The following is a 57,671-nucleotide window of genomic DNA, read 5'->3' as shown; positions in this document are numbered from 1 at the left end:
TGCAATGAAGGCAAATCAAAATTGGTGGCCGTTAGTTTTTGTGAGTTAGGACTTGGCAGACTCATGTTTTTTTATCCAAAATGATTTTAAGGTGATAAAGGTAAAATGACAGCTACGCTTATTGCTGATTATTGTAAGACGTGCCTATGCCAGTGTCTATGTCAAAGTGTTAATACCAGCACAATAATCACACTTTATCATGAAATTTTGCCCATCAAAGAAATGCTTTTACAAAATTTAATGAGGCATTGTTTATTGTTAAACACTCGCCCAGTTTTCAGCCAGCTGCGGGTTGTTATCTTTTAAGGCGTTAAGCCATTCAAGATGCGCCTGCTCAGCATCACTACTTGCCAAAAAGCGCTTGATAGTCGTGCTAAAACGCTGATGTTCAGTCGCACCGCCTACACCGCCGCCGACATCATCATCGATGGCTAACGCAACCTGTCCACCTGTCATCGCCAAATACACTTCCGCTAAAATCTCGGCATCGAGTAACGCGCCGTGGAAGGTACGGTCTTGTTTACCGACATTGAGACGTTTAACTAGCGCATCCAAGGTATTGCGCTGCCCTGCGAACATGCGTTTGGCGATGGCAAGGCTGTCTGTCACAGTGACGGTTTGGTGGATATCAGGCAAACCAAGTCGCGCAAACTCAGCTTGCAAAAAGCTCATGTCAAACCCTGCATTATGCGCGATGAGTTCTGCGCCTTGCAAAAAGTCATAAATCGCTTCACCAACTTGCTCAAACACGGGCATATCATTTAAAAACACATTGTGAATGCCATGAACGCGAATGACTTCCTCACCCATCTCAATTTTTGGGTTGATATAGACATGCAGTTTTTCACCGGTAAAACGTCGATTAATCATCTCAACGATACCGACCTCAATGATACGGTCACCATTTTGCGCTTCAAACCCTGTGGTCTCAGTATCGAGAATCAGCTGGCGATTGGCAGTCCCTTTGTGTTTGGCGATGGGCAATAAAGGTATAAAATTCGGGTTGGGCTGACTAGTAATACCGTTAAACACGGGACGCTGAGCAATCAAGCTGTCATCTTGCGCGACAAATTGCCCTTGTGGGTTGGTGAACACCGCAAAATGTGGGTTAGCACTTGTTGGCGAGTGGGTCAGCTCTCCCCCTAACGATGACTGAGTTGATACATCGATGCTAGTTTGAGTATGGATAGCTTGAGCATGGCTGGTTTGGGTAGTGCTTGTTTGAATAGTGCTTGCGGCGGGTTCACCGTCAAGTGCCTGCAAAAAGATATCACCCATCATCTCATTGTCGGCAAACGCCATGTCTTGCGCGTCATCAAAAGACGTATCGCTAAAATCGCGGGTTAACGCTGAGTGAGTGAGGACTGGGTTGTTATCGGTTGACATTGGGTTCATGGGCGGGTCTTTTTTTTTACTATCAAAATCAGGGTTTTTATCACTAAAATCCGATTTAACATCTAAATCAGTGGTAGGATTGGGTGGATTTTTAATCACTTTGTTAAAGCTTTTGGGCAGTTGGTCAATGCCTTGGTTTGCAAGCTTATCGGCATATTCATTGCCATCATGACCGGCATGTCCTTTGACCCATTGCCAGTCAATTTGTCGCTGCTGGCACAGCCCATCAAGTCGCTGCCATAATTCCACATTTTTGACATTTTTCCAATGTTTCTTTTTCCACCCTGCCAGCCATTCGCTGATGCCTTTGATGACATAGCTAGAGTCTGACCAGATTTGAATCGGTAACGCTTTTGGGCTGTTTTCCAGTGCCGCAATCGCACCCATCAGCTCCATGCGGTTGTTGGTGGTATGCGCCTCACCCCCGCAAATATCAATTTGCTCACCCGTAGGTAAAATCACCACAGCACCAAAGCCCCCTTTACCAGGATTGCCACGGCAGGCGCCATCAGTGTAAGCAAGGGTTCGACCCACAAGGGGCGTTAAGGCATGATTTGACATAGATAACAACCCATATGAAACAGCAAAACAATCAAAAAAAATAGCCCTCAGTATAAGAAAAAAAAGCATAAAAAGCCATGCCAAAACGTCTATAATAACCGCTTATAGTTGCTATCTGCTGGTTGTAAAGGACGTCTATGCAAAAAAAATCTCGTGCGCTCGTGTCAGCTGTGTTGACCAAGGTGGGTATGGCTATGGTCTGTGCGCTAAGCCTAAATTTGGCAGCTTGTAACAAGCCCCAATCCCCTGCAACCACTAGCAGCGATGGCGCAAAACAGTCGCCAGCGTTATCACAACCTGCCGCTAGCGATGATGTGTTTGTGGGCTGTTACACAGTCAGCCATACAGAACCTGCGCAAATCAAAATCATCAAAAATGGTGATAGTAAAAATGGTGAAAGTTACGCCATGCAAATGCGCGAGTTTAACGACCCTAGCAAAAACTGGGACAAGCCTGAAGCCATGCAAGTCATCGCCACTGACAGCCCTGATATACAAAAATACTTTGACATCAAAGCCGATGAACATCAATACTTAGAAAAAGTCATTGCCCGTCCCGACCGCGTGTTCGTGCTCGCCAAAATCACCGATAGTTTTGCAAGCCTAAACCCGCAATTTGACAGCCCCTATCTGGGTTATGTCTACAAAGGCAGTAATACTGTCTATAAAGTAGCATGCGAGCAAACTAGCAAACTTTAATCACCTGAGTTGCTGCTTGACTTGATGAGCTTGATTTGATGAGCTGGGTCTGCTGCTTGATTTGATGCTTGAGTTAATATATCTCATGCAAATTTTAACCCCAAACGATTGATAGAGAATAAGCGATGAATTTTTTTGCATGGTTAGTGCTGGGCTTGGTGGCATACACTAGTGGCTTTAGTATCCGTCATTTTCGATACAAAGGCTCCTCCATCCCAAATGATAAAAAATGGCAATACGCGGCGATTTTTTTTGTGCTCGCGGTCGTGGTCTTTGCGCTATTGAATTTATATGTTATGCACAAAGCTGCGCTTGATATGATGTTTGTGTTGGTATCGAGTTTGGTGGCGACAGGGGTTTTTTACTATGGTATCTCGGCAGATACCAACAACAAGATGAATATACCTGATTAAACATACCGGATTAGTTGAACCATGATTCTTGTAAGTCGATGAATTTGTTTGGATAATAAAATGTCTCAAAAAATGGCGAATACTCACGCCCCCATGACTACCACCCACTTGGCTGGCTTAACGCGGCGCCGACTGCTAAAGACAGGGATAGCGCTATCGGCAGCGACGGTAACGGGTGCAAAAGCGGATTTGACCATAGGCGGGCAAGTGATTAGCCAACCTTCACAGCGCTATGTGTCAAACAATGATGCTGATAACATGGCTTTTGGCGAGCCCAGCGCTATGCCCAATGTCAATACGCCCATGGAAACAGTGCCCATCAATCCCCAATGGCCCCAATGGGACTTTGCGACCATCAAAGCCAATTGTGAAGCCCTCAAAGGTCGCGGTGTCCACCTCCATCTGGTAGCGCCATCGGGATTTGGCAGTGATGAACAGCGTAACTTACTGGCGATTCACCGACTCACACAAGCGGGATTTTATATCGACAATCCAGAAGTGATTAGCCGACGTTATTTGCGCTTTGCAGGTTCAGACAGTGAGCGCTTGGGCGATATTACCGCATTACTTAATCGACCTGTACATGAGCTGCCTAAGATATTACTCGGCGTGCGCGGCGGCTATGGCGCGATGCGTTTGCTCAACAAACTAAGTGATCAGCAGTGGCGAACGCTGACGCAAAAACTCAAAGATCGCGGCACACTGCTGATAGGATTTAGTGATTTTACTTCGTTGCAACTTGCCATGTACGCCAAGGGTCATCTGCCTTATGTGGCAGGGGCAATGCTCAGTAGTGACTTTGGCAAAACAGAGGTGAATACCGATACCATCCAAAGTTTTATCAACCTTTGTACCCAAAACCAGCTACGTATCCAAGTGCCAGAAGCTCAGCTTTATCGTGACACTGCGCGTCCTTTGGCTAAGCCGATAAAAGGCATCTTATGGGGCGGTAATCTTAGCGTGTTATCTGCAATGGTGGGCACGCCGTATATGCCAACTATCGACAACGGGATTTTATTTTTGGAAGATACCGGTGAGCAGCCCTACCGTATCGAGCGTATGCTACAAACCTTGGTATTATCAGGTATTTTGGCAAAACAGCAAGCGATTGTGCTGGGCAAATTTAATTTTAGCGGCATCAGTGATGCTTACAATGGTGATTACACCTTTGATACCGTCATCCGTACTATCCAACAAGCGACAGAGCGACCCATCTACACCGATTTTCCCTTTGGGCATGTGGCAAGACGCATTAATTTTCCGCTCGGTGTGCCTGTCACACTTGACAATGTGGGTAGTGGCTATCAAGCGACATTCAACCAGTTTTATCATCTTAAAACCGATGCAAACTTTGGCAATTTGGACTTAACTAAATTATTCGTCTAACGTATTATTGATCTAAAGTATCATTGGTCTAGCGGAGTCTTATGTATGTTAGTTAAAACCTGTTTGTATGCTGCCCAAACAGGTTTATTTAACACATATTCTTTGACTGTCAAATCGCGCTAAAAAATCCGATTGTTATCATGCGTTTTGGCAAATTTAGTGATATTGGCTTCGATATTTTTAGCGATATTGAGATAATAGTCGGCAAATTCATCGCCTGCGCCTTGATTGGCAATGACGGACGGCTCGCCCTTATCGGCTTGTTCGCGGATGCCTTTTGCCAGTGGTAATTGCCCGAGTAGTGGCACTTGATACTGCGCTGCCATTTTATCCCCGCCGCCTTCGCCAAAAATCGCTTCGGTATGCCCACAGCTGCTACAAGTATGCAGCGCCATATTTTCTACCACGCCGAGCACAGGGATATGGGTTTTGCGGAACATCTCAATGCCTTTTTGCGCATCTAGTAAAGCAATATGTTGGGGGGTGGTCACAATCACCGCACCGGTCACAGGAATACGTTGGGCAAGCGTCAACTGGATATCCCCCGTCCCAGGTGGCATATCAATCACCAAATAATCAAGATTTGGCCAGTTGGTTTGGTTGTAAAGTTGCATCAGTGCGCCTGTGGCTTTGGCACCGCGCCAAGCAATCGGGGTGGTGTCATCACTCAACAAGCTACCGATAGATAGCATCGGTATGCCTTGCGCGGCAATCGGTACGAATTGCTCATGCTCGAGCTGCGGCTGCTGACCTGCCACGCCAAGCATACTTGGAATACTGGGGCCGTAGATATCTGCATCCAGCACGCCCACGCGTTTGCCCAGTTTTTGCAGCGCCAAGGCGATATTCACTGTCGTCGTCGATTTACCAACACCGCCTTTACCCGAAGCCACCACAATAATATGCTCGATACGTGGATGCGGTTTTAATTCTGCTTGGGTGGTGGCTTTTTTGGCAATCGCAGGTTCAGGGGTTTCTGTGACTAATTTGTCACTTTGTGGCGCGACCTGAGTGACAGGTGGCATGGCATTGGTGGTTTTTGGTAGGGTTGAGCCACTGCCTTTGGTCGTAGGTTTTGGCGCAGTAGTGCTGTCAAACAAGGTAATATTCATATTCACTTCACTGACCCCATGGATATGCAGCTTTTGGCTCAAATCATGATGGATTTGTTCAGGATTGCAGTCATCGGGCAAGCGCAAATCCAATGTCAGACTATTACCTTGCTGTTTAACCCCTTTGACATACTGGCGAATTGGCTGGTTATTGACGCGATAGTCATCAAATAACTGATTAAGCGTGGATTCATCCACTGTCGCCACGGTTTTTGGTTTGATAAAGTTAAACATGATAGTTGCTTACCCCAATGTTGTAATTTTAACGATTTTAACCCCTGTTAAGTGGGGTTTATTGCCAATTTTCACAGAGACAGATTGAACATATCTGTGTGAAAAGTAATTTTTCTTGTTTGATTGATGCCCATTGGTTGGGAAATGATGCGATTTAAGCTATCATACAGCAATAATGACATTTTTTTAAACAAATCAATAACAGGTGTATTGTGAGAAAAATTTTAGTTACTAGCGCCCTACCCTATGCCAATGGTCCGATTCATTTGGGGCATTTGGTTGAGTACATCCAGACCGATATTTGGGTACGCGCCATGAAATCACTGGGTCATCAAGCGACCTATGTGTGTGCCGATGATGCCCATGGCACAGCGATTATGCTCAAAGCAGAAGCCAACGGTGTCACCCCTGAAGAGCAAATTGCCGATGTCAAAGCCTCCCATGAAAAAGATTTTGCGGGATTTTTGGTTGATTTTGACAACTACTACTCAACCCATAGCCCAGAAAATGAGCATTACTCTCAGCTGATTTATAATCGCTTGTATGAAAACGGTCATATCTCGCACAAAGCAGTTGAACAGCTGTATGACCCAGAAAAAGGCTTGTTTTTGGCAGACCGTTTTGTCAAAGGCGAATGCCCAAAATGCGGCGCAAAAGACCAATACGGCGATAACTGCGAAGTCTGCGGCACCACCTACAATGCCACCGAACTCAAAAATCCATACTCAACGCTTTCAGGTGCAACGCCTGTTTTGAAATCATCCATCCATTATTTCTTTAACCTGCCAAACTTTAGCGAATTTTTGCAAAATTGGACGCGTAAAGAAGGTCGCCTGCAGACCTCTATCGCCAACAAATTACAAGAGTGGTTTGATGCAGGGCTTGCCAACTGGGATATCAGCCGCGATGCGCCGTATTTTGGCTTTAAAATCCCAAACACCCCAGCCAGTGAACCAGACAAGTATTTTTATGTGTGGCTCGATGCGCCCGTCGGTTATATGGCAAGTTTCAAAAACTTGTGTGACCAACAAGGTGCGCAGTTAGGCTTAAATTTTGATGAGTATTGGTCAAAAGAAAATCATAACAACACCGAAGTTTATCACTTTATCGGTAAAGATATTGTGTATTTCCACGCCCTGTTTTGGCCAGCCATGCTTGAAGGCGCAGGATTTAGAACCCCCACTGCCATCAACGCGCATGGCTTCTTGACCGTCAATGGCGAGAAAATGAGTAAATCTCGCGGCACCTTTATCAAAGCCGATACCTACTTACAAAACCTTGATCCTGAATACTTGCGTTATTACTTTGCTAGTAAATTATCAGCCAGTGTCGAAGATATCAATCTTGACCTCGAAGACTTCATGCAAAAAGTCAATTCAGACTTGGTGGGTAAAGTCGTCAATATCGCCAGCCGCTGTGCAGGATTTATCCATAAAAATCATGGTAGTAAACTGGCACTGACAATCAGCGAGCCTGCTTTGGTGCAACAAATCATTGATGCGGGCGAAGACATCGCTGCCGCTTATGAATCGCGGGAATTTAGCAAAGCCATGCGTCTGATTATGGCGTGCGCAGACAAAGCCAATGAGTACATTGATGACAAAAAACCGTGGGCACTCAACAAAGTTGAAGGTCAACAAGCCGAAGTACAAGCGGTGTGTACCGTCGCGCTTAATATCTTCCGTCAATTGGTGGTTTATCTTGCCCCGGTATTGCCTTTGATGTGTGAAAAAGCACGAATTTTTCTCAATGTTGACAGCTTAGACTTTGATAGCCGTCATGCGTTATTGGTCGGGCATACCATCAACGCCTTTACCCCATTGATGCAGCGTGTTGACAAAGATAAAGTGGCTGCGATGGTGGACGCCTCAAAAGAAGATTTAAACAAACAGCCTGCTATCGCCAATCAACCAGCAAATGGGCAAGCGGGCACGAGCAAAGCCAAAGCCGCCGCTAGCGAACAACCCACTGGCGATACAGCATTGATTGGTATCGATGACTTCGCCAAAGTCACCATGACCGTAGCAAAAGTACTAGCTTGCAACAACGTGGAAGGTGCAGATAAATTGCTGCAATTTACCCTAGATGTGGGTGAGACAGATGCGCAGGGCAATGTGAAAACGCGCAATGTGTTTAGCGGTATCGCCAAATTTTATAATCCTGAACAATTGGTGGGCAAAACTGTGGTCTGCATCACTAACCTTGCGCCACGAAAAATGAAGTTTGGTATTTCTGAAGGTATGATTTTATCGGCTGAAAAAGCCGGTCAATTGACAGTGGTTACTTTAGATGACCATATCCCTGCGGGTGCGACCCTTGCTTAATGCGCTTAACTGGGATTGATTGCGATGAGCTGAAACATTTTGACACATTCTTAATCATTTTTTTGATCACAACAAAAAACCGCTGATAATTACCAGCGGTTTTTTTATTAAGCTATCCTAAATATCAAAAAATCGATAATGTAGCCCGATTAACGGTCGCTTTTGCTAACGCTAATGCGAACAGGTATAGATTTTCGATTGGCTCTAACCGGATTAGCTGACTTATTGTATTGGCAATAATGGGGTGCTTCAGCCGAAGGTAGAATAGCACCAACTACTAATACGCCTGCCATCAAGTTTGATGAGTTCATATAGCCTCCTTGTTGAGTTAGTGTACGATGATTCCATCTGTGAATCATTTACCTTTACTAAGCACAGACATGTTTAACTTAATCAACGCTGCAACGAATCGTTTAAAAAAGATAAATAATGCTGCGAGTAGAAGTTGTATTCTAAAAGATATCGAAAGATTTTCATACCATTTTATTATGACAATTTCATGAAATATCCAATTATTTTGATTCTTTATGTTTCAATTAAGGTATTTTTGTTTCCATTAAGCGCTTTATGTAATTAAACCTACTCAGACAGCAATATTTACAACATTTTTTAAAAGACTAATGTTCATAAAAACCGCTAAGCAATAAAAAAACTTATGTATGATATGTATAGAAGATAGCAAACTTTCATTTATGTTATAGCAAACTAGTACGTTGAAATGATATACTCTGCTCACAAAACAATTTTGATGATTGGGGAATACTATGTTGTCATTCAAACGCGGTCAATTATCCGCTATCTGCGCCCTTCTTGGTTTATCTTTAGCCGCCTGCTCACCTCAGAAACCATCCGCGCAAGCTGCAGACACGGCTAGCAAACCCTCAGCCACTGCCAACCAAAAACCCAATAAAACTATCGCCATTTCTGCGATTGTGGCGCACCCATCGCTCGACGCCATTCGCCAAGGTATCCTTGATGAATTGGCTGCTGAAGGGTATATCAAAGGGCAAAATCTAACCGTAAATTTTCAATCTGCACAAGGCAATACAGCAACGGCAGGACAAATATCCAAGCAATTTGTCGCTGATAAACCTGATGCCATTGTGGCAATCTCCACCCCTACCGCTCAGTCGTTGGCTGCCGCTAGCAAAGAGATACCGATTGTTTATACGGCAGTGTCAGATCCTGTTGCCGCCAAACTCATTACTCAACAAAACACCCCGACTCAGCCCAACATCACAGGTTTATCCAGCCAATTACCGCTAGCACCGCAGCTTGACTTTATACAAAAAATCATGCCGTCAGCCAAATCCATTGGCTATGTGTTTAGTGCAGGTGAGATGAATTCGGTAGCGCTGCGAGATAAACTCAACATTGCGCTACCAAAGCGTGGCATGAACTTAGTGGATATCCCAGCCAACCGTCCGACTGACATTGCCATGGCAACTAATAGCCTTGGCGGCAAAGCCCAGTTGATTTATACCTCAATGGACAATAATGTGGCGTCGGCATTTGAATCGATGGTGCAATCAGCCAATGCGTTAAAACTTCCCATCATCGCCTCCGATGAGTTTAGCGTCCGCCGCGGTGCTACGGCAGCACTCGGTGTCAATGATTATGACTTTGGACGTACCACAGGCAAAATGGTAGGCAAAATTTTGGATGGTACACCTGTCACTCAAGTTAAACCCGAAGTGATGAACCAATTAACTTTATACGTGAGCCCAAAACACGCCCAAGCACAAGGCGTAACACTAAATCCTGAACTATTAAAAGGTGCGATTAACGTTGATACCACACCCGAGCAAAAAATTGACAAATAATTGCTATGGGTAAATAAGAAAAAACCCGCCTAACTAAATAGACGGGTTCTTCAAACTGGGCAGTGAAATGATGCGTTATTTAAAGCACATTTAAAATAACACGTGTCGCTTCAATGACATCAAGTACGCGGTTGTCAACACGTAGGCGAACTTCACCTGGGCGCGGGCGACTGATAATCTTTGCCTGGCGATAAGCATTGTTATTTAACACATAGACATTACGGTCATTATATCGCTTGACGCTGTAATAACGACTGTCTAGTTTTTTTGCCCAGCCTGGTGGTACCGCTTTACCATGTGCAACATTTTTTTGCAGACCTGGGGGCAATTGGCGATACTGCTCGTGGGTTAGGTAGCGACCCGTACGACTATCGTAGTATCGATTGTCGCTTCTGTCGCGGTCTCTATCATGGTTCGTGTTGTAGCGTTGGTTTTCTTTGCGGTCATCTTTATAGTGTTTTTGTTGCTGTTTCCAGTTTTTTTCTTGTTTATATTGAGCTTTACCATGACCGGGGTCTGCCAAAACAACGGGTGAAGCCACGAACGAGCCCGCTAAAAGTAAGCTAGTTAATAATGTCGATTTTTTCATTGTCATACACCTTTATCTGTACCTTGTATAAGTAATTTTGTATGAAGCTATATTATTATGAAATTAAAATGTAACTTAATATGACAATGCTGTGGTAATTTTCTTTCTACTTAAAAACAATGCGCTATGACTTATTAGTTAGCTGATGACTTAGCGAATTATTATTGAAAAATGATACATTAGCGAAATGAGGCAGATTGTTATGTTATAGGAATTTATCAGATAATGCCTTTTTAATCAGTTACCCAAAGCTTTAATCATGGTTGGCAAACTTGCCTGCTGCATATAACGCTATGCGACTGCAAGATTAGCTGATAAAATGTAAATAATGTTTAACAATGCTGTATGATATTGTTATTGAAGTGTAAGATTTACCTTTTTAATTGTTACCCTATGGATGGATTTTTGGAGTGATATATGTTGAACGCTACATTTGGTGTTTCTCGTTTGACCAAAGCAATGATGCTAGGTGGAATTTGTATGGCAAGCCTGATGGGTTGCAGCCAATCTAACAATAAAACAGCTGATGCCAATACTGCAAGCACAGCAAGCGCAACGACAGCTGCGTCAGGCGATACCAAGTCTGTCGCTATCACGGCAATCGTTGAGCACCCAGCATTAGATGCCGTTCGTCAAGGTGTGATTGAAGAGCTGGGCAACGAAGGCTTTAAAGAAGGTCAAAACCTAAAAGTAAATTTCCAATCAGCCCAAGGCAATACGGCGACTGCCGGTCAAATTGCCAAACAATTTGCTGCGGATAAACCCGATGCCATCGTTGCTATTGCTACCCCATCGGCGCAATCCGTCATTGCAGCGACCAACTCAATTCCTGTTATTTTCTCTGCGGTTACCGACCCTGTCGAAGCGAAACTGATAAAATCTTGGGAAGCATCTGGCACCAACGTGACAGGCGCATCAGACATGTTGCCACTTGAGCCACAGATTGAGCTGATGAAAAAAGTCGTACCAAATCTCAAATCAGTCGGCTATGTATACAGCCCAGGGGAAGTCAACTCAACGGTAGTACTCAAAGAGCTTGAAACAAAATTTAAACCGATGGGTATCAACATCGTTGCGGCACCTGCACAGCGCACTACCGATATTCCCCAAGCCACTCGCGGTCTACAAGGTAAAGTTCAGCTCATCTATACCTCACTTGACAACAACGTGGTATCCGCTTATGAGTCGCTTTACCAAGCGGCTAAAGAAATCAAAGTACCCCTAGTGGCGTCCGATACTGACTCCGTTGCACGTGGTGCAGTCGCAGCAATGGGTATAAACTACAAAGACTTAGGCATCGAAACAGGTAAAATCGTTGGACGCGTCCTAAAAGGCGAGAAACCAGGTACCATCAAGCCTATCACTATGAATAAGCTTGACTTATACCTTAGTCCAAAACACGCGCAAGAAGTCGGTATTACGCTGCCACAAGAGTTAATTAGTCAGGCAGCCCAAGTAGAACCTGCGCCAAAAGCTAAACAATAAATCATTCGTTAGTTTTAGCTGTTTTAATGTGATTGCAAATTTGATTTCCCAGTGGCAACTAAAGTTTCAAAGCGCGTATTTTTACTTTAGTCGCATTACGCTTAACGCCACTTGGTTTACCTTAACACCTGACTGCTTGTTGAATTAACAAGCGGTCTTTACTTTTTTGTGTGAACAGTTATGTCGTTACTTGCTTTATTTGGTGCCCTAGAAAGTGGTCTAATCTATGCGTTAGTGGCTTTGGGCGTATACATTTCATTTCGGGTGTTAGATTTTCCAGATTTGACCGCGGATGGTAGTTTTCCCTTAGGCGGTGCTGTCGCAGGCGTGGCAATCATCGCGGATGTCAACCCTTGGCTGGCTTGTATCTTTGGTATGCTTGCTGGGGGTGTTGCAGGTTTAGTAACGGCTTGGCTACATGTCAAACTTGGTATTTTACAGCTGCTCTCCAGTATTTTAGTGATGGTCGCGCTGTATGCCGTCAATTTACGTATTATGCAAGCGCCAAACTTGGCGTTGCTCGGTGAGCCAACGATATTTGGCGAACTGGTGACTGATAGTAACGGCTATTGGATGCGCTGTGTGGTGATTGGTGGTGTGGTGATTGCTGCCAAGTTTTTCTTGGATTGGTTCTTTAGCACTGAGATGGGCTTGGCGATGCGGGCAACTGGCTCTAACCTTAGAATGTCACAAGCTCAAGGGATTGCTACCTCTCGTAGCATTTTGTTAGGTATGGCGATTTCTAACGGGCTGATTGCGCTTGCTGGTGCGATTTTTGTGCAAACCCAAGGCGGTGCCGATATTTCTATTGGTGTTGGTACCATTGTGATTGGTCTTGCTGCCGTTATCATTGGTGAGACCATCATCCCTGCCAAAAAAATGCTGTGGATTACCCTATCTGCTATTGTCGGGGCGATTCTTTATAAATTCTTTATCCAAATTGCGTTGTCAAATGATACTTTACGTGCGATTGGTTTTGGTCCTCAAGATGTTAACTTAGTCACCGCACTGCTGGTGGTGATTGCTTTAATCCTACCAAAAATCAAATCAAAAATTTTAAGCAATCGCCATAAGCATGCCGCTTAACTTGGTATCAAAGAGTTGATTTTAACTTTGGCACTTAACAACTTATAAAGTAAAAGTAAAGTAAAAGGACAATGCCTTATGATGAACGCAGACAATCTACGATTGACCTTCAATCCTGGTACGCCCATTGAAAACCCTGCCTTACGTGGTATCAGCCTGCGTATTGAAGCAGGTGAATTTGTCACGGTCATTGGTACCAACGGCGCAGGTAAGTCGACGTTTTTAAATGCCGTCGCTGGCACGATTCGGGTCGATAGCGGCAAAATTACCTTAAACAATATTGACGTCACCAAAAAATCTGCCCACCAGAGGGCACACTGGGTAGCGCGCGTTTTCCAAGACCCAATGGCAGGTACTTGTGAAGCCTTAACCATTGAAGAAAACATGGCACTTGCTTACAAGCGTGGCGAATCGCGTTTTTTAAAAGGCGCATTAAATCACAAAAACCGTGAAATTTTCCGTGAAAAACTGGCGATTTTAAAATTAGGGTTAGAGAATCGACTCACTGACCGTATGGGTTTATTATCAGGCGGGCAACGCCAAGCGGTTAGCCTATTAATGGCATCCCTGCAGCCGTCAAAAATTTTACTACTTGATGAACACACGGCTGCCCTTGACCCAAAAACCGCCGCTTTCGTCTTGGAACTAACCGATAAAATCGTGCAAGAAAACAATCTCACTACCATGATGGTCACTCACTCCATGCAGCAAGCGCTCAATCATGGCACGCGCACCGTCATGCTACACCAAGGGCAAGTGGTACTAGACGTATCAGGCGATGAACGCAAAGGCATGACTGTCCATGATTTACTCAATATGTTTGAACGCACCCGCGGCGAAGTGGTAGAAGATGACAGCTTAATTTTGAGCTAACTTAACTGGGCCCAATCAAATAAGATGGGTTAAATAAGATGGGTTAAATAGAATAAGTTAAATAAACCCTAGCACTTAACATGATGAAGATGGATAACATAAGTTATCCATTTTTTTACACACAGTGATAAATTAATTCTTCATAATAACACTGGATAAGCAAGCAGTGCCAATACTGCTATTTTTCTCAATTTTAATTATAAAAAACAATATCCTTTGAGGTCACTATGTTTGATTTAAAATCACTTGTTACGAAAGCTGTCGAAGACAAAACGTTAAATGTCAATGAATACATCTTTATGCCAGAGCGCGTCGATATGATGGTAAAAGATGGACGGTTAAGCTGTGTACTAAACACCAATGGTAAAGTTGATTTTATTTACCATAAAAGTGGTATTACCGAAGTGCGTTCAGGTCTACGTAAAAGTCCGTTTACCTCATTTCGCAATGAACTTCACTATGGGGTATATGATGATGTGGTGGATGAAGTGATTGAAGCGGTTGAAAAAATCATTGGCAGTCAATCCAAATACTTTAATTTTGCGGCTGATGCAGAATAAAAAAGTCAATTATAAAAAAGCTGAAACATTACTTTTCAGCTTTTTTTATGTCTTTTATTTATAGATGATTCCTTTATTTATAGAGAATTAAAGGCGCTATCAATCGCATCATCTAATCGCTCAACCGCGATGATTTTGAGACCTTGATATTGCTCTAATTGCGTTTTGGGGGCATTGGCTTTGGGTACAATCGCATGGGTAAAGCCATGTTTTACCGCTTCTTTTAGACGCTCTTGACCATTGGGCACAGGTCTGATTTCACCCGATAGGCCTACCTCACCAAATACCGCTAGGGTATAAGGTAAAGGCTTTTCCTTGATGCTAGACGCACAGGCCAATAAAACCGCCAAATCTGAACCTGTTTCAAGCACCTTAACCCCGCCTACCACATTGACATACACATCTTGCCCATTGGTTTGGATACCGCCATGACGGTGCATGACTGCCAGCAACATAGCTAAGCGCTGATAATCTAAACCTAGTGCCATGCGCCTAGGTTGTCCTTGCGATTCATCCACTAGCGCTTGTACTTCAACCAGTAGCGGTCTGGTACCTTCACGGCTAACCATGACCACTGAGCCTGCAATCGGTTTATCATAACGACTTAAAAATATCGCCGATGGATTTGCCACTTCTTTGAGTCCTGCGTCCGTCATGGCAAAAATGCCCAACTCGTTGACGGCACCAAAACGATTTTTTACCGCACGAATCATTCGAAAACGGCTGTCCGATTGCCCTTCAAAATACAGTACCGCATCCACCATATGTTCTAGCACGCGAGGGCCTGCCAGCGCCCCTTCTTTGGTCACATGCCCGACCAAAAATAACGCTGTACCCGTTTGCTTGGCATAGCGCGTCAGAATCGCCGCTGATTCACGAATTTGACTGACCCCGCCTGGTGCGGATTGGATAGCTTCGGTAAACAAAGTCTGAATTGAGTCAATGATGGCGACGGCTGGTTGCTCTTGGGTCAAGGCCTGGCAAATCATTTCAACATTGGTTTCTGCCAATACTTTTAAGTTGTTATTGGGTAGCCCCAAACGACTAGCCCGCATCGCCACCTGTGACAACGATTCTTCACCGGTAATGTACAGCGCACTTCCGGCGAGACTTTGATTTTCTGCCATGTGAATCGCCGTCTGTAGCAAGATAGTTGATTTGCCAATACCCGGATCACCCCCAATCAGCACCACAGAACCTGCCACCAAGCCACCGCCTAACACCCGATCAAACTCACCAACACCCGTTGGTAGCCTAGTATCGAGCGACATAGGCACGGCATTAAGTGGCATGACGCTCGATTGTTCGCCCGCGTAGTTGCTGGCTTTTTTGGTGACAGGTTTATGATGTGGCATGCTGACCGTCGGCGCTTCGACAAGGCTATTCCATGCGCCACATTCGGCACACTGTCCCGACCATTTGCCGAAATTTGCGCCACACTGTTGGCATACGTAGGATGATTTTGATTTTGCCATAGATTCCAATTTGCAAAGAAAAATTAAAGAATAAAGAAACTTAAAGCGTATTAGTGGTGGTGAGAGGGATAAACTATGCTATGCAATGAAATTAGGTATAGCGAGCTATGTTTGACACACAAGTTTTGACACGCAGGATTGCTGTTATTTGTGACTATATTTATGGGCGACTAGGTCATAAATCCAGTAAAAAATAAACCCATACACCAAAATAAGTAGGGTCAACGAAATATCGAGCAAAAACGCTTGCCACAGACCAATATTCATCACCCACATGACCAGTGGTAAGGTAAAGCCCAACAAGCCACCTTCAAAACCCAGTATATGCAGTACCCGTAGCCATAGCGGTCGAGCCAGTTTTTCACCGGTAAAAAATTTATCAAACAATAAGTTATAAATAAATGTCCAAATCATGGCGATGAGCGAAATGCCAATCAGCAACGCCAATATACTTGCGTTATGCTGAGACTCACTACCCGTAAAGCCAAAAAAGCTGAGTAATTTTACCCAGCCTAATGATAGCAGTATGGCGATTGTCTCAAATAAAATCGCTTGCCAGATGCGTGCTTTGGTTGTCATCACGTTTTGCCTTGAACAATCTTACTAAACTCTGCTTGCTAGACCATGAAGTTTTCACCCAAGTACACTTTACGTACCAACTCATTGTCTAAGATATGCTCTGGTGTACCTGCCGCAATAATTTGTCCTTCACTGACAATATAGGCATGTTCACAGATAGCCAAAGTCTCACGTACATTATGATCGGTGATGAGTACGCCGATACCGCGCTGTTTAAGCTTAATGATTACCTCTTTGATATCGCCTACCGAAATCGGGTCGACTCCCGCAAAAGGCTCGTCAAGCAAAATAAACTTGGGGTTTGAGGCAAGGCTGCGGGCAATTTCACAGCGTCTGCGCTCACCGCCTGACACGCTCATCCCTAATGAGTGGCGCACATGACCCAAATTAAATTCCCCAATCAGCTGCTCAAGTTGCTGCTGCTGCCCCGCTTTATCTAAATCTGTGCGAGTCTGCAAAATCGATAAAATATTTTCTTCAACAGTTAATTTGCGAAAAATTGATGCTTCTTGCGGTAAGTAGCCAATGCCTGATGCGGCGCGCTCGTGCATGGACAATGCCGACAAATCCCGATTACCGAGCTGTATTTGCCCTTTATCCATATTGACCAGACCGACGACCATATAAAAGCTGGTAGTTTTGCCCGCCCCATTTGGACCGAGTAACCCAACCACTTGCCCTTGTTCTACGGAAAAAGACACGTCTTTAACCACCCAACGCTTGCCATAGCGTTTGGCAAGGTGCTGCATGATCAGAGACTGGTTGGATTGCGGTTGCGACATAATAAATCCTAGAACTAAACAATGGCAATGAACAAAGCGAAAGCAAGTTAAACAATACTAGCGATTGCGAACGCCAACACGGTTGCTCGCTTGTGGCGGAAATACCAGCTCAACACGTTGGTTATTCCCTGCTTTTGCCTCAATATCACCCACTTTTAGACTGTAATGGATAACATTGCCAGAAAAACTACCGCCATTTTGGGTCAAGCGCGCATTACCCGTGAGGGTGACGAGCCCTGTTTTGACGTTGTAATCAATTCGATTTGCCTGACCTTTCGCCAAACCCTTCTCTTGTGTCACAATTTGTTGGATAGTGGCAGGACGCCCGGTTGCGACTGCACTTTCAATAGCACGGGTTGGCGTCAAATTGACGGTTAAATTATCCGCAGCCATTTTGAGCGTGCCTTGGGTAATGGTAACGTTGCCTGTATAGCTTGTCACCCCAGAGCGCTCACTGTACGTCGCTTTATCTGCCAACAACCGAATCGGCTCATTGGCGTCTGATGGCAGGGCGTTTGCCACGTTCGATGCCGCAAGCATGCCAGCAACTAACACACCGCCAGCCATTATTAATTGTCGAGTCTTCACCACAATCATGTTAAACCTTTTATATAAAAATTTTAAAATCAACAATATAGATTAAATTAGCACCGAAGTTAAAGATTTTTGATACTCACTTAAATCCCGTCAACATCATACTGTCTTAACAGTAGCCACTCTACTCCATAGAGATAGGGTTAGCTACTGTGCAGGTTGAATCATCACACTCACTTGTCCAAAACCGTAATCACCCGTTGCCAAGTCACCACTAAATTGTTTGGCATCAAACCGATTATTCCCATGGATAAAGGTCAGCGGTTCATTAGTCATCACTGTATTATTGACCAAATCACCGACAAAGTTTTTACCTATCATTTTAACAGGCAAATTCAACATACTGGTATTTTGGGTGAGCAACGGAACGCTAGTTAAGGTCACGTTACCTATCAGTTTGGCAATCTGCTTATTTTCATCTAATTGTGCTTGGTCAGCCACCAAAGTTACTTCACGCTCATTTTTTGGACGGATAACAATCTGCGGCTTGGACATCACGGCAGTATTAGCATTTTGGTAATGGGTCACCTGCGCCGCTGTTAACTGATAGCCAACACTACCTGTTTCGGTCGTTTGTAGTGCTTTGATTTGCTCTGCTTGGTAATCAATATCGGTCGGTTTGAGTGACACTTGGGTCAAGCGAGCATCGTTTTGCGCATAAAAATAGGCCGATACGATAATAAATAGTAAGCCTAAAATAAATAGCGTTTTTGTTGACACGATTGCCACCTAACATTGCCAAAAAATTTGATAAAAACGGACGTTACCACACTAAACCGCATACGCAAATCACTTAAAACAAATTGCTTAAACTAAATCACTTAAAATAAATCACTTTCAAAAAAATCACTTAGAACAAATCCCTTAGCATAAGTCCCTTAAACCAAGTTATATAACCTAAATCACATAACTGGCCAAAATATCATCGTAATGACCCGTTGCTTTTAATATCAAATCACATAACTCACGAACTGCCCCTTGTCCGCCTGAGCGTGTGGTAACCATATCGACCCGTTTGATGACTTCGCCATTGGCATTTGCCACGGCTACAGCAAACCCGACGGATTGTAAGGCTTTGATATCTGGCCAATCATCACCGATATAAGCACATTCTACTAGCGAGATACCAATATTAGCTAACAATTCATTGAGCGCCGTCAATTTGTCTTCCCGCCCTTGCACGAGATGGGTGATTTTTAATTCTTTGGCACGATGAGTGACAATGTCGCTAGTACGACCGGTTATAATGGCAGTTTGAATCCCTGCTTGGTGAATACGCTGAATACCAAAGCCATCTTGAACATTAAAGCTTTTGGTTTCAACCGTGTTGGCATCATAGATAATTTTTCCATCGGACAATACACCATCCACATCCATAACCAATAGTTTAACGTTTTTTGCTTTAGTGAGCAGACTTTGCATGACTTTATCCTTATTATTGTAAGCCTAGTTACTTTAAAAGTAGTTATTTTAAGCCTATTAATTCACACCCGCATGCAGTAACTCGTGCAAGGTCAAAATACCCGCCAAAGTCTTATCATCATTAATGATTAATAGCTGATTTATCTTTTGTTCATTCATTAATGTGAGCGCATCAGACGCACGAACATCAGGATTGACGGACTTTGGATTGGTTGACATCACCTCACTAATCTGCGTATCAAGCCCCAATTGGCGCGCTAAGCTACGGCGCAAGTCACCATCGGTAAATACGCCCACGACTTGATTGTTCGCATTGGTAATCACCGTCATCCCCAGTCTACCACCCGTCATGCTAAACAAAGCTTCATTAAGCGTCGAATGCTCATCAATGGTTGGCAGGTTATTTACATGCATTAAGTCTTTTACTTGAGTTAATAATTTGCGACCCAATGCCCCTGCAGGGTGCGATAAAGCAAAATCTTCTGAGGTAAAATGCTTACTATGCACCAGCGCCACCGCTAACGCATCTCCTAGCGCCAAAGTAGCTGTGGTACTTGATGTCGGTGCCAAACCAAGGGGACAAGCTTCTTCAGACGCCCCTAAAGTCAAAGCCACATCGGCAGATCTTGGCAAAATACCGCGTTTGTCACGGCTGATACTAATGAGCGGAATGCCCAGTTTTTTTACCACAGGCAGTAACGTGCGGATTTCATCTGACTCACCTGAGTTTGAGATGCCAATTAACACATCACCTTTGACCAACATGCCTAGGTCGCCATGACCCGCTTCACCAGGGTGCATAAAAAAAGACGGCGTTCCCGTTGAGGCAAAAGTCGCTGCAATTTTGCGACCAATAAGCCCTGACTTACCCATGCCTGTCACCACCACACGCCCCTGACAGTTTTCAATCAAATGGCAAGCAGTCACAAATCGTTCATCTAGTTGTTCAATCAGCAAATCTAAAGCATGTTGTTCTGTTTTGATAGCGTCTTTGGCATGCTTTAAATAATCAACCGATGCATCCAAGATAATTCCTCACTAATTTTTCAAGATGGCTGTTGGTGCGCTTTTTTCGGGCACTTATCTTTACGCGGTTATCGCTATCCGCTTATTCGGGCGTTTAATAGTTAGCATAAACAATCTTTAAAGCTAAAAATTTAAAATTTTTTAAAGTCTGATTATCATAGCGTAATTTCAGCCAATATTCACGGGATAAGTCCGAAAATACATATTTTGACAACATTTCATCGAATTTATATTAACAATCTACGCATTGCTAAATCAGTTCCAAATACACTATAAATGATAAGCTATAAAAGCTATAAAAAATGGCGAACACTGATAGGGTTCGCCACGTAATATCATGTTTGGAATTTAAAAATTAATACTTGTCTTCACCATTGCCGTTTGCATCATCGTCAAAATTGGCATCGTCTTTGGTAGGCTCAAAATTCATATTGTCGTAGCCGCTATCAAAACCACGATCAGCAAAACCACTGCGATCATACGGTGCTTGCGCAAATCCTGTACGCTCCTGCGGGTAGCCACGTTGGTCATTGTCATAACCGCCCCCATCAAAACCGCGATCGCCAAAGCCACCACGATTAGCAAACCCTGTGCGATTTGCGCCGTAGCCTGATTGTTCAAAACCGCCTGCTTGACCAAAGCCCATTTGGCTAGATTGACCGTAGCCACTTGCCCCTGGCATTGGCGTAGCTGAACGTGGATTACGGGCTGGTACTACCGTTGAAATGGCGTGTTTATACACCATTTGGCTAACGGTGTTTTTAAGTAAAACAACGTATTGATCAAAAGATTCGATTTGACCTTGAAGCTTGATACCATTGACTAAAAAAATAGACACTGGAATACGGTCTTTTCGCAAAGAATTTAAGAAAGGGTCTTGTAGCGTTTGACCTTTTGACATAGGTTTCTCCCAGAAATAAACAGAAAGTTAGTTAAATTATTATATTTTTAGACGACTTTTTAATTATACCTTAAAATGACAGCTTACTAGCTTAACACGGATTGTCAGAGCTATACTAAACAAGTACTCAAATAGTATCAGCCAAGCGTAGCACTGCTTTTAACTTGTTTTTATTAGCAGCGTTCTTGCCTGATCAATAGTTGTCAAGGGTGTTATATCAAACCGCTCAACCAATTGTTGTGTACTTACTAGCTTACGCATCCATGTATATTGGCGTTTTGCTAGCTGCCTTGTAGCATATAATGCCTCATTTTGCATAGTTTGTCTATAATCTTCAATTGGGGAGCTGTGCGTGTTTAGTAAAAAATGCGCCACATTATCATGAAAATTTTCTTCATTATTATCATGTGTAAACACTGTTGTATTTTGTATTTTTTCTAAAAAATCCCAAGCTTGCCGATAGCCAACGCAGCGCATAGATGGCAGATCAGCCGTAAGGTGATACTGTTGTCGCAGCGCAATCACTTCCTGCAAAAAGCCTTGTTGCCACATGATATCTAACCGAAGTGCGATACGCTTGTGTAACCAATCACGATCTGGCATCACGGCTAAAATTTGCCAACGCTGATGTGGATTGTCGGCTAACGCCCTAGCGGGCTGATTCTGCCAAGCGCTTAATGGCTTACCTGTTTGCAGATAAATTTCCACCGCTCTGCCAATTCTTTGGGTGTCTGTGGTTTTGAGTTGCTTAGCAAGGATGGGATCTACTTGGGTCAAATAAGCATGTAGCTGTTCAATCCCCTGCTCAGCGATCAGTTGGGTGACTTGTTGGCGAATCTCTGGCAAGGTTGCTGGGATATCATTGATACCTTGAATCAGTGCCATATAGTACATCATCGTTCCACCCACTAGCACAGGTGTTTTATTTTGCTGATGAGCAAGATTGATATGATAGTCCACATCGCTGACAAACTGGGCAACGCTGTAACTTTGCTCAGGACTAATGATGTCAACGAGCGCATGTGGATACTTTGCCAATTCTTCACGTGTCGGTTTGGCAGTCCCGATATTCATATCCCGATAAATCAAGGCAGAATCTACCGAAATAAGACGATATTTGCCTGTTTCGTAGAGTTCGTATGCCAACGCTGTTTTACCGCTGGCAGTAGGTGCTATAAGGCAAATCACGTCTTGTTTATCGGCTGTTATCATAGCTTATTCTGGAGATGACTGGGGATTAGGTAAATGCGACAGCAGCCATTGTAGCATGTCAGTTTCACTGACTCGAATGGCATTATCGGCAATGTGGGTAAAATCAGCTTGATTCAAATAAGATTGAACATAGGCTTTATCATCACTGTCTATATGATGATATTGTAAATCAATCAGATAGAAATATCCTTGCCAAAAAATTAAAGCAAAAGTTTGATGCTGGTTTTCACATTGATGCTGTCTTTCAAATTCATGCTTGTTTTCAAATAAGGTTACTAGCTGTATCGAGTCGCTATCCGTTACCCTATCGACAGCACCCTTTATTGCTAGCTGATTTCCCATCTGGATTCCCAGCTGATAAAGCGACTGATTTTCGGCAACATGGGTTAGCTCATGGGTGGCGTTGGGTTTCTCACCCGTCTTTATCTCACCGGTCTTTATATACTGAATGGACGTAGCTTTACCCGCAGGCAAGTTTTGAAATTTATCGACGTTACTGTCATCAGTTTTTGTCACGCAAGCTTGCCGTTGCAGGGTATTTAACTCAGTCATTTTAGGCTGCAATTGCTCTAGCATATGCTGAGACAACCAAGCTAATATATTGGTCAATGGCTGGATTTTGACTTGTTGTTTACTTGGGTGAATATTGACATTTATCCACTCGGCAGGCAGCTCAAAAGACAACGCATAGCCCATTTGTAGCGAATTGTCGATGCCAATCCCTAGATTGCGACCCACTTTTTGTATGGCTTGGCTAATCGCCAAATCGCTGACCAAACGATGATTGATATAAATCAGTTTTGGCAGATTATTTTTATGCGCGATAAAAAACCAGCCGGTGACTTGGGCACTTAAATCCTCTGTCTGTGCTTGTAAACCTTGCAGCGATACATAAAATGGCTGTGCAATGTCAGCCAATGGCAAATTTAACGCTTGTTCAAGCCGCGCCAAACTAAACGCGGGCAAAAAAGGCAATGCAGCACCCTCTAAATTTTGGTGAGAGGCTTGGGCTGACTGCGTTAAGCTAAAACGCAGCTTGTCTTGATGATATAATTCAATCTGCACATCAGCAAAACTAATCGCTAATCGTTGTACGACTTGTTCAATATGGGCAAATTCTGTGGCGATACTTTTTAGGTGCGAGCGTCTGCCTGGCACATTGAAATACAAATCGCGAACGCTGACACACGTGCCGCGATGTTTTACGATAGGACGAATAGTAGCTTGGCTTACCTCACTACCGCTCACGCTCAGCTGCTGCCCTATACCGCTGTCGTTGTGACTACTGGTTAATGTCAGATGCGATATCGCTGCAATGCTCGCTAGTGCCTCGCCGCGAAAGCCTAAACTATGAATACCAACCAACTCGCTGACATTAGCAAGTTTACTGGTGGCATGGCGAGTGACTGCAAGCGTCATGTCATCAGGATGAATCCCCATGCCGTTGTCACTAATTTGAATCAACCCAAGCCCGCCTTGTTCAATATCGATTCGAATATGCGTAGCGTTGGCATCGATAGCATTTTCAATCAGTTCTTTGACCACAGAAGCAGGGCGCGTCACTACCTCGCCAGCGGCGATTTGGTTGATAAGCAGTGGGGATAATTTATGAATACGGTTGTCAGGCAAAACTAATCGTCACTTCTCGTTGTTGGTCATCCAGGCGTTTGATATCAAGGGTGGCATTGGGCGGTGTCAGATAGCCTGCTGCACGACTCGCCCACTCAATAATCACCAAACTATTTTGCTCATCTTGATATTCATAAAAACCGATAAATTCCAATTCTTCAGGATCATTGAGACGGTATAAATCAGCATGGTAAACCGGCTTAATTGTACCATCGTCCTGCGTAATACGATAAGGTTCAACCAGGGTAAAAGTCGGGCTTTTTACCGCGCCTGTATGCCCCATTGCCTGTAGCCAATAGCGGGTTAATGTTGTTTTGCCCGCACCCAAATCACCCGACAGCCAAACGCTACCGGTTAAATTCATTTCGGCAAGCTCTTTAGCTAAGGCTTGGGTGTCGGTTTCGGATTTTAAGAGGATAGTTTTATTCATGTCGATTTTCCCAGCTTGCCCATGTTTGTCCTGAATCAAAAATCGTTACAACAACCCCATCAGATACCAACAGCTTAGTCAACTTGTAAAACCACTGTCGGATTGACAAATTTTTCGCCTTTCTTTAATTTGTCATACATCAAGGGGTCATGCCATTCGGCTTTTACTTGCTCGCTAAATTCAAAATCACCCAGCGTCAGCGCGCCCATTTGGGCATTATCGACATCGTCTTCAAAGCACTGTGCATAGCCTGTCGCTGTTTCGTGGGCGATGACGGAATACACTTTGACATCGGTTTCGCCATTTTGCATTTGGGTTTGTTTTAAGATTTCTCTTGCCCAAAAAAATACCACGCGGCTAAACTGCTCTGCTGAGGGCGAAACAGGCAAACTAATCCAGCGCGCGCTAAATTTTTTACAGGCGTCAATATAGTCGGGGTCATCTTTATCCCAAAAACAAATAGCATGATCAAAACTATCAATGATGTCTTTAATCGATGATTTTAACAGCCCAAAATCATACACCATTTGCCCGTGATCGAGGCGGTGCGCTTCTAAAATCAGCTCGATTTGGTAACTATGCCCATGAATCGAGTACTTGCAGCGATCGGAGCTACAATTGCGCACGATATGGGCATTTTCAAATTTAAACAGCTTTCTAATTCTCATAATAGGATTCGCATTTTTTTAGCAGTAATAAAGGTTTCAATGCTGACTATTATAAAGCTATTGGCCAAGTTAAGCGAATTTTAGTCATGTGCGAAAATTTGCCTACCTAAATTTACCCATAACATAAATAAAAAATCTCGTCACATTTAAGACAGTAACTCACGTCTTAAATCGCTAACTGTGCTAATATAAAAACTTGGGGATAGACAGTTATTGTTAAAAAATGAGTTTTTTTAGCTGGCTCTTTTTTATATAAAGTTTTGTTGATATAAAGTCTTGTTGATATAAAGTGTTATTGATACAAAATTTTGTTGGCATAAAGATAAGCGCGGTGGAGATAAAAAATGATGATTAGAGTATTGGTCGTTGACGATCATGATTTAGTCCGCATGGGTATCGTACGGATGTTGTCAGATAGCCCTGATATTGATGTGATTGGTGAGGCTGCCGATGGTGAAACCGCGATTATCAAAACCAAACAATTAAAGCCCGATGTGGTGTTACTTGATGTCAATATGCCTACCATTGGCGGCTTAGAAGTCACTAAGCGCCTGCTGCAAACCGATAAAAACACCAAGATTTTGGCGGTCAGCTCTCTAGTTCAGCAGCCCTACCCATCCATGCTCATCAAAGCGGGGGTGAGTGGCTATATCACCAAAGGGACACCGCTTGATGAGATGATTAAAGGCATCAAAAAAGTCCACCAAGGCGGGCGTTATTTTAGTGCCGATGTTGCCGAGCAGCTTGCTGATATTTTATTCACTGACAATTCAGAGTCGCCATTTGATGCGCTAAGTGAGCGAGAAATGCAGGTGGCGATGATGGTGGTCAATTGCAAAAGTCCACAGCAAATCGCCGATCAATTGTTTGTAAGTGTCAAAACAGTCAATACCTACCGCTATCGTATTTTTGAAAAGCTTAATATCGACAGTGATGTCAAACTTACCCATTTGGCTATGCGTCACGGTTTGATTCAACCGTAAATCATGATTACCAATCCTGCGTTTTCATCGCTATTTGATAAGCCAAGCACCCACGATAAAACCAAAAAAATCGGTAACGTCTACAATGGTTACCGCATTATTATTGCTATCTTTTTTTCCTTTAGTTTTATGTTGGCACTAAAAAATGCCCAGCATGACTATTGGGTATTGATTAATCTTTTTCCCACTTTTTTCTATTTTTTGTTTAGTATTGCTTTATTTATTTTGTATTATTTTTATCCCAAAAATCCGCTGTTGATGGTCGGGCTAACTGTCGATGCGCTGGTACTCACTACCATGTTGTATTTTAGCGGTGGTAATGATTTACAAGTGATTTTGCTGTTTTTGGTGCAAGTTGCGGCGGCCTTTATGTTGGTGCGCTCCAACCAAGCTATTTTGCTTACTATTTTTGCCATCACGCTGGTTATTTATCAGCAGTTTTATCAAACCTTAAAAAGCGATGTTAACTACGCGCTGGTTAATAACGTGGCTTCGATGGCGATTAGCTTTATCGGGGTGGCTTATTTAAGTTATACGTTATCCAAACGGCTTAAACAAATTGAGCTGCTCTCTGAGCGCCAAGTCAATGAAGTCAATGCGCTAAATGCCATCAACAATAAAATCGTGCAAATCATTGACCAAGGCGTGGTAGTACTATCCCACGATTTAGAAATTTTTATCGCCAATGATACCGCACTCGAACAACTACATCTGCCCAAGGCCCTTGATAATTTTAATTTACTAGACATTTCCCCCTTATTAGCCGCAAGACTTGCACCCATCATCCAAGAGCCTGAAGCAACTTTAATAGTGCGGCTCGGCGCAGCGACTGCTAGCACACCTTTGGCCGTTGGCATTGAGCCTAATAACCAAAGTTTTAATGACCTACGGCTTCGTATCGCCCAATTAAGACAGCAATATGCCATTATTTTTATTGAAGATTTACGCCATGAGTTTAGCCGTGCGCAGCAGTTAAAACTTGCGTCACTAGGGCAATTATCCGCCAGTATTGCCCATGAGATTCGTAACCCACTGGCAACCATTAGCCAAGCCAGCCAATTATTAATGGAGGAAATTAATGAGGCTGACAGCGCCTTATCCGACGATAATATCTTGTTATATGAGATGATTTACCACCAAACGATTCGGGTCAATAAAATCATCGAAGATGTGCTTAAATTATCTCGTCAGCAGCGCCCTAATTTTGTTTATATTGAACCCAAAACTTGGCTAAACGATTTTATACAAGAAAACTTCAGCGGCCATGATATTTTTCTGCACTGCCATACTGACAAAGGCTTTATGTTTGATAACCATCAGCTAGCACAGATTTTGGTCAACCTCATCAATAACGGGCTGCGTTTTAGTAGCAAAACCCAGCCCCATGCTTTTGTCACCCTTCAAGTGTATGAATCTGGCAAATCTATTCATATTGATGTGATAGATACGGGTCATGGCGTTGCCAAAGAAAATATTCAGTATTTATTTAATCCGTTTTTTACCACAGATAATCAGGGCACGGGTCTGGGGCTTTATTTGTCGCAGGCCTTTTGTCAGGCAAACTATGCCAATCTAGAATATGCGCCAAGTGAGGGGCAAACTTGCTTTCGGATGATTTGTCAAACCAAAACTTTACCGTCTGTCTAAAATATCTTTGTAGCTAAAATTTTTAATTGAATTTTTTGGCTAAAGCATTCATATTACAGTAAGTTTATCGATATCAATTTAGCAAAATTGTCGGGAATTTGAGTGTATATGTGTTCACTTTTTTCCATTTTTTCAGTACAATGTAGCGTAAATGATTAAAAAAATACATGTCGTATTTTGATCATCCTCAGGACATTTATCTCTATGGCACAACCTCAATCTTTTGAAAACGCGCCCATTAATTGGATCCCTGCGTTTGTCTTAATTAGCACGCCTTTGGCGGCTTTATTGATTGTACCTTATTACTTGTGGACACATAGCGTCAGTTGGCAAGTTTGGGCAATTTTCGCATTCTTTATGGCTTGGAATGGGTTAAGTATTACCGTCGGTTATCACCGTTTATGGTCACATCGTACTTACCAAGCGCATCCGATTGTCAAATGGTTCTTTCTGATTGGCGGCACCTTAGCTGTTCAGGGCTCAGTATTTGACTGGTGTGCAGGACACCGTTTGCACCACCGCCACGTCGATGATATCTATCAAGACCCCTACTCTGCCAAGCGTGGCTTTTGGTTTTCACATATCGGGTGGATGCTCAAAAACTACCCAAGCGGCCACTATGACTACAAAAATATCCCGGATTTAAAAGCTGATCCTGTGTTAGTGGCGCAAGATAAATATTATGCTCTGTGGATTTTATTAGCCAATATTGGCTTGCCAGCGTTGTTTGGTTGGATGGTGGGTGATGTTGCGGGTACCTTAGTACTTGCAGGGCTACTGCGTTTGGTATTAAGCCATCATTTTACTTTCTTTATCAACTCGCTTTGCCATATGTTTGGTACCCGTCCTTATACCGATACTAATACCGCGCGTGATAATCCGATTCTGGCCATTTTCACTTGGGGCGAAGGCTATCATAACTACCATCACTTTTTCCAATACGACTATCGCAATGGGGTAAAATGGTGGCAATATGATCCTAGCAAATGGATTATTTATGGCTTGTCAAAAATCGGTTTGACTTGGGATTTAAAACGTGTCCCAGATGTTACTATTCAGCATGCGCAAACAGAAATGGCATTCAAACGTGCTGAGAAAAAAGTTGCGACTTTTTCAGGGAATTTAACCAGCGATTTCCAAGTGATAAAAGATCGTTTAAACAGTGAACAACAAGCCTTTAAACAAACGATTGCAGAATGGCAAGCGTTAAAAACGCAAGCCATTGAGATGAAAAAAAATGAGTTCGCCCAGCGTATTCATGAAGTTGATGATAAGCTAAAAGACCAGTTTAGTGGCATCGAGGATAAACTTCGCAATCATGCTCAACAAATTGAAAATTTGGTTAATCATTTAAAAGGCAAACATGTTTGATTAAAACATGAAAATGTTTAAAGGTTGACTGTGTCAAAAAAGGTAGGATAAAGTCCTACCTTTATTATTTTTATGGTTTTGTTGGGTACCGATTAGTCTTGTAACGGATAAGAGGGTGAAAATGGGTCTAACAATTCAATCAATCGGCGTTCATAGCACTGTCCACGCCAAATAAAATGTACTTTTGCATCACTAAAGGGTTTATCATCAAACCACAAAAACACCCCTTCCATCATTTTTGGCCAATCATCCCAGCTAATTTCACCCACGCCCATCATCACCGCTAAAAACGCTGACAATAGCGTATCATGACTAACCGCCAGTAATAAATGCCCGTGCTTTGGCTGATGCTGAAATAAAAGCGCTAATAAATCCAAACCGCCTTTATGTGGCGCTTTAATCCCTGCCATGTCGCCCGCCAAAAAACGATTGATAAAGTTTAGCGCACCAATTTGTTTGAATACCTTACTCACTTCTTCATGGTCCACGACCAAACTACCCGGCTCTACCAACAGCGATTGGTGCGACACATTTCTAGAGATGCCAGCACCTGCTTGCATTAAAACTGCGGTATCAATACAACGTTGTATCGGGCTACTGATGCTATCTACATCCATCGAGTAATCTAAGTTGGCAGCCAACCAACGCCCCCAAGACTCCGCCAACACTCTGCCTTTTGGTGTCAGTGGTAATGCATAACTGGCAAAGCCATTTTTATCTGACATTTCGCGCAATGAATGACGGGTAAATAAGATTAATCGCTCATTTTTTGGCAGTAGCTTAACCGAGTCAATCATACTGGGCGGTAAATGAGCAGGCATGGTGTTGATTGAATTAGACATTTAAATACGCATTCCTTATATCTTTTTATCTTTGCACCATAAATTGATACTATAAATTGATGAGGTCAAAAAATTTAAGCGATTAAATGGGATGTTACTGGGGGAAACTTGCCAATCATACCATGACTTCAACAACTTTATGCCAGTCAAAAACTATCCCGGTACTACTGATTTCATTGGGGTAGGCTCTGGGATTGACAATAACACGTGTATGACCTTGCTGATAATCAAAGGCTTCATGGGTATGTCCATGCAGCCAAATATCAGGCGCAAAGTCGCGCTGTAACCATTCGCTCAAATCAACGACAAATCCCGCATTACTGGGAAAATTGGCATATTTTGGCGCGATAGATAATGGGCTAATGCTGTGATGTGTCATGACCACAGTGGGCATAGCATCTTTTTGGCTTTGTTTTAAGGCATTTTGCAACCATGCCCTCTGACGCTGATGAATAGATACGGTATCTTGGGGCGTTAACAGTCGGTTATCATAATAAATCTCGCGATAATCGCGCATAAACTGCTGAGCAATCTCCAACGTATTATCTTGTGGTTGATATTGATAATCCGTCCAAAGCGTTGTACCAATGATTCTAACACCCATAAATTCAAAGCTCGCGCATTGTAAAAAATGTACTTGCGTATCTTGCGTCAATGCCTTTATCTGCTCATCGAGAGTAAGAATATTATGACCAAAATACTCATGATTGCCCACAATCACAAAAATTGGTTTCTCAAGTCGCTTTGATTCGCCGATGAGCCATTCGATGCCCAAAAGCCCATTGGATGTGTCGCCCGCTACTAAAATAGCATCGGCGTTTGTGTAAGGGATTTCACCAATGGGCAAATCCCTTCTTGCATAGCTATCAATATGTAAATCACTTAACACTTGAAAACGTACTGGCATACATGACTCGAAATGGATTATTTTAACGTATCCAAGATATATTGCAGTTTTGCGGTGGGATCCGCTGCCGCCGTGATTAACCGCCCAATCACCAAATAATCAGACCCATTTGCTATGGCATCTTTGGGCGTGCAAATCCGCGTTTGGTCATTACTGGCGTCTTCTGGCAGCCTGATACCTGGCGTGACTAAAAGAAAATCCTTGCCGCAAAGCTGTTTAAGCATATTGGCTTCTTGTGCAGAGCAAACCACCCCATCAAGCCCAGATTGCTGCGTCAATAACGCTAATCGCTTGACATGATTTTCTACCGAGTCGGTGATACCCACTTCAGCCAAATCTTGCTGTGACATAGAGGTCAGCACCGTTACCGCAATCACTAAGGTTTGGTAGTTTTGCGCCGATAGACGCGCTTTCACCGTTTGCATGGCGGTGCGCCCTGCACTGGCATGCACATTGACCATCCACACCCCCAAATCAGCCGCCGCTAATACCGCCTGCGCGGTGGTGTTGGGAATATCATGAAATTTTAAATCCAAAAACACCTCAAAATCACGCTGATGTAAGGATGTCACTAAGCTATTACCATATTTGGTAAACAGCTCTTTGCCAACTTTCACCCGGCACAATGTAGGATCCAATTTATCCGCCAAGCTTAATGCCTGACGGTCATCCATGTTATCCAATGCCACAATAATGGGTGACTTGATGGCTGATTTGATGAGTGATGTTGCTTGCGGTGCTGCCACTTGATTCATAACAAACTGACTCTTTTTTTAACTCGATAGTATGCATTGCTTATCGTACGGGTGGTAAATTAGGGTTGGCTACGGTAGGTGCAATCGTTGCATTGCTGGTTTGCGCTAAATGCTGTTCATAATTATGCTGCGTTTGCATCAATTTTTCTTGGGTTTGCTTTAACTCTTTAGATAAGCGCTGATTTTCCAGTTTCATTTGTAGTACGCGAAATAAAATCAACCCCATCAATAGTCCCGCGATGACCCCTAAAACAATGCTAATAATCAGCAGTAACCCCAAACTCATTTGTGGCACTTGGCTAAACAGTAAATTTACTTCGACTTGGTTGTTATTCACCAATACAAGCATCAATGAATAACCAACGACCACGAACAACAAAATCGCTAACAGGTAACGCATAGTTTCCTCCTTGGTTATTTTAATCAATCTACATTTTTGAATGCCACTATTATTACAGATAATTGAAAAAAAAGAGTGGATTTTTTGTCCACTCTTTTTGATCAATCATATATTAAACCATAGCGTAAGTTCAACAACGTTAAATGGCTCAAAAACCGCAACTAACGATGATGATTGACTGCCTCTCGCAATGCTTTGCCAGGTTTAAAATGCGGTATCGCCGTTGCTTTCACGGTAACTTTCTCGCCTGTTTTAGGGTTGCGCGCCACACGTGGCTCACGATGATGCAAACTAAAACTACCAAAACCGCGTACTTCGACACGCCCGTTTTGAGATAAGGTATCGACCATCAAATCAATGATTTGCTTGGTGGCATCCTCAATGGTTTTTTCTGGTATATTCTCACATTCACTTGATAATCTAGTGATCAAATCAGATTTGTTTAACACTTTTTCCATACTACCCCTAACACGCTAAACGTAACTGTCGTAGTCTAAATTACAGAATGATGGTTTTAAAAACTTCGTTACAGTTCAAGTTTATCCAGCAATCTATTAACAATTCTAATAATGAAAAATTACATTTCATTACTTTTCTTCGCATATTATAACAAAACCACCTTAAATTCGGCGGCTTTTTTTAGACTAAATATTCCATTTTATTACCTAAAAGGTGAAAATAAAAAAAGCGACTAAGTTAGTCGCTTTTTTTATCACTCACAAAACCGATTATTGGTTTTGTTGTTGCTCTTTGATTAAGTCACCAATGGTTTTTGGTTGGGTATCAGCTGCTGCATTTGAACTTAATGCTTTGATAGCATCACGTTGCTCTGCTTCGTCTTTTGCACGAACTGATAGGTTGATACCGCGAGTTTTGCGATCCACGCTAACAATTTTCGCTTCAACTTCATCACCGACATTCAGTACAGTGGTCGCATCATCTACTTTGTCTTGTTGGATTTCTGAAGCACGTAAGTAGCCTTCTACATCATCAGCTAGTTTTACTTTAGCGCCTTTGGCATCAACGTCAGTTACTACCCCTTTCACTACTGCACCACGATCATTTGAGACTAGGTATTCGTTGAATGGGTCACTGTTAAGTTGTTTGATACCCAAGCTGATACGGTTAGCTTCTGCATCTACAGACAAGATGACCGCTTCAACGGTATCACCTTTATTGTAGTTACGAATCGCTTCTTCACCACTTTCAGTCCAAGAAAGGTCTGATAAGTGAACTAGACCATCAATACCACCTTCTAAACCGATAAAGATACCGAAGTCAGTGATTGATTTGATAGTACCAGATACTTTGTCGCCTTTTTGGTGGTTCTTATCAAACTCTTCCCATGGGTTTGGCATGGTTTGTTTGATACCTAGGCTGATACGACGACGATCTTCATCGATATCAAGGATTTGAACCATGATCTCGTCACCGATTTGTACCACTTTTGAAGGATGGATGTTTTTGTTGGTATGATCCATTTCAGAAACGTGTACCAAGCCTTCGATACCATCAGCGATTTCAGCAAAACAACCATAGTCAGTCAGGTTAGTTACACGTGCTTTAACGTTAGTACCTTTTGGATAGTTGTTAAGAACGTCTTGCCATGGGTCAGTGCCTAATTGTTTTAGACCTAAGCTGACACGGTTACGTTCGCGGTCAAATTTTAATACTTTAACTTTTAATTCTTGACCCACTTCAACCACTTCTGATGGGTGCTTGATACGGCGCCATGCCATATCTGTGATGTGTAATAGACCATCGATACCACCTAGGTCTACGAATGCACCGTAATCAGTTAAGTTTTTCACCACGCCGACCACTTCTTGACCTTCTTCAAGGTTAGATAGTAGCGCTTCGCGCTCTGCTGAGTTTTCAGATTCCATCACAGCGCGGCGGCTAACAACGACGTTGTTGCGTTTTTGATCCAGTTTGATGACTTTAAATTCTAGCTCTTTGCCTTCTAAGTGGGCAGTGTCGCGTACTGGGCGAGTGTCCACCAATGAACCTGGTAAGAACGCACGTACTGAACCGATATCAACCGTGAAACCACCTTTAACTTTACCAGAGATAAGACCGGTTACGATCTCATTGTTCTCATAAAGTTTTTCAAGTACGTTCCAAGTTTCAGCACGTTTTGCTTTTTCACGTGACAATAGGGTTTGACCCATACCATTGTCAACCGCATCTACAACGACTTGAACTTGGTCGCCAACTGCTACTTCAAGCTCGCCTTGTTCATTCAAAAATTCTGAACGCGCAACGATACCTTCTGATTTTAGACCCGTATCTACGGTAATCCAGTCGCTATCAATCGCAACTACGGTACCTGCGATAACTGCACCGCGTTCTACGTCAAGTACTTGGCTTGCTTCAAACAGTTCAGCAAATGATTCCATCATAAAATTTACCTTTGTATAGCCGTAGCCTGTCCAGCACAGTACGGTTCAAATTAAGATTTTTTATAAACATAAGGCTGGTTTTAGTGCCTATAAAAAATCGATAAAACTTTTAAAAACTGTTAGTTAAAAAATAGTTAGTTAATTGTCAAACCGCGCTCAACACATAGTTGCCAAACTTGGTTAAACACTTGCTCAGCATCGATGGCTGAGCTATCAATCACTATCGCATCATCGGCAGCCTTAGCCGGTGAGGCACTGCGTGTACTATCACGCTCATCACGCGCAATAATTTGTGCCAAAATTTCGTCAAAATCTGCCTGTTTGCCAGCGTTGGTCAACTGACTGACACGGCGCGCGGCTCGTGCCTCAGAGGATGCGATCAAATAAACTTTCAGCGGCGCATCGGGGAAAACCACTGTTCCCATATCACGCCCGTCTGCAATCAAGCCCTTTTTTGGGTTGCCTTGCGACGTTGCCATATTTTTTTGTAACTCTAATAGCGCTTGACGCACCTTCGGGAATACCGCGACTTTTGACGCAAAGTTCCCCACTTCTTCGGTGCGAATCACTTCGCTCACATCGTTGGCATTCACGAGCACTGTCACATGCTCAGAATCCGCTTTTGCGGCTGCAAACTCAATTTTCAACGATTGGGTTAAATCAGCTAACGCAGTTTCATCAATGTTGTCCGTTAACAAACCCGCTTGGTGGGCTGCAAGCCCCACAATCCGATACACCGCCCCTGAATCCAAAATTTGATAATCCAGCAGCTTTGCCAGTCTTGCCGTCAATGTGCCTTTACCTGCACCACTTGAGCCATCAATGGTGATGACGGGCAGGCTTGCGGTTAGATCAAAAGACGGTTGCGTTAAAGTTTGTGACATGCCATTTTTATAAACAAAGCAAAAATAGTCGTATATTTTACGCCTGAAAGCTATTTTATACAAGTAATTTGACACAAGGATTGACTACATTGCGTATTATTTTTGCCAATGAAAAAATGCACAAAAAACGGGCAAAAAATGAGAAATGCACCGATACGCAGAGTAATGATTAACCATTGTGCGATAGAAGAAAAAAAGCTATCGACTTAAAGGATTAAGCATAAGCTCACCTTTAACAATCGCTGGCTTTTAACGATCACCGACTAAAACTGCCAGAGCTTTCAGAATTTCCAAAATTTATAGCGTAAAGGTGGGTTTATCTGAGTTGATATGACCCGCTAACAGGCGGTCGACTTCATTTTTGATGCGTAAACCTGCTTCATCTTTGCCAAGCTGTAACGCATAGCCTGCGGGGCGCTGTGCTTGTGCGCGGTGGTTGACCCACACCACTTTACCATGTAGCGGCATTCTCTCACTCGAATTTGGCAAAGTAATTGCCACAAAGGTTTGACTGCCTAATTGTTGCTGCTGGTTAGTAGGAATAAATAACGCACCGTTTTCAATAAAAGGCAGGTAGCTCGCATACAATTTTTCGATTGTATCATAGTTAATGGTGGTGATACCGCCACGAGATGGCATTGCCATAATCACTGTTCCTTTTACTAACGCATGGTGAATGATAAGTAATATAGATAATTGAATAAATTAGCAATCAAGCATGGTGCTAAAAATTTTATCATAGCATAACTTATCTTGAATATGTTGTTGTCTATCTTGCCAGATTTGATCGATGACCTGTTGTAACTGGCTAATTTGCTTTAATGTAGGTGGTGGCTGCAGCTTGCCAAAATCCAAGTCATTGGATGACGCTGAGATACCGACGGCAAATTGCCCCAATGGTACTAATAAGGCTTGCGACAAGTATAAAAAGTCCGTCAATGTCAGCGTTTTTTGCCAATAGTTGCTGGCTTGTACAGGCATACGTTGCCCACTACGAACCGCTTGAAAGCTGTTTATCCAAGTTTGGCGGTGTTGATACCATTCGCTGTTTAACATTTGCAGTGCCAAAAAAGGCGCATAACCAGACAATTCACTCACTTGTTTTAGCGTTGCAGTATCGGTATTTGGCAATAACTGCTGCATCGCTTGCATGGACTGATCGGGGGTCACATGGCTCACCGAAAATGACTGTAGCCGAGAGCGAATCGTTGGGAGGAGCTGCGAAGGACTATCGCTAATTAACAGTATCAACACATTTTCGGCAGGCTCTTCTAATGTCTTAAGGAGCGCGTTACTGGCGGCTAGAGTCATCGCATCCGCTTGGTGAATAACCACGATTCTTAATCCGCCACTAGACTGCGTGACAAAAGGCTGCAATTCCCGAATTTCGTCAATCTTGATGCTATAACCTGATTGATGGGTTGGAGCTTGCGCCACTAGGGCGTTGTTTGCTTTAGGTTTAGGCGACGCGTCACGCGCCACGGTGGGTGTGGGAATTTGATAAAGATCGGGGTGGGTATTGGCGATCAGCCATTGGCAACTTTGGCATTGCCCACAGGCAGTTGTGACACCTTGTTCATTGTCCCGTTGATTCTCACACAAAGCCCATGCGACAAACCGATAAACAAAGGCGCGTTTCCCCGTCCCTGCATTGCCTGCAAACAACATTGCGTGCGGCAAGGCATGTAGGTGGGTGGTCAAATACTGCCAAGTTGGCTGTTGCCACGGCAATAAATCCATAAACAGCCACTGCTGTATCACCTGTTGGCTCACGGGATCTGGATAGTAGTATTGGGTTACTTCATTGGGTGTTGATTCGACATTGGGTTGTTTGGGGCTTTTTGATTGAGAGGTGATAGTCGATGCCATAGAAAAAAATCAGTCAACAGAGTAACCATAGTATAATCGCTGCAGCTAGATAATCAATTAGGATAATCGGTCAGGTTGTTTTCTTGAAGACATGAATGCGGTAACACGTCGGGTTATTTTATCCCTTACTGTCTTTAAACCTTGGCCCATAAGATTTTTGTTGCAAATAAATGATGGATTTTTTTTGATGAGTCGATTAAATTTTCATCTTAAGATATCTATTTTCGTTTTTTTCTTATGTTTGTGATTCACCCTATTTAAAAAAACGATTCAATTTTCTGTTTACTTCGAGGTTAGTTTGACGAATTTATCGCAACCTAATAATCAAGATACGTTACTCAATGACCAACATCATTATGATGCGGCGGATATGGCAGACCAATTAAAGGTGATGCCAACCTTAGAAGCGCGTTTAACTACTATTTTAAACGAAATCAATGCGCTGCGTGATTTTCCGCAAGTTACCCTATTTAAACAACTGCTAGATACCCTGCGCAACCGTGCAGATGATGCTACAACCGCCAATGAGCAGATGGCTCTATTTGTTCGGCTACTACGCGGCAATCGTGTGTGGGCAGAAGGGTTTTGTGTGTTTATGCTTACCTTGATTAATCGTTATCGTCAGGTGTCGCTATACACGGATTTGGGTATCTTGTCAGACGCTGGCTTTACTTCGCAATTTTTTGATTTGGTCGGTGAAAAGCTCTTACCCTCCGTACCCGATGACCGCGATTTGATTGGGCTATTTAATGCGTTTTTTGCTACACCAAAAACCCGCTACTGGGTGCGCTTAATCAAAGAGCGCTGGTGGATTGAACTGATACTCATCCTTAAAGTACCCGCCGGCAAAGAAGCGTTAGTGCAAGCGCTTGAAGCCAATGTGCTCAAAGCCATTACTATTTTAACTGCGCGTATCAACGGCATCGGGCTCAATGCCGATTTAATAAAGGCATTTCCCAATCCGATTGACAACCAAGATACTTTTATTGCGCTGAATCGCGAAGTCGCTGAATTTGTCAGTCAATACCAGCTCAGCATGCAGCCAGGGGATGACCAAGCGATGCCACAGCCTGAGGTGGATAGCAGTCAAATTCTAGTGTTGACCGACCAAGCGCGCACTATGATGCAAAACATCCGTCGCCGTATTCATCGAACGGGTATTACTGTGCGTACCACCAATATGTTGGTGCGCCTTGAGCAAAGCCTGCAGCGTCTTGAATTGTTGGTGTCACTGCTATCGGACAACGATCATATCAAGAAAAAAACCATCATCGAGCTCATTAACACATTGTATGAAGATTCATACCACCGCAGTAGTTTTAGATATTTATTTGGCATCAATACCGCGCTGTTGTCGCGCCGTGTGACTGAGACTGCCAGTAAGGTCGGCGAGCATTATATCAGTACCGATAAAGCGGGCTATCGCCGTATGTATAAAAAAGCGGCATTGGGTGGTTTACTCATCGGCTTTATGGCGACCCTTAAAATCCTAGGGAAGACCCTACCCTTGGCACCGTTTGGCGTGGCTTTTTTAAACAGTATGATTTATGGTCTTGGCTTTGTGGCAATTCATATCATTGGCGGCACAGTGGCGACCAAACAGCCTGCCATGACAGCTGCCGCCATTGCTTCGACCATCTCAGAGGTAAAAGGGCGCAAAGCGGCGCAATTTACCAAGCTGACCGAATTGGTCGTTGATATCATGCGCACCCAATTTATTGCCATTATGGGTAATATTTCAATTGCCATGCCGATTGCGCTACTGATTTCATCCATGTGGCTGTATGGGCTGGGTCGTCCGTTAACATCGGAAGCTAGCGCAGAGCACTTGCTGCATGATCTTAACCCGTTTACCTCGCTTGCTATCTTTCATGCCGCGATTGCTGGGGTGTATCTTTATATTTCAGGATTGATTGCAGGCTATTACGATAATCTTGCGGTACACAATAAAATTGGCGAGCGTATCCGCAACCAGCCTACTCTAAAACGGATGATGACACCTGTGACGTTGTTGCGCTTTAGCGATTTTATCGAGCGCAATCTGGGTGCGATTATGAGTAACTTTTTATTCGGTTGCTTTTTGGGTAGTACGGCGACCATCGGTTATATTTTTGGCTTACCGCTTGATATTCGCCATATTGCCTTTGCGTCTGCCAACTTTATTCACGGGATTTTTAACATTTATGCCAACACGGGCGAGTTTCCAGAAATCGGTATTATTTTGGTCAGTCTATTTGGGGTGATGGTCATCGGTATGATTAACTTGTTGGTGAGTTTTTCACTCGCCTTAATGACCGCCCTACGCGCTCGTAACGTGAAAGTCTTTGAGTGGAAATTCTTATTTGAATTGGTCGCTTCGCATTTGATGACCCAACCCTCTGACTTTTTTATCCCTCGTAAACAGCCGATGAACTATGCGCTCATCGATAGCGACGGTAATATTATCTATGATGACAAACCGATTGCGAACGATGGTAAAAATAGTAAAGGGCATAAAACCACCCTGACATCGCAGACAGAAGAACATCCGCATGCTACTACGCCCCATATCGACAATATCAGTCATACGGAAAAATTGACCGATGAAGAAATTGCAGAGAAAAAACAGGCAATTAAAGAAAAAGTGGTGCAAAAGGCGGTCGATAATATCACCCCAAATGACACGGCAAGTAAGCTACCCAAATAATTGATGAAACACTGAACACGATAGAAATATGATGACTTTTTCGCAAACTACAATGAATCAACCCGCGACCTCAATGAGTCCGACTCAATTGGCGCATCGGTTAAATGAGCTGTTAAAAATTAATGAATTCCAAGATTATTGTCCCAATGGTCTGCAAGTGGATGGTGGACAGCCGATACAACACATCATCACCGGTGTCACAGCCTCTGAGGCATTGATTGAACAAGCGATTGCGCACAACGCCCAAGCGATTTTGGTGCATCATGGCTATTTTTGGAAAGGGGAACCTGCGCCGTTAATTGGCATGAAAGGCAAGCGTATTCGTTTGTTGATGCAACACGGTATTTCCTTACTGGCTTATCATTTACCGTTAGACGCCCATCCCCAATTGGGCAATAACGCCCAATTAGCGCTAGCGTTGGGCTGGAGTGATTTGTCGCCGCTATACCCTGACGAAAAACACCCGATAGGTAATATCGTGGATTTAGCAGCACCGTTGTCGATTGCAGCTCTCACTAACAAACTATCCACTACCTTAAGCCGTCCGCCCCTACATCTATTCGGGGGTAATCAAACAATTTCGCGCATCGGTCTATGTACGGGTGGCGCACAGGATATGATTGAGCAAGCGGCACAAATGGGTTGTCAAGCCTATATCTCTGGTGAAGTATCAGAGCGAACCACTCACATAGCCCGTGAGCTGGGTATTGAGTATTTTGCCTGTGGACATCATGCCACTGAGCGAGGTGGCGTACTTGCATTGGGGAATTATGTCAAAGAAAATCTTGCTTTGACCGTTGATTTTGTCGATATCGATAATCCCGTGTAAAATTAGGCAATTTATTAAATAATTATTACCCGTTAATTGCATTTTAGCGGGTTTTTTACGCTTTTTATCATAAATTTGCCTTTCGTTACCGTCAACCACATGACGCGTAACTTTAATTTCACTACAATACCCCCATTGTTTCATATAACTAACTGTAATGCCATGCAGTAAATATTGTTATTGTTTATTTATTTTATGCGTGCCATACGTTACCCTACGTTAAATTCTTTAGGTAAGCGCTTGGGCTTATTAAACAATTTTTAATTTGCCAGTGCTTACAAAAACTTTAACCGTCTTACGGTTTTTAATTGATTATTATTTATTTCGATAATTCTCTACAATGGATAGGGAATTATCACCGTCCTAGGTATAAGGGGAGCCAACCTGTTTGGCTCTTTTTTTAGCGTTAAGTTAATAACGACCTATTTTGGATGGAAGCTTTTTTGTTAAGATTTAGGATAGAGTTAGATAGTTGGAAGCCATGTACTTATTTGGCTTGTCTGACTGGTGCTTATTTTGACTAGTACTAGGTTTAACTGGTGCTTAGTTTGATGGGTACTAGGTTTAACTATCGATTCGGTTCTTAGTTTCATAAAATGTTTTCATTTGGCATAGTTGTTTTTTATTAATTTAACGTATCTAACGTATGTGCACCGTGGAGTGACACATGCCGCTAAACTCATCATTTGAGTATTGTGATGATTTGGCTTTGACCTATCCTGCCTCGATTTCGATGTCGGTCAAAGCATTTTTAAGCCCTTTAACTTTATACCCGTTTCAACACCCTTTATTACGCTTTAGTAAATACGCGACCCAATTTAAACGCTTGCAATTCTTCCCGATTCAATTCAAGCCTTGTTTGGGTGGGGTGATGTCGCCAAAAACTACCCAGTCGCGTGTGCCAGCGGTGCCTAGCCATGTGCAAGATTTGGCGCAACTGGCTAATCCGTCCACTAGTCTCATTGGGCGCTTTATCAAGCCGTTAAAATGGTTGGGCGCCAGTAAAAAGCTGGTAGTTGTGATGGGGATTGGTTTGCCCTTAGCTTATGTTGCCACCCAGATGGGCGTTACTGACAAAGTCGACAATGGCAATCCTAATACCTTTGCCTCACCTACTAGCGTGGTTGCAGCACCAAAAATGGCGACCTTTGATAGTATCCTATCTCAAAAGCAGCTGCGTATTGCCACCGTCAATGGTAATACTACTTATTTTGCTCAAGATGGTTTTGAGCACGGCTTTGGCTATGATGTCATGCGCCATTATGCCAAGCGATTGGATGTCACCCTAAGCACACAAGTATTTGCCACTGATGCGGACGCGATGGCGGCTGTCAAAACAGGCAAAGCCGATGTCGCCTTAACCAATGTGTCGGATCACCAAAACGCCACCGCCACTGCGTTATCATCGCTGAGTCTAAGCTGTGACAAAGATTATTTATCAAAGCAGGGTCTCAACGAACATGTTGCCATACAGCTAAACCCCAATGATATCAAACTCAAAGATGATGTAAAAAACTTCCTTTGTGGCGGTCAATCGCTCACCCGTAATCAACATTTAGCCGCGTTTTATAGTCAAACACCATTGGCAGAGCCGTTTAATCAACAACATTTTGCCGATACCATGACACGCGTGTTGCCCATTTATGAACCATCTTTTAAGCAGACAGCAAACAAATACCGTCTTGATTGGCAACTGCTTGTGGCAATGGGGTACCAAGAATCGCATCTGGATGCAGAAGCCACTTCGCCAACGGGTGTGCGCGGTATCATGATGTTGACCAATGCCACTGCAAATGCGATGGGCGTTGATAATCGGACTGACCCGACGCAGAGCATCCAAGGGGGCGCTAAGTATCTCAGTCAGCTGCAACATGAATTTGCCCAAGTGCCAGCATCGGATCGAGTATGGTTTACCCTAGCGGCATACAATATGGGTCCACAAGCGATTAAAGATATCCAGCAGATTTTGCAAAAGCGCGGTATTGATGGCAACAATTGGGCAGCCGTGTATCAGTATTTAAAAGTTAATAGTCAAAGCAATAGCCGTTATGTGCAGTGCTTAGATTACGTCACCCATATCCGCAGTTATTTGGAGGCGTTAAAATTAGACAACGTCAATCATCGTCAATTGACTTGATGAGTGTGGATATAAAAAACTACACATTTTCAAAAAAGAATGGTTTAACGCCATTCTTTTTTTTATGCTATCACTTTGTCGTTTTTAAAAATTACTGAATTTATTGTTAATATTATTAACCTAAGGATAGCACGTGACCCAGCTCCAGAATCAGCCCCACACTCAATCAAGCACTCAGCCTGTTTATGCCACCCAATACCGTATTTATTTAGAAGATACCGATGCAGGCGGGATTGTATATCACGCCAATCATTTAAAGCTGTTTGAGCGTTGTCGTCGTGATTGGTTACGGGAATTGGGTATGACCAGTTATTTTTATCAAGCGCATTCAGCCGACGCTGTGAGTCAAGACGTTACTCACCATAGCGATAGTGGCAAACCTGATATCCAATTTGTAGTGAGCCAAGCCAACATCCGCTATTTGCGTCCGATTCTGCTTGATAGCGAAGTCACCGTTGTGATTGAGACGGCAGACTGCAAATCTGCATCATTACAGCTTGAGCAACGGATTTATGATAGCCACCAACAGCTTTTAAGCCAAGCCGAGATAAGTATTGTATGCGTGGCTACTAGTAAAGATGAAAAAGGGCAAACCCAAGTTCGCCCTACCCGTTTGCCCAAAGCGTTTGTGCAGCTGCTGCAGCTCGCTCAGTAAATGTATGATTGTCCTGTCTTACAAAGGTTATTTTGCTTTACAAGTTTGACAGGTAACTTGCTCATCTTCTAGGCGGTATGCCATCATACTGCCGCCCCACACACACCCTGCATCCGTGGCTCTGGCATTTGCCAAATCGACTTTGGCTTTTAGCGCCGCCCAGTGACCAAATAAGATTTTACGTTCGCGCGGCACTTGCCATTCAAACCATGGACGAAACCCCTCTGGCATTTTATCATCCAAACTGGATTTAAAGCTAAACTCTAGCGTGCCGTCCATTTGACAAAGGCGCATACGGGTAAAATAATTGCAAATCGCCCGCATACGCGCGTAGCCTGTCAGCATATTTGACCAAGGAACAGCTGTATCGCTATACAGGTTTGGCAGCAGTCTATCGAGTTGCCATAAGCTACTTCGTAGCTGAGTTTGCAATTCTGACGCATGCATGGCTGCTTGGGTGATACTCCAGTTTGGCGGGATGCCTGCATGCACCATCACGGTTTTATCATTGGGATAGACAAGCAGCGGCTGGCGACGAAGCCAGTTGAGTAATTCATCACAATCTGGGGCGTCAAAAATCGCTTGTGTTCTATCCTTTTTTTTGATCTTTATGACACCACGCCATACCGCGATCAAGTTAATATCATGATTGCCCAACACCATTTCGGCAGCACCAGCTTGGCAAAGACGTTTTACCAGACGCAGCGCGCTCAGCGAGTCTTCACCGCGTGCCACGATATCGCCAACAAACCATAATTTATCTTGCTGTTCATCAAACCCAATTTGCTTGAGCAGTGCCTGCAAATCGGCATAACAGCCTTGAATATCGCCAATGACAAATTGATGTCGAAAACCCATAACACCTCATACATCTTGAAAGTAAAATTTTAAACAGCTATAAAAAAATTAACCATTTGCCGCAATGCCGTTTGCCGCGATACCATTAGCCGCGATGCCATTAGACAAGGTCACAAAATCTTGTACTGATAACGTTTCAGGACGCGCCAGTGGATTAAGCCCCCATGCCACAAGCTGGGGTTCTGTGACCGCAGGCAAAATCGGCGATTTTTTAAAAATCGCGCGCAGTGTTTTACGGCGATGATTAAATGCCTCACGCACCACAAGGGCAAACAGCTTCTCATCGTCAGCCACAATCGGTTTTTGTTGATAAGGTCTGAGTCGAAATACCGCACTCGTCACTTTGGGTGGGGGGTTAAATGCCCCATTTGGCACCGTCAGTAAATAATCAGTTTCACAATAATACTGCATCATGATGGATAAGCGACCATATTCTCGGCTATCCACCGCTGCGGTGATGCGATCCACCACTTCCTTTTGTAGCATAAAGTGCATGTCTTCAATGACATCAGCAAAACTTAGTAAATGAAACAATAACGGCGTAGAAATATTGTATGGCAAGTTACCGACAATGCGCATTTTCTTGTCGGTGGTAGCATTAGGGTTATCGCCAATGACTTGTTGGAACAGCGCACGGTAATCCACTTCCATGGCATTGGCTTTGACAATGGTTAAGCCGTCATTGCTATTGGCGCCAATACGAATGCGCAAGCTGTCTGCCAAATCGGTATCAAGTTCGACAACGGTCAAGCGATTGACTTCCTTGAGTAGCGGCTCAGTAATCGCGCCCATGCCTGGACCAATTTCAACCATCAAATCATCGCGGCCTGCATGAATACTGTCAATAATTCTCCCAATAATCACTTGATCGTGTAAAAAATTTTGCCCAAAACGTTTTCTAGGCTGATGGGATAAAAAAGCAGAGACCGTCACTCAAAACATTCCTATAAAAATGAAATAATTATCAATGTTGTGCAGTATACGATAACCCTCACCGTCATCAGACACAAATCACTATTAAACTGCTCATTATAGCATAGCTTGACGCTCCATTATGACAATTTCATGACAACTCTAGACTATGGCAATAGGATAGCAATAGCTTTGCAACAGCATGACAACAATCTGCCCAATCGCTCAATTTGAATTTTTGTAGTTCATGTCATGCTACAAATTTTTGATGGGTCAATTTTTTGATGCGTCAATCGCCTGTCGAATTCTGATGACTAAGTTGTTATAATGCAACAAATTTAACTAACCCTTTATTTAGTGAGCATTGTATGGGCTTTAATTGTGGTATCGTCGGACTGCCAAATGTTGGTAAATCAACCCTGTTTAACGCATTGACCAAAGCTGGAATTGCGGCAGAAAACTTCCCGTTTTGTACCAAAGATCCCAATACTGGGATTGTACCTGTACCCGACCCACGTCTCAAACAACTTGCCGATATCGTCAAGCCTGAGCGCGTTGTGCCCACCTCAATGGAATTTGTGGATATCGCAGGTCTAGTGGCAGGCGCCTCCAAAGGCGAAGGCATGGGTAATCAATTCTTAGCCAATATCCGTGAAACCGATGCGATTGCCCATGTGGTGCGCTGCTTTGATGATGACAACGTGATTCACGTCGATGGACGCGTCAACCCATTATCCGATATCGAAACCATCAATACCGAACTTGCGCTAGCTGACCTTGAAGCAGTGAGCCGTGCGCTTATCAATGTCGGTAAAAAAGCCAAAGGCGGTGATAAAGACGCCAAAGCCATGCTGGATGTGTTTAACAAAATTGAGCCATTTTTAGCCGATGGTAAGCCTGCGCGCATGGCAAATCTGGACGAGGATGAGAAAAAAATCATCCGCAGTTATGGTTTAATCACCCTAAAACCGACCATGTATATTGCCAACGTGAGCGAGGATGGCTTTGACAACAATCCTTATCTTGACCAAGTACGGGAATTTGCGGCAAAAGATGATGCGTTGGTGGTCGCGCTATGCAACCAAATCGAATCTGAAATCGCCCAGCTGGATGACGATGAAAAACAAGAGTTTTTAGAAAGTATGGGTATGACTGAGGCAGGGCTTGACCGTGTGATTCGCGCAGGTTATGAGCTGCTTAATATGCAAACGTATTTTACCGCAGGGGTTAAAGAAGTACGCGCTTGGGCGGTCAAAGTGGGTGCCACCGCACCAGAAGCAGCAGGCGTGATTCATACCGACTTTGAGCGTGGTTTTATCCGTGCCGAAGTGATTGCGTTTGATGATTTTATTGAATATAACGGTGAAAAAGGCGCGGCAGCGGCCGGTAAATCTCGCCTTGAAGGTAAAACCTACATCGTGCAAGATGGCGATGTCATGCACTTTAGATTTAATGTCTGATTGTGCACGCATACGCCGATTGATATAAATAGGCAATTTTAGTTGCCTATTTTTTGCAAGTTTATTTTTTAAAAATGCTTGACTTGTATTGCAAGTCACTATCTTAATCCCTATAATATGCGTTCGTAATTTTGAGAGCCCTCGTTTCCCAGACACTCACTCTCAACTATTAACTCAAAAAGGTTTTTAAACATGAAAACTATCAGTGCTAAACCACATGAAGTGACACACGATTGGTACATCGTCGACGCTGAAGGTAAAACATTAGGTCGCTTGGCGAGCGAAATCGCATCACGCTTACGTGGCAAGCATAAGCCTTCTTACACCCCTCACGTTGACACAGGCGATTATATCGTTGTGATTAATGCTGAGAAAGTTGCTGTGACTGGTAAAAAAGCGCAAGACAAAAAATACTACCGTCACACCGGTTACCCAGGTGGTATCAGAGAGACTAACTTTACCAAACTTATCGCACACAAACCTGCTGACGTACTTAACAAAGCGGTTAAAGGTATGTTGCCAAAAGGCCCATTGGGCTATGCGATGATTAAAAAGTTAAAAGTTTACTCAGGTACTGAGCATCCTCATACTGCTCAACAACCTCAAGTATTAGATATCTAAGGAGTAACACATGGAACGCAATTACGGTACAGGTCGTCGTAAAACTTCAACAGCTCGTGTGTTCTTATCTGCGGGTACAGGTAACATCGTCGTCAATGGTAAGCCACTTGATCAATACTTTGGTCGTGAAACATCAGTAATGGTTGTTCGTCAACCTTTAGAATTACTGGATGCTGCTAGCAAATATGATATTTATGTGACTGTAAAAGGTGGCGGTATCAATGGTCAAGCGGGCGCGATTCGCCACGGTATTACCCGTGCATTGATCGAGTCAGACGAAACCTTAAAACCAGCGCTTAAAGAAGCGGGCTTTGTGACTCGTGACGCGCGTGAAGTTGAACGTAAAAAATTGGGCTTACGTAAAGCACGTAAACGTCCCCAATTCTCAAAACGTTAATATTTTTCGTGGTCGAAATTCTCGTATCGACCGCGTTTTTTGGCGTTTACAAAAAAGACTCTTGTTTACTGCAAGGGTCTTTTTTATTTACCTTAGGTAATTTATTTTATTGCAAAAATAGCATAAAATAGCAAAATTAGCGTAATTTAGGCACAGCTAAGGTGGCAATTCTGTAACAACTGATTTACAATAGCCACAAACCCAGTGTGGGAATATGGTTACCCACTTCATTAATCTGGAGGAGTTCTTAATGAGCCATGCCGAAGGCGTCGACGTTAAGCGTCGAAGAGTTTTAATCGCATCCACTGCCGCTATGGGCGCAGTCGGTGTCGCTGCTATTGCTACGCCGTTTGTGCGTTCATGGTATCCAAGTGCAAAAGCAGAAGCTGCGGGCGCACCTGTTAGCCAAGACCTAAGCAAACTCGAAGCAGGACAAATGATTGTTATCAAATATCGTGGTAAACCGATTTATCTTGTCAAACGTACCAAAGAGATGATGGATAATTTATCAAAAGTAGAATCATCACTTGCCGATCCAAAATCAGAAGGTTCATTACAACCTGACTACTGCAAAAATAATAGCCGCTCAAAAGACAATAGTGAAGTTCTAGTGTGTGAAGGGGTTTGTACTCACTTAGGTTGTGCACCAGGTTATCGTCCTGATGTCGGCGCAGCAGATTTGGGTGGCAGCAGCTGGGTTGGCGGATTTTTATGCCCCTGTCACGGCTCAAAGTATGACTTAGCTGGACGTGTTTTTAAGGGTCAACCTGCGCCTCGTAATTTGCCAGTTCCTGAGTATAGCATCAGCGGTACTATCTTAACGGTGGGGGCATAATATGAGTGCAAAGAAATTTATGCATTGGGTGGATGCGCGCTTTCCAGCGACAGAAACTTATGAATACCATATGTCAAAGTATTACGCACCAAAGAATTTCAACTTTTGGTACTTCTTTGGCGTATTATCGATGGTGGTATTGGTCAATCAGTTAGTGACGGGTATTTGGCTCACCATGATGTTCAACCCAAGTGCAGAAGGCGCATTTGCTTCTGTAGAATACATTATGCGTGATGTACAAGGTGGTTGGTTAATCCGTTATATGCACTCAACTGGTGCTTCGGCATTCTTCGTGGTCGTCTATCTGCATATGTTCCGTGGCTTGTTGTATGGTTCATACCAAAAACCCCGTGAACTTGTTTGGCTCATCGGTATGGGTATCTATCTGTGCTTAATGGCAGAAGGTTTCTTCGGTTACTTATTACCTTGGGGTAATATGTCTTTCTGGGGTGCCCAGGTTATTTTAAACCTACCAGCAGCGATTCCATTTATTGGTGATGCATTGGGAGAATGGGTAAAAGGTGACTATATCATCTCTGGTATTACCTTAAACCGTTTCTTCGCGTTGCACGTCGTTGCGATTCCTTTGATTTTAGTGGGTCTGGTATTTGTTCATTTGGTAGCATTACACCATGTTGGGTCTAACAACCCAGATGGTATTGATATCAAAAAACTTAAAGATAAAAATGGTGTACCCCTTGATGGTGTGGCTTTCCACCCGTACTACACCGTACATGATATGATTGGTATTGTGGTATTCTTTATCATTTTCTTTACTGTGGTATTTTTCTTCCCAGAAGGCGGCGGTTTCTTCCTTGAGCCACCAAACTTTGAAGCAGCAAACCCACTTAAAACACCTGCTCACATTGCCCCTGTTTGGTACTATACGCCTTTTTATGCGATGTTACGTGCAACTCCGTCTATGTTTGGTTCAGCCCTGCCGGGTGTTATTGTGATGGCAGCATCAATCGCCATTTTATTTGTATTGCCTTGGTTAGACAAATCGCCTGTGCGTTCAATGCGTTATAAAGGTATGTTGTCAAAAATCGCACTTGCTATCTTTGTTGTTAGTTTCTTGATCTTAGGTTACTTAGGGGTAATTCCATCAAGTGATACCGCAACGCTTGTGGCACGTATTTGTACTATTTTGTATTTCTTGTTTTTCTTGCTAATGCCAATCTATACATCGATTGAAACTTGCAAACAGCCACCTGAACGTGTAACTGGAGGTCACTAATGAAAGCGGTTAAAAAATTAGTTGCTGGATTGGGTTTGACAGTTGCACTAGGTTTGGGCGCGACAGCCGCACAAGCTAGCGAAGGCGGCTGTGGCACCTACAAAACAGTTGAGGGTAAAGACGCGCATTTGGCTTGTGAAACCGCTCCTGTGGATTTGACCAATAAAGCGTCCATTCAACGTGGTGCCTCATTATTTATGAGTTACTGTGCAGGCTGTCACTCAGCGCAATATGTTCGCTACTCAAAAATGTACAAAGACTTGGACATTCCAAAAGAGTTGGTGGAAAAATACTTGATGCTGACCACTGACCAAGTCGGTGACCATATCAATGCAGGCGTGGACCCAGAGCTTCAAAAAGCTTGGTTTGGTGCCCAGCCACCTGATTTGTCACTTGAAACCCGTCTACGTGGTAATGATTGGGTTTATACGTACTTGTTAGCCTTCTATGAAGATCCAAGTCGTCCTTGGGGTGCCAACAATATCGTACTGCCGAATGTTGCTATGCCGTTCGTCCTTCATGATATGCAAATGAACACCTCAAAAGAAGAATATCGTCGTAATATTGGTGATATCGTCAACTTTATGGCGTGGATGGCAGAGCCGCAAGCGCACCAACGTAAAGTATATGGTTTTTGGGTCATCTTATTCTTACTTGCGTTATTAATTCCAGTGTACTTACTCAATAAAGAATTTTGGAAAGACGTTAAATAAGGGTTGATATAAAAAAAGGTAGCTTAGGCTGCCTTTTTTTATGCGCATTTATTGCTTGGTTGCTACGATAACTTTGACAGTTATTGCTAATTCAGTCATTTTAAGCTAGGCTTACCCTTTACGCTGATACAGCTTATTATTTTTAACTATGTTGACCCCTACTTCGAACACCCCGTTGATTTATGCCGATGATGGCTACTTAAGTCACCAATTAAGGCTGGTTTTACTTGAGAAAAAAATAGAATTTACTGAGACGAACATTCGTGATGATGATGATTTTGCCGAAGATTTACCTGATATCAATCCTTACAACACGCTGCCGGTATTCATTCATCGTGAATTGATTTTATATAACAATCGTATTATTTTTGAATACCTTGAAGAGCGCTATCATCAGAACAAACTGCTACCTGAAAATCCGATTGAAAAGGCACAATACCGTCAATTATGGTGGCGCATTGAGAAAGACTGGATTAAACTGGCAGATACGCTATTGACCCATAAGGATACCTTAGATGTCAACCAAGCAAAGATGGCAAGAAAACAACTGACTGAATCTCTGGTTACCATAGCGCCGCTGTTTGCCCATAAGGCCTTTTTTCTTTCAGATACCATGGGTATATGTGATTGCATTTTGTCATCGATTTTATATCGCTTAAAACCCATGGGTATTGAATTGCCGCTGCACCTGTGCCGTCCGTTGTATCAATATATGGAGCGGATGTTTAATCGCCCAACCTTTAAAACCAGTTTAAAATAGTAATCATTAAAATAAGAGAATCACCATGGAAAACGACTTTCAACTCACCCCGACTCGCCCTTATATGGTACGCGCTATTTTTGAATGGCTTGAAGACAATAACCTAACCCCACATATCATGGTCGATACGACGCAGCCCAATGTCACCGTGCCTGTCGAATATGTGCAAGATGGTCGTATCGTACTTAATATCGCCAGCCGTGCTACAGGTAATTTGGTCATTAATAATGATTTTATTCATTTTCATGCGCGATTTGGCGGTGTTTCGCAAGAATTATGGGTACCGATGCAAGCGGTGATGGGGATTTATGCCAGAGAAAATTCACAAGGCATGTTCTTTGACCCAACGGAATACGATAATGCGCCGCAATCTGAAATCAACGCCAGTCAACCAGCCGATTCCACCGATGCACAACGTCCAAAACGTGAAAACAAAGCAGGGTTAAAAATCTTGGATTAGTGCATTGTCACTGGCAATATGGGTTTAATTTTGTTAAAATAATCAATTACTTTTTTAGTTTTGAATAGGATAACCATAGTCATGGCACGTGTCACTGTAGAAGATTGTCTAGAAAATATCCACAACCGTTTTGATTTGATTCTTGTTGCCAGTAAACGTGCGCGCCAAATCGCACGCGGTGTATCAGAACCTATGGTTGAGCGTGAAAATGATAAACCAACCGTACTTGCGCTGCGTGAAATCGCTGAAGGCCTTGTGACTAAAGAGATTTTAAACCAACCTGAGCGCGAATTGCCTAACAAATTTCACCATGTCGATTTGAGCATCTCAAGTGGTCATGGATTCTAACGGTAGCTTAAGCCACTGTTAATAGTTAGCGACTATTATTTTATAAAGAGTCACCTTTTTTAGGTGACTTTTTAGTTGAATTAAACGTGGAATTATATGTAACTTAGCTTGACAATTCGCAGTAATTTTGCGAATAATTAGGATATCTTTATAATACGTTTTTGCTAACTTTAGCTGGTTTGATGCCAGCTATTTTTATCCAGCCGTTTTTTATGATAGAGTTAACTGCTGACCAGGACAATATGAATTTTTTAGCAGGTTAAACCTATCGATCGTACGTTGAGGGCACATTTTTGAATATATCAACTTTACCAAAATTAAGCCATCCTGATGTGGATATTGCACAGTTTGACCTAATGCGTGTATTGGATTATTTGGATGATGCCGAACAGCAAATTGTTCTCAAAGCCTGTGCCTTTGGCGACCAAGCCCATATCAAAGATAAACGCAAATCTGGCGAGCCTTATATCACCCACCCTATGGCGGTAGCGGAGATTTTGGGTAGTTTTCGCATGGATGTCGATACCATTGTGGCGGCGATTTTGCATGATACTGTAGAAGATACACCTACCACTGAAGAAGATTTGACCCGAGAGTTTGGCAAGGCAGTTGCGCAAATCGTCAATGGTGTCACCAAATTAAAATCCTCCAATGAAAAACACATCAATAAAGCCGCGACTTTTTACCGCATTATTACCGCAACGCTAGAAGACCCGCGCGTGTTGATTGTCAAATTGGCTGACCGCTTGCACAATATGACCACCATTGAAGCTGTGCCTGAAAAAAAACAACAGGCAACCGCACAAGAAACGTTGGATTTTTATGTGCCGTTTGCTCGTACGCTTGGGCTTAATGATTTAGCCGACTATATCGAGATTTTATGTTATCGCAGCCTAAATGCGCCTATGTATAACAAGTTATCCGATAAGCTTATGCAGCATGGTTTGGGGCGCACCTTTCAACAAGAAGCTATTCATAACTATTTAAATATCGTTTTGAGCCGACTGGATGTTAAAGGTTATGTCAAAGATGTCGATAATCGCGTGACTTTGTTTCGCCAGTTCTTTAAAAACCGCGGCGAAATCACCGATTTGCTATGGCATTATGAATTTATGCTGGTCATGGATAAAGTGGAAGACTGCGACCAAATCGCCAAGTATTTTATCAATAAATACCAAATTGCGCCTGAGTGTATCGAAGACAATATCCGCCATCCGCGTGCGGGGGGCAACCAATCACTGACCATTACCTATAAAAACGGCCATGATACCATCAAAGTGGTCATTCTGACTAAAACCATGCTCAAAACCACCCGTTTAGGGATTTTGATGGGTGAAGCAGCATCGCCTCTTAGCCAGTCGGTAATTCAGGCCTCTCTACGCAATCTGCAAAACTTGATTGCCGACAATGAAAGCGATATCGAAGAGCAGCCATCCGATGCGGTGACGGTGGTTGATAAACTGATTGACTATCTTCACGAACGTAAAATTATTTGCTATACCCCAAACGGTGATGCCTATGAGTTGCCGCGCGGCTCCACAGCGCTTGACTTTGCCTATACTATCAGTACCCATATCGGTAACCGTGCAACGGGCGCTGAAATCAATGGCGTAGAAGCCAAACTGGGTACGATTTTGAAAACCGGCAATAGGGTCAAAATTCATACTGACCCCAATGCGATTCCAAAAGCGGAGTGGCTGGGTTTTGTGGCAACCAATAAAGCGCGGCGTGCGTTGTTTGAATGGTTAAAAGGCTTAAATCCTGAGCAAAAAGAGCACGAAGGTAAAACCGCCTTTGAGCGCGCGCTTAAAACGCAAAATCTTTCACTCGCTGATGTGAGCGATGAACAATGGCAACTGCTACTTGATTGGCGTGGCTTACAGGATAAAAGTGCGTTCTTTACGGAGTTTACCACAGGTAAATTGCTGCCGCAGATTGCCGTTTCGCGCTTATTGACCCAAGAGCAGCTTGCCAAAAACCAAGCCAGTGCCCATGCCGCTAACCAACCGCAAAGCTTGATTGCGGATGCCGCCAATATGGAGATGAATTTTTCCAGCTGTTGTCATCCTGTGTATGGCGACCCGATTGTCGGGCATATTTCAAAAAATGGCTTGGTGGTGCATCGACACAAATGTTTTTCAATTGATGAAATTCGCCGTGTCAATGAATACCAAGTGATTCCGCTACATTGGCGAGTGTCTAACAGTGAGGATGAGATATCCAAGCGTATTTATTTTGATGCCGCGCTAAAAATTAATCAAAACCTGACCGATGAGCAAATCAGTGATTTAATCTTTATTGTACGTGATACTCAGGCGGGTTTTGAATATATCGAACAGCGTAATGGCTACACCTTGCTGTTCGTGGTGGTGCAAAGCCGTGACCAGATTGCAAGCTTAATTCAGCGCCTACGTACCTTTTTGGGCTACCCCAATATTGTAAGGCTGTATCAATGGAATGACGAAGTGCTACTTTCTCAGAGCCAAAACACATCTGCAGCAAAAAATAAAGATATTTTATAAACCCATCATACTGTAATAGGAAATAATATGAGCCGTGACATCATTCATACTGACAATGCGCCTGCTGCGGTAGGCACTTATTCACAAGCCGTGAAAGTTGATAAGACTGTCTATATTTCAGGTCAAATCGGACTTGACCCAAACAGCATGACCCTAGCCGATGGCTTTGTTAATCAGACCAACCAAGTCATGTCAAACATCGATGCTATCTGCCAAGCCGCAGGTGGTTCGCTTGCCAATGTGGTGAAGTTTAATGTTTCGCTCACCGATTTGGCAGATTTTTCTGCCTTAAATGAGATTTTTGCGGCGCGTTTGTCTGCCCCTTACCCTGCTCGTGCCGCGGTGCAAGTGGCAGCCTTGCCAAAAGGTGCGGTGGTCGAAATTGAAGCGATTTTGGTTTTAGATTGATTTTGGTTTTAGATGAATGTTAACCCGCTCAAATGGAAGGTGAGTTACAAGACTTGCCTTTTTTTGTGTCAAATTTTTGCCCATCTGACCACAGTTTAACGGCTTGAATTGGGCTATAATTCAACCCTACAACAATTTTTAAAGGTGTGTTTTGCTAATCCAAGTTGCTTTACCTGTGCCCATTGATTCGGTGTTCGATTATCGCGTTGTGGGCGATGCGTTGCCCGCGATTGGCTGCCGCGTCCGAGTACCGTTCGGTGCGCGAAAATTGGTCGGCATTGTGGTGGCGCATATTGAGCACAGTCAGCTTACGCAAAATGCGATTAAACCTGTATTGGACATACTTGATGAGCTGCCGATTGTCGATGAGGCATTACTAAAACTCGCTTATTGGCTGTCTGCTTATTACTGCTATCCGCTTGGCGATGTGTTCGCTGTCATGCTGCCGACTTTGATTCGCCAAGGAATGATGCTCGACTACCGACAATTATGTTGGCGACAATTACGCGATGCCACTGACGAGGATTTTTCCGCCAGTGCAAAAAAACAACGCCAACAATTTGCTTTATGTGAACTGGTCATCAACTCGCATGGTAATTCTCATGGTGATGGCACAAAGGTTGTAACTGAGTTTGCGCTGATAGACCATGGTGTCGAGCCCGCTTATTTAAAAAAAATTGAGCAAAAAGGTCTGATTGCGCCTGTTTATCAAATGCCATCTTTACCCAAGCTTGCTAAGCTTGCCACCACGCCGCTCACCTTAAATTTACAGCAACAACAAGCCGTGCAAAAAATCACCCGCGCCTGCCAGCAGCCACACTATGAAGGTTTTTTGCTCAATGGCATTACGGGAAGTGGCAAGACCGAAGTGTATTTGCAAGTGATGCAAACGGTACTGGCACAAGGCAAACAAGTGCTTATCTTAGTGCCAGAAATTGGGCTGACCCCACAGACCAGACAGCGATTTGCCGAACGATTTGAAGCCCAAGTATTGATGCTACATTCGGGACTTAATGACACCGTGCGGCTTGATGGCTGGCAACAATGCCGACTGGGCTATGCGCAAATTATTATTGGTACGCGTTCGTCAGTGTTATACCCATTTGCTAATTTAGGGCTGATTATTGTCGATGAGTCTCATGACCAATCTTACAAACAGCAAGACTCTCTGCGCTATCACGCTAGTGACGTGGCGCTCTATCGAGGGTTTCAGCTTAATTGTCCGGTGATTTTGGGCACCGCGACGCCATCGCTTGAAAGCCTGTATCTGGTCCAACAAGGTAAACTCACCGAGCTTACTTTGACCCAGCGTGCAGGCGATGCCAAACCTGCCATCATGCAGCTGATTGATGCGCGCCAGCAGGCATGGCAAAACGGTTTGGCACAAAGCTTAATTCAAGCCATTCGGCAAACGTTGGATAAAGATGAGCAAGTATTGGTATTTTTAAACCGTCGTGGCTACGCGCCTATCTTATTGTGTGATGCCTGCGGTTGGCAAGCAGACTGCCCGCGCTGTGATGCGCATTTGACAGTGCATTTTCAGCCAGTGGCAATGCTAAAATGCCACCACTGCGATTGGCAGCAAGCCATCCCGAACCATTGCCCCAGCTGCGGTAGTAGCAATCTTGACCCTGTGGGCATGGGTACTGCGCGGATGGTTGAAGGGTTAACTGAGCTTTTCCCCGATGTACCTGTGATTCAAATTGACCGCGATACCACACGTAAAAAAAACAGTTGGGAGCAAGTGTATCAGCGTATTGCTGATAATCCCAAAGCCATTTTGGTGGGCACGCAAATGGTGGCAAAAGGGCATCATTTCCCCAATGTGACCTTGGTGGCAATTCCCAATGCTGATCGTGGCTTTTTATCCTCAGATTTTCGCTCGCCTGAGCATACCGCCCAGCTGATTATCCAAGTGGCCGGTCGTGCGGGTCGTGCCGATAAAGCAGGTCTGGTACTGATACAAACCCTGCAACCTGAAAATCCCGCGTTACTGACTTTGGTACGTGAAGGATATCTGAGTTTTGCCCAGCAATTATTGGCTGAGCGGCGCATGTTGGGATTGCCGCCATTTACTTACGCTTGTTTGGTACGGGTGGAAAGCAAATCGTTAGAAAACAATCAGCAAATTTTGCATCAAGCGATTGCGCTATTGCCATCACGCCAACACATGACAGCCTTGGGTATTGCGATTAATGGCCCGATGGATGCGCCGATGGCAAAGAAAAACAGTCGCTATCACTCGCATTTATTGATTTTGACCAAAACACGCCACGTTCGCCAGCAGCTATTGTCGGACTGGTGGCGACAGACAATTGCGTTGCCATCGGCAAAGTATGCCAGACTATCGATTGACATTGATCCGATGAGTTGGTCTTAACCTAACTTGCAAAACCCTTGCTTTTGCTAAACTGCTTATTTCGCGATGATGTTTAAATGGGCTTTTTTCAACTCGCTGAATGGGCTACAATTTAGCTAATTTTTGCCATTGATTAGGGTAAGTAAATAACAATGAC

56 protein-coding genes (1 of these 56 running past the window's edge) are annotated in these 57,671 nt (G+C 43.5%); 28 read left to right on the top strand and 28 right to left on the bottom strand.

Features of this window, described 5'->3' with window-relative positions; translation table 11 throughout:
• Together RTS10_RS07745 and dnaQ are read right to left on the bottom strand one after the other, a co-directional pair.
• Positions 1-65, bottom strand: the beginning of a protein-coding gene (locus tag RTS10_RS07745; RefSeq protein ID WP_312539859.1) for a hypothetical protein. It extends 1,627 nt beyond the left edge of the window; only the first 65 of its 1,692 coding nucleotides appear in the window; its start codon is at positions 63-65; its stop codon lies off the left edge, out of view.
• A 193-nt stretch (positions 66-258) separates the two neighbouring features.
• Positions 259-1,956, bottom strand: coding sequence for a DNA polymerase III subunit epsilon (gene dnaQ / locus RTS10_RS07740; RefSeq protein WP_312539858.1), 1,698 nt, complete (start codon positions 1,954-1,956; stop codon positions 259-261).
• A gap of 137 nt (positions 1,957-2,093) precedes the next feature.
• Between dnaQ and RTS10_RS07735 the strand changes: the two genes are divergently transcribed.
• From RTS10_RS07735 to RTS10_RS07725, 3 genes are all read left to right on the top strand, one after another.
• Positions 2,094-2,654, top strand: coding sequence for a hypothetical protein (locus tag RTS10_RS07735; protein WP_312539857.1), 561 nt, complete (start codon positions 2,094-2,096; stop codon positions 2,652-2,654).
• Positions 2,655-2,779: 125 nt separating this feature from the next.
• Positions 2,780-3,067 carry a hypothetical protein gene (locus tag RTS10_RS07730; RefSeq protein WP_312539856.1) on the top strand — a complete coding sequence of 96 codons (288 nt, stop codon included), beginning with the start codon at positions 2,780-2,782 and terminating at the stop codon, positions 3,065-3,067.
• A gap of 60 nt (positions 3,068-3,127) precedes the next feature.
• Positions 3,128-4,453 carry an LD-carboxypeptidase gene (locus RTS10_RS07725; RefSeq protein ID WP_312539855.1) on the top strand — a complete coding sequence of 442 codons (1,326 nt, stop codon included), beginning with the start codon at positions 3,128-3,130 and terminating at the stop codon, positions 4,451-4,453.
• Between the two features lie 119 nt (positions 4,454-4,572).
• On the opposite strand, the gene apbC is transcribed toward RTS10_RS07725, so the two are convergent.
• Positions 4,573-5,799 carry an iron-sulfur cluster carrier protein ApbC gene (gene apbC, locus RTS10_RS07720; RefSeq protein ID WP_312539854.1) on the bottom strand — a complete coding sequence of 409 codons (1,227 nt, stop codon included), beginning with the start codon at positions 5,797-5,799 and terminating at the stop codon, positions 4,573-4,575.
• 212 nt (positions 5,800-6,011) lie between these two features.
• On the opposite strand from apbC, the gene metG reads away from it, so the two are divergent.
• Complete coding sequence (gene metG / locus RTS10_RS07715) at positions 6,012-8,123, top strand: methionine--tRNA ligase (protein WP_309596735.1); 2,112 nt, start codon at positions 6,012-6,014, stop codon at positions 8,121-8,123.
• Positions 8,124-8,272: 149 nt separating this feature from the next.
• Here metG and RTS10_RS07710 read toward each other — a convergent pair whose 3' ends face one another.
• Positions 8,273-8,434 (bottom strand): hypothetical protein, encoded by a 162-nt coding sequence (locus RTS10_RS07710; RefSeq protein ID WP_007116336.1) that lies wholly within the window; start codon positions 8,432-8,434, stop codon positions 8,273-8,275.
• Positions 8,435-8,887: 453 nt separating this feature from the next.
• Here RTS10_RS07710 and RTS10_RS07705 point away from each other — a divergent pair, with 453 nt between their 5' ends.
• The gene (locus RTS10_RS07705; RefSeq protein WP_312539853.1) at positions 8,888-9,946 is read left to right on the top strand and encodes an ABC transporter substrate-binding protein; all 1,059 of its coding nucleotides are present in this window, start codon (positions 8,888-8,890) and stop codon (positions 9,944-9,946) included.
• 79 nt (positions 9,947-10,025) lie between these two features.
• On the opposite strand, the gene RTS10_RS07700 is transcribed toward RTS10_RS07705, so the two are convergent.
• Positions 10,026-10,535, bottom strand: coding sequence for a hypothetical protein (locus tag RTS10_RS07700; RefSeq protein WP_144917381.1), 510 nt, complete (start codon positions 10,533-10,535; stop codon positions 10,026-10,028).
• 492 nt (positions 10,536-11,027) lie between these two features.
• On the opposite strand from RTS10_RS07700, the gene RTS10_RS07695 reads away from it, so the two are divergent.
• From RTS10_RS07695 to RTS10_RS07680, 4 genes are all read left to right on the top strand, one after another.
• Entirely contained in the window at positions 11,028-12,020 is a 993-nt protein-coding gene (locus tag RTS10_RS07695; protein ID WP_409455429.1) for an ABC transporter substrate-binding protein, read from the top strand.
• A 180-nt stretch (positions 12,021-12,200) separates the two neighbouring features.
• On the top strand, positions 12,201-13,106 hold the full coding sequence (locus tag RTS10_RS07690) for an ABC transporter permease (protein WP_050324121.1): 906 nt from the start codon (positions 12,201-12,203) through the stop codon (positions 13,104-13,106).
• Positions 13,107-13,184: 78 nt separating this feature from the next.
• Positions 13,185-13,979: an ABC transporter ATP-binding protein gene (locus tag RTS10_RS07685; protein ID WP_036593505.1), complete on the top strand. Its 795-nt coding sequence runs from the start codon at positions 13,185-13,187 to the stop codon at positions 13,977-13,979.
• Positions 13,980-14,206: 227 nt separating this feature from the next.
• Positions 14,207-14,539 carry a hypothetical protein gene (locus tag RTS10_RS07680; RefSeq protein WP_007116343.1) on the top strand — a complete coding sequence of 111 codons (333 nt, stop codon included), beginning with the start codon at positions 14,207-14,209 and terminating at the stop codon, positions 14,537-14,539.
• 77 nt (positions 14,540-14,616) lie between these two features.
• On the opposite strand, the gene radA is transcribed toward RTS10_RS07680, so the two are convergent.
• The 12 genes from radA to RTS10_RS07620 all read right to left on the bottom strand — a co-directional run bounded on the left by radA (position 14,617) and on the right by RTS10_RS07620 (position 25,257).
• Positions 14,617-16,014, bottom strand: a complete 1,398-nt coding sequence (gene radA, locus RTS10_RS07675; protein ID WP_138019017.1) for a DNA repair protein RadA — start codon at positions 16,012-16,014, stop codon at positions 14,617-14,619.
• A gap of 144 nt (positions 16,015-16,158) precedes the next feature.
• Positions 16,159-16,593 carry a PACE efflux transporter gene (locus RTS10_RS07670; RefSeq protein ID WP_312523112.1) on the bottom strand — a complete coding sequence of 145 codons (435 nt, stop codon included), beginning with the start codon at positions 16,591-16,593 and terminating at the stop codon, positions 16,159-16,161.
• Positions 16,594-16,631: 38 nt separating this feature from the next.
• Positions 16,632-17,375, bottom strand: coding sequence for an LPS export ABC transporter ATP-binding protein (gene lptB / locus RTS10_RS07665; RefSeq protein ID WP_312539852.1), 744 nt, complete (start codon positions 17,373-17,375; stop codon positions 16,632-16,634).
• Positions 17,376-17,432: 57 nt separating this feature from the next.
• The gene (gene lptA / locus RTS10_RS07660; protein WP_115304596.1) at positions 17,433-17,942 is read right to left on the bottom strand and encodes a lipopolysaccharide transport periplasmic protein LptA; all 510 of its coding nucleotides are present in this window, start codon (positions 17,940-17,942) and stop codon (positions 17,433-17,435) included.
• A 174-nt stretch (positions 17,943-18,116) separates the two neighbouring features.
• Positions 18,117-18,689: an LPS export ABC transporter periplasmic protein LptC gene (lptC, locus tag RTS10_RS07655; RefSeq protein WP_007975572.1), complete on the bottom strand. Its 573-nt coding sequence runs from the start codon at positions 18,687-18,689 to the stop codon at positions 18,117-18,119.
• Positions 18,690-18,866: 177 nt separating this feature from the next.
• Entirely contained in the window at positions 18,867-19,391 is a 525-nt protein-coding gene (locus RTS10_RS07650; protein ID WP_312113932.1) for a KdsC family phosphatase, read from the bottom strand.
• Between the two features lie 57 nt (positions 19,392-19,448).
• Entirely contained in the window at positions 19,449-20,417 is a 969-nt protein-coding gene (locus RTS10_RS07645) for a KpsF/GutQ family sugar-phosphate isomerase (RefSeq protein ID WP_312539851.1), read from the bottom strand.
• Positions 20,418-20,772: 355 nt separating this feature from the next.
• On the bottom strand, positions 20,773-21,318 hold the full coding sequence (gene hfq, locus RTS10_RS07640; RefSeq protein ID WP_036593488.1) for an RNA chaperone Hfq: 546 nt from the start codon (positions 21,316-21,318) through the stop codon (positions 20,773-20,775).
• A gap of 159 nt (positions 21,319-21,477) precedes the next feature.
• Positions 21,478-22,530, bottom strand: a complete 1,053-nt coding sequence (miaA, locus tag RTS10_RS07635) for a tRNA (adenosine(37)-N6)-dimethylallyltransferase MiaA (RefSeq protein ID WP_312539850.1) — start codon at positions 22,528-22,530, stop codon at positions 21,478-21,480.
• 3 nt (positions 22,531-22,533) lie between these two features.
• A complete protein-coding gene (mutL, locus tag RTS10_RS07630; protein ID WP_312539849.1) occupies positions 22,534-24,159 on the bottom strand; it encodes a DNA mismatch repair endonuclease MutL in 1,626 nt (541 codons plus the stop codon).
• The gene (tsaE, locus tag RTS10_RS07625) at positions 24,152-24,589 is read right to left on the bottom strand and encodes a tRNA (adenosine(37)-N6)-threonylcarbamoyltransferase complex ATPase subunit type 1 TsaE (protein ID WP_007116355.1); all 438 of its coding nucleotides are present in this window, start codon (positions 24,587-24,589) and stop codon (positions 24,152-24,154) included. The genes mutL and tsaE overlap by 8 nt, the downstream gene beginning before the upstream one ends.
• 74 nt (positions 24,590-24,663) lie before the next feature.
• Positions 24,664-25,257 (bottom strand): 6-pyruvoyl trahydropterin synthase family protein, encoded by a 594-nt coding sequence (locus RTS10_RS07620; RefSeq protein WP_062334414.1) that lies wholly within the window; start codon positions 25,255-25,257, stop codon positions 24,664-24,666.
• A gap of 347 nt (positions 25,258-25,604) precedes the next feature.
• Here RTS10_RS07620 and RTS10_RS07615 point away from each other — a divergent pair, with 347 nt between their 5' ends.
• The 3 genes from RTS10_RS07615 (at position 25,605) to RTS10_RS07605 (ending at position 29,258) form a co-directional block, all read left to right on the top strand.
• The gene (locus tag RTS10_RS07615; RefSeq protein WP_036603711.1) at positions 25,605-26,240 is read left to right on the top strand and encodes a response regulator; all 636 of its coding nucleotides are present in this window, start codon (positions 25,605-25,607) and stop codon (positions 26,238-26,240) included.
• Positions 26,241-26,243: 3 nt separating this feature from the next.
• Positions 26,244-27,887, top strand: coding sequence for a sensor histidine kinase (locus RTS10_RS07610; protein WP_312539848.1), 1,644 nt, complete (start codon positions 26,244-26,246; stop codon positions 27,885-27,887).
• Between the two features lie 204 nt (positions 27,888-28,091).
• On the top strand, positions 28,092-29,258 hold the full coding sequence (locus tag RTS10_RS07605) for an acyl-CoA desaturase (protein ID WP_050324109.1): 1,167 nt from the start codon (positions 28,092-28,094) through the stop codon (positions 29,256-29,258).
• Between the two features lie 92 nt (positions 29,259-29,350).
• On the opposite strand, the gene RTS10_RS07600 is transcribed toward RTS10_RS07605, so the two are convergent.
• From RTS10_RS07600 to RTS10_RS07560, 9 genes are all read right to left on the bottom strand, one after another.
• Complete coding sequence (locus RTS10_RS07600; protein ID WP_099807786.1) at positions 29,351-30,100, bottom strand: histidine phosphatase family protein; 750 nt, start codon at positions 30,098-30,100, stop codon at positions 29,351-29,353.
• A gap of 115 nt (positions 30,101-30,215) precedes the next feature.
• Positions 30,216-31,007, bottom strand: coding sequence for a metallophosphoesterase (locus RTS10_RS07595; RefSeq protein ID WP_312539845.1), 792 nt, complete (start codon positions 31,005-31,007; stop codon positions 30,216-30,218).
• Positions 31,008-31,024: 17 nt separating this feature from the next.
• Positions 31,025-31,726: an orotidine-5'-phosphate decarboxylase gene (gene pyrF / locus RTS10_RS07590; protein ID WP_312539880.1), complete on the bottom strand. Its 702-nt coding sequence runs from the start codon at positions 31,724-31,726 to the stop codon at positions 31,025-31,027.
• Between the two features lie 76 nt (positions 31,727-31,802).
• The gene (locus RTS10_RS07585; protein WP_219330980.1) at positions 31,803-32,162 is read right to left on the bottom strand and encodes a lipopolysaccharide assembly protein LapA domain-containing protein; all 360 of its coding nucleotides are present in this window, start codon (positions 32,160-32,162) and stop codon (positions 31,803-31,805) included.
• Positions 32,163-32,323: 161 nt separating this feature from the next.
• Positions 32,324-32,620: an integration host factor subunit beta gene (locus tag RTS10_RS07580; RefSeq protein WP_036603685.1), complete on the bottom strand. Its 297-nt coding sequence runs from the start codon at positions 32,618-32,620 to the stop codon at positions 32,324-32,326.
• Between the two features lie 270 nt (positions 32,621-32,890).
• The gene (rpsA, locus tag RTS10_RS07575; RefSeq protein WP_186303382.1) at positions 32,891-34,561 is read right to left on the bottom strand and encodes a 30S ribosomal protein S1; all 1,671 of its coding nucleotides are present in this window, start codon (positions 34,559-34,561) and stop codon (positions 32,891-32,893) included.
• 137 nt (positions 34,562-34,698) lie between these two features.
• On the bottom strand, positions 34,699-35,448 hold the full coding sequence (gene cmk / locus RTS10_RS07570) for a (d)CMP kinase (RefSeq protein WP_219330979.1): 750 nt from the start codon (positions 35,446-35,448) through the stop codon (positions 34,699-34,701).
• A gap of 297 nt (positions 35,449-35,745) precedes the next feature.
• Entirely contained in the window at positions 35,746-36,093 is a 348-nt protein-coding gene (locus RTS10_RS07565) for a PilZ domain-containing protein (RefSeq protein WP_065252396.1), read from the bottom strand.
• 60 nt (positions 36,094-36,153) lie between these two features.
• The gene (locus RTS10_RS07560; RefSeq protein WP_312539843.1) at positions 36,154-37,317 is read right to left on the bottom strand and encodes a DNA polymerase III subunit; all 1,164 of its coding nucleotides are present in this window, start codon (positions 37,315-37,317) and stop codon (positions 36,154-36,156) included.
• A 298-nt stretch (positions 37,318-37,615) separates the two neighbouring features.
• Here RTS10_RS07560 and RTS10_RS07555 point away from each other — a divergent pair, with 298 nt between their 5' ends.
• The 4 genes from RTS10_RS07555 to RTS10_RS07540 all read left to right on the top strand — a co-directional run bounded on the left by RTS10_RS07555 (position 37,616) and on the right by RTS10_RS07540 (position 43,624).
• Positions 37,616-40,003: a site-specific recombinase gene (locus RTS10_RS07555; protein WP_312539841.1), complete on the top strand. Its 2,388-nt coding sequence runs from the start codon at positions 37,616-37,618 to the stop codon at positions 40,001-40,003.
• A 52-nt stretch (positions 40,004-40,055) separates the two neighbouring features.
• A complete protein-coding gene (locus tag RTS10_RS07550; protein ID WP_409455597.1) occupies positions 40,056-40,832 on the top strand; it encodes a Nif3-like dinuclear metal center hexameric protein in 777 nt (258 codons plus the stop codon).
• Between the two features lie 667 nt (positions 40,833-41,499).
• Entirely contained in the window at positions 41,500-42,969 is a 1,470-nt protein-coding gene (locus RTS10_RS07545; protein WP_312539838.1) for a transglycosylase SLT domain-containing protein, read from the top strand.
• 133 nt (positions 42,970-43,102) lie between these two features.
• Positions 43,103-43,624, top strand: coding sequence for a thioesterase family protein (locus RTS10_RS07540; RefSeq protein ID WP_312539836.1), 522 nt, complete (start codon positions 43,103-43,105; stop codon positions 43,622-43,624).
• Between the two features lie 27 nt (positions 43,625-43,651).
• Here RTS10_RS07540 and RTS10_RS07535 read toward each other — a convergent pair whose 3' ends face one another.
• Positions 43,652-44,482 (bottom strand): symmetrical bis(5'-nucleosyl)-tetraphosphatase, encoded by an 831-nt coding sequence (locus RTS10_RS07535; RefSeq protein ID WP_096488653.1) that lies wholly within the window; start codon positions 44,480-44,482, stop codon positions 43,652-43,654.
• A 48-nt stretch (positions 44,483-44,530) separates the two neighbouring features.
• Complete coding sequence (rsmA, locus tag RTS10_RS07530; protein ID WP_312539834.1) at positions 44,531-45,415, bottom strand: 16S rRNA (adenine(1518)-N(6)/adenine(1519)-N(6))-dimethyltransferase RsmA; 885 nt, start codon at positions 45,413-45,415, stop codon at positions 44,531-44,533.
• Positions 45,416-45,762: 347 nt separating this feature from the next.
• Between rsmA and ychF the strand changes: the two genes are divergently transcribed.
• From ychF to RTS10_RS07470, 12 genes are all read left to right on the top strand, one after another.
• Positions 45,763-46,854 (top strand): redox-regulated ATPase YchF, encoded by a 1,092-nt coding sequence (gene ychF / locus RTS10_RS07525; protein WP_312539832.1) that lies wholly within the window; start codon positions 45,763-45,765, stop codon positions 46,852-46,854.
• 192 nt (positions 46,855-47,046) lie between these two features.
• A complete protein-coding gene (rplM, locus tag RTS10_RS07520) occupies positions 47,047-47,475 on the top strand; it encodes a 50S ribosomal protein L13 (protein WP_007116509.1) in 429 nt (142 codons plus the stop codon).
• 10 nt (positions 47,476-47,485) lie between these two features.
• Entirely contained in the window at positions 47,486-47,872 is a 387-nt protein-coding gene (gene rpsI, locus RTS10_RS07515; RefSeq protein ID WP_007116510.1) for a 30S ribosomal protein S9, read from the top strand.
• Between the two features lie 250 nt (positions 47,873-48,122).
• A complete protein-coding gene (petA, locus tag RTS10_RS07510; protein ID WP_007116512.1) occupies positions 48,123-48,707 on the top strand; it encodes a ubiquinol-cytochrome c reductase iron-sulfur subunit in 585 nt (194 codons plus the stop codon).
• 19 nt (positions 48,708-48,726) lie between these two features.
• Positions 48,727-49,944, top strand: coding sequence for a cytochrome b (locus RTS10_RS07505; protein ID WP_172823566.1), 1,218 nt, complete (start codon positions 48,727-48,729; stop codon positions 49,942-49,944).
• On the top strand, positions 49,944-50,657 hold the full coding sequence (locus RTS10_RS07500) for a cytochrome c1 (protein ID WP_060994769.1): 714 nt from the start codon (positions 49,944-49,946) through the stop codon (positions 50,655-50,657). Before RTS10_RS07505 ends, RTS10_RS07500 begins: the two co-directional genes overlap by 1 nt.
• 148 nt (positions 50,658-50,805) lie before the next feature.
• A complete protein-coding gene (locus RTS10_RS07495; protein ID WP_312539828.1) occupies positions 50,806-51,417 on the top strand; it encodes a glutathione S-transferase N-terminal domain-containing protein in 612 nt (203 codons plus the stop codon).
• A 25-nt stretch (positions 51,418-51,442) separates the two neighbouring features.
• Positions 51,443-51,877 carry a ClpXP protease specificity-enhancing factor gene (locus RTS10_RS07490; protein ID WP_060994768.1) on the top strand — a complete coding sequence of 145 codons (435 nt, stop codon included), beginning with the start codon at positions 51,443-51,445 and terminating at the stop codon, positions 51,875-51,877.
• A gap of 81 nt (positions 51,878-51,958) precedes the next feature.
• Entirely contained in the window at positions 51,959-52,225 is a 267-nt protein-coding gene (rpoZ, locus tag RTS10_RS07485) for a DNA-directed RNA polymerase subunit omega (protein ID WP_036601878.1), read from the top strand.
• Between the two features lie 356 nt (positions 52,226-52,581).
• On the top strand, positions 52,582-54,747 hold the full coding sequence (locus tag RTS10_RS07480; protein ID WP_312384594.1) for an HD domain-containing protein: 2,166 nt from the start codon (positions 52,582-52,584) through the stop codon (positions 54,745-54,747).
• Between the two features lie 27 nt (positions 54,748-54,774).
• The gene (locus RTS10_RS07475) at positions 54,775-55,155 is read left to right on the top strand and encodes a Rid family detoxifying hydrolase (protein ID WP_312384383.1); all 381 of its coding nucleotides are present in this window, start codon (positions 54,775-54,777) and stop codon (positions 55,153-55,155) included.
• A 151-nt stretch (positions 55,156-55,306) separates the two neighbouring features.
• Positions 55,307-57,535, top strand: a complete 2,229-nt coding sequence (locus RTS10_RS07470) for a primosomal protein N' (protein ID WP_312539826.1) — start codon at positions 55,307-55,309, stop codon at positions 57,533-57,535.
• Positions 57,536-57,671 lie beyond the last annotated feature (136 nt).

It is taken from the genome of Moraxella sp. CTOTU47616 (genome assembly GCF_032017465.1).
In the GTDB taxonomy this organism is placed as follows: Bacteria; Pseudomonadota; Gammaproteobacteria; order Pseudomonadales; family Moraxellaceae; genus Faucicola; species Faucicola tetraodonis.
The sequence above is the reverse complement of the archived record's forward strand: the minus strand, read 5'-3'. Positions and strand labels throughout refer to the sequence as shown.

What these genes read in the sequence shown, in the direction of transcription:
- dnaQ (WP_312539858.1), bottom strand. Translation starts at nt 1,956, where the DNA reads ATGTCAAATCATGCCTTAACGCCCCTTGTGGGTCGAACCCTTGCTTAC.
- RTS10_RS07735 (WP_312539857.1), top strand. Translation starts at nt 2,094, where the DNA reads ATGCAAAAAAAATCTCGTGCGCTCGTGTCAGCTGTGTTGACCAAGGTG.
- RTS10_RS07730 (WP_312539856.1), top strand. Translation starts at nt 2,780, where the DNA reads ATGAATTTTTTTGCATGGTTAGTGCTGGGCTTGGTGGCATACACTAGT.
- RTS10_RS07725 (WP_312539855.1), top strand. Translation starts at nt 3,128, where the DNA reads ATGTCTCAAAAAATGGCGAATACTCACGCCCCCATGACTACCACCCAC.
- apbC (WP_312539854.1), bottom strand. Translation starts at nt 5,799, where the DNA reads ATGTTTAACTTTATCAAACCAAAAACCGTGGCGACAGTGGATGAATCC.
- RTS10_RS07710 (WP_007116336.1), bottom strand. Translation starts at nt 8,434, where the DNA reads ATGAACTCATCAAACTTGATGGCAGGCGTATTAGTAGTTGGTGCTATT.
- RTS10_RS07705 (WP_312539853.1), top strand. Translation starts at nt 8,888, where the DNA reads ATGTTGTCATTCAAACGCGGTCAATTATCCGCTATCTGCGCCCTTCTT.
- RTS10_RS07700 (WP_144917381.1), bottom strand. Translation starts at nt 10,535, where the DNA reads ATGAAAAAATCGACATTATTAACTAGCTTACTTTTAGCGGGCTCGTTC.
- RTS10_RS07695 (WP_409455429.1), top strand. Translation starts at nt 11,028, where the DNA reads ATGGGTTGCAGCCAATCTAACAATAAAACAGCTGATGCCAATACTGCA.
- RTS10_RS07690 (WP_050324121.1), top strand. Translation starts at nt 12,201, where the DNA reads ATGTCGTTACTTGCTTTATTTGGTGCCCTAGAAAGTGGTCTAATCTAT.
- RTS10_RS07685 (WP_036593505.1), top strand. Translation starts at nt 13,185, where the DNA reads ATGATGAACGCAGACAATCTACGATTGACCTTCAATCCTGGTACGCCC.
- RTS10_RS07680 (WP_007116343.1), top strand. Translation starts at nt 14,207, where the DNA reads ATGTTTGATTTAAAATCACTTGTTACGAAAGCTGTCGAAGACAAAACG.
- radA (WP_138019017.1), bottom strand. Translation starts at nt 16,014, where the DNA reads ATGGCAAAATCAAAATCATCCTACGTATGCCAACAGTGTGGCGCAAAT.
- RTS10_RS07670 (WP_312523112.1), bottom strand. Translation starts at nt 16,593, where the DNA reads ATGACAACCAAAGCACGCATCTGGCAAGCGATTTTATTTGAGACAATC.
- lptB (WP_312539852.1), bottom strand. Translation starts at nt 17,375, where the DNA reads ATGTCGCAACCGCAATCCAACCAGTCTCTGATCATGCAGCACCTTGCC.
- lptA (WP_115304596.1), bottom strand. Translation starts at nt 17,942, where the DNA reads ATGGCTGGCGGTGTGTTAGTTGCTGGCATGCTTGCGGCATCGAACGTG.
- RTS10_RS07650 (WP_312113932.1), bottom strand. Translation starts at nt 19,391, where the DNA reads ATGCAAAGTCTGCTCACTAAAGCAAAAAACGTTAAACTATTGGTTATG.
- hfq (WP_036593488.1), bottom strand. Translation starts at nt 21,318, where the DNA reads ATGTCAAAAGGTCAAACGCTACAAGACCCTTTCTTAAATTCTTTGCGA.
- miaA (WP_312539850.1), bottom strand. Translation starts at nt 22,530, where the DNA reads ATGATAACAGCCGATAAACAAGACGTGATTTGCCTTATAGCACCTACT.
- tsaE (WP_007116355.1), bottom strand. Translation starts at nt 24,589, where the DNA reads ATGAATAAAACTATCCTCTTAAAATCCGAAACCGACACCCAAGCCTTA.
- RTS10_RS07620 (WP_062334414.1), bottom strand. Translation starts at nt 25,257, where the DNA reads ATGAGAATTAGAAAGCTGTTTAAATTTGAAAATGCCCATATCGTGCGC.
- RTS10_RS07615 (WP_036603711.1), top strand. Translation starts at nt 25,605, where the DNA reads ATGATTAGAGTATTGGTCGTTGACGATCATGATTTAGTCCGCATGGGT.
- RTS10_RS07610 (WP_312539848.1), top strand. Translation starts at nt 26,244, where the DNA reads ATGATTACCAATCCTGCGTTTTCATCGCTATTTGATAAGCCAAGCACC.
- RTS10_RS07605 (WP_050324109.1), top strand. Translation starts at nt 28,092, where the DNA reads ATGGCACAACCTCAATCTTTTGAAAACGCGCCCATTAATTGGATCCCT.
- RTS10_RS07600 (WP_099807786.1), bottom strand. Translation starts at nt 30,100, where the DNA reads ATGTCTAATTCAATCAACACCATGCCTGCTCATTTACCGCCCAGTATG.
- RTS10_RS07595 (WP_312539845.1), bottom strand. Translation starts at nt 31,007, where the DNA reads ATGCCAGTACGTTTTCAAGTGTTAAGTGATTTACATATTGATAGCTAT.
- RTS10_RS07585 (WP_219330980.1), bottom strand. Translation starts at nt 32,162, where the DNA reads ATGCGTTACCTGTTAGCGATTTTGTTGTTCGTGGTCGTTGGTTATTCA.
- RTS10_RS07580 (WP_036603685.1), bottom strand. Translation starts at nt 32,620, where the DNA reads ATGGAAAAAGTGTTAAACAAATCTGATTTGATCACTAGATTATCAAGT.
- rpsA (WP_186303382.1), bottom strand. Translation starts at nt 34,561, where the DNA reads ATGGAATCATTTGCTGAACTGTTTGAAGCAAGCCAAGTACTTGACGTA.
- cmk (WP_219330979.1), bottom strand. Translation starts at nt 35,448, where the DNA reads ATGTCACAAACTTTAACGCAACCGTCTTTTGATCTAACCGCAAGCCTG.
- RTS10_RS07565 (WP_065252396.1), bottom strand. Translation starts at nt 36,093, where the DNA reads ATGGCAATGCCATCTCGTGGCGGTATCACCACCATTAACTATGATACA.
- RTS10_RS07560 (WP_312539843.1), bottom strand. Translation starts at nt 37,317, where the DNA reads ATGGCATCGACTATCACCTCTCAATCAAAAAGCCCCAAACAACCCAAT.
- RTS10_RS07550 (WP_409455597.1), top strand. Translation starts at nt 40,056, where the DNA reads ATGAATCAACCCGCGACCTCAATGAGTCCGACTCAATTGGCGCATCGG.
- RTS10_RS07545 (WP_312539838.1), top strand. Translation starts at nt 41,500, where the DNA reads ATGCCGCTAAACTCATCATTTGAGTATTGTGATGATTTGGCTTTGACC.
- RTS10_RS07535 (WP_096488653.1), bottom strand. Translation starts at nt 44,482, where the DNA reads ATGGGTTTTCGACATCAATTTGTCATTGGCGATATTCAAGGCTGTTAT.
- ychF (WP_312539832.1), top strand. Translation starts at nt 45,763, where the DNA reads ATGGGCTTTAATTGTGGTATCGTCGGACTGCCAAATGTTGGTAAATCA.
- rplM (WP_007116509.1), top strand. Translation starts at nt 47,047, where the DNA reads ATGAAAACTATCAGTGCTAAACCACATGAAGTGACACACGATTGGTAC.
- rpsI (WP_007116510.1), top strand. Translation starts at nt 47,486, where the DNA reads ATGGAACGCAATTACGGTACAGGTCGTCGTAAAACTTCAACAGCTCGT.
- petA (WP_007116512.1), top strand. Translation starts at nt 48,123, where the DNA reads ATGAGCCATGCCGAAGGCGTCGACGTTAAGCGTCGAAGAGTTTTAATC.
- RTS10_RS07505 (WP_172823566.1), top strand. Translation starts at nt 48,727, where the DNA reads ATGCATTGGGTGGATGCGCGCTTTCCAGCGACAGAAACTTATGAATAC.
- RTS10_RS07500 (WP_060994769.1), top strand. Translation starts at nt 49,944, where the DNA reads ATGAAAGCGGTTAAAAAATTAGTTGCTGGATTGGGTTTGACAGTTGCA.
- RTS10_RS07495 (WP_312539828.1), top strand. Translation starts at nt 50,806, where the DNA reads ATGTTGACCCCTACTTCGAACACCCCGTTGATTTATGCCGATGATGGC.
- RTS10_RS07490 (WP_060994768.1), top strand. Translation starts at nt 51,443, where the DNA reads ATGGAAAACGACTTTCAACTCACCCCGACTCGCCCTTATATGGTACGC.
- rpoZ (WP_036601878.1), top strand. Translation starts at nt 51,959, where the DNA reads ATGGCACGTGTCACTGTAGAAGATTGTCTAGAAAATATCCACAACCGT.
- RTS10_RS07480 (WP_312384594.1), top strand. Translation starts at nt 52,582, where the DNA reads ATGCGTGTATTGGATTATTTGGATGATGCCGAACAGCAAATTGTTCTC.
- RTS10_RS07475 (WP_312384383.1), top strand. Translation starts at nt 54,775, where the DNA reads ATGAGCCGTGACATCATTCATACTGACAATGCGCCTGCTGCGGTAGGC.